The 46,995-nt window shown below is 34.2% G+C and carries 40 protein-coding genes; 38 read left to right on the top strand and 2 right to left on the bottom strand.

Annotation, left to right across the window (positions count from 1 at the left end):
* Positions 1–419: UPF0236 family transposase-like protein (locus Q3V94_RS13180; RefSeq protein WP_303528425.1), on the bottom strand; the 419-nt coding region annotated here is incomplete at its 3' end.
* Positions 420–649: 230 nt separating this feature from the next.
* Here Q3V94_RS13180 and glpK point away from each other — a divergent pair.
* The 37 genes from glpK to Q3V94_RS12995 all read left to right on the top strand — a co-directional run bounded on the left by glpK (position 650) and on the right by Q3V94_RS12995 (position 45,421).
* Positions 650–2,146: a glycerol kinase GlpK gene (glpK, locus tag Q3V94_RS13175; protein WP_303528422.1), complete on the top strand. Its 1,497-nt coding sequence runs from the start codon at positions 650–652 to the stop codon at positions 2,144–2,146.
* Between the two features lie 125 nt (positions 2,147–2,271).
* The gene (locus tag Q3V94_RS13170) at positions 2,272–3,696 is read left to right on the top strand and encodes an NAD(P)/FAD-dependent oxidoreductase (RefSeq protein ID WP_303528420.1); all 1,425 of its coding nucleotides are present in this window, start codon (positions 2,272–2,274) and stop codon (positions 3,694–3,696) included.
* 13 nt (positions 3,697–3,709) lie between these two features.
* Complete coding sequence (locus Q3V94_RS13165; protein WP_303528417.1) at positions 3,710–4,969, top strand: NAD(P)/FAD-dependent oxidoreductase; 1,260 nt, start codon at positions 3,710–3,712, stop codon at positions 4,967–4,969.
* The gene (locus Q3V94_RS13160; RefSeq protein ID WP_303528415.1) at positions 4,966–5,328 is read left to right on the top strand and encodes a DUF1667 domain-containing protein; all 363 of its coding nucleotides are present in this window, start codon (positions 4,966–4,968) and stop codon (positions 5,326–5,328) included. Before Q3V94_RS13165 ends, Q3V94_RS13160 begins: the two co-directional genes overlap by 4 nt.
* 10 nt (positions 5,329–5,338) lie before the next feature.
* Entirely contained in the window at positions 5,339–5,893 is a 555-nt protein-coding gene (locus Q3V94_RS13155) for a glycerol-3-phosphate responsive antiterminator (RefSeq protein WP_303528412.1), read from the top strand.
* A gap of 196 nt (positions 5,894–6,089) precedes the next feature.
* Positions 6,090–7,340 carry a serine/threonine transporter SstT gene (gene sstT / locus Q3V94_RS13150; RefSeq protein WP_303528409.1) on the top strand — a complete coding sequence of 417 codons (1,251 nt, stop codon included), beginning with the start codon at positions 6,090–6,092 and terminating at the stop codon, positions 7,338–7,340.
* Between the two features lie 114 nt (positions 7,341–7,454).
* On the top strand, positions 7,455–8,495 hold the full coding sequence (locus Q3V94_RS13145; protein WP_303528406.1) for an FAD:protein FMN transferase: 1,041 nt from the start codon (positions 7,455–7,457) through the stop codon (positions 8,493–8,495).
* 160 nt (positions 8,496–8,655) lie between these two features.
* Positions 8,656–10,089: a peptidoglycan-binding protein gene (locus Q3V94_RS13140; RefSeq protein ID WP_008907713.1), complete on the top strand. Its 1,434-nt coding sequence runs from the start codon at positions 8,656–8,658 to the stop codon at positions 10,087–10,089.
* A 107-nt stretch (positions 10,090–10,196) separates the two neighbouring features.
* Positions 10,197–11,243, top strand: a complete 1,047-nt coding sequence (locus Q3V94_RS13135) for a substrate-binding domain-containing protein (RefSeq protein ID WP_008907712.1) — start codon at positions 10,197–10,199, stop codon at positions 11,241–11,243.
* Positions 11,224–12,744: a sensor histidine kinase gene (locus Q3V94_RS13130; protein ID WP_008907711.1), complete on the top strand. Its 1,521-nt coding sequence runs from the start codon at positions 11,224–11,226 to the stop codon at positions 12,742–12,744. Before Q3V94_RS13135 ends, Q3V94_RS13130 begins: the two co-directional genes overlap by 20 nt.
* Positions 12,738–14,348: a response regulator gene (locus Q3V94_RS13125; RefSeq protein WP_008907710.1), complete on the top strand. Its 1,611-nt coding sequence runs from the start codon at positions 12,738–12,740 to the stop codon at positions 14,346–14,348. Before Q3V94_RS13130 ends, Q3V94_RS13125 begins: the two co-directional genes overlap by 7 nt.
* A complete protein-coding gene (locus Q3V94_RS13120; RefSeq protein ID WP_008907709.1) occupies positions 14,341–15,429 on the top strand; it encodes a sugar ABC transporter substrate-binding protein in 1,089 nt (362 codons plus the stop codon). The genes Q3V94_RS13125 and Q3V94_RS13120 overlap by 8 nt, the downstream gene beginning before the upstream one ends.
* Positions 15,430–15,608: 179 nt before the next feature.
* Positions 15,609–16,694, top strand: coding sequence for a sugar ABC transporter substrate-binding protein (locus Q3V94_RS13115; RefSeq protein ID WP_303528400.1), 1,086 nt, complete (start codon positions 15,609–15,611; stop codon positions 16,692–16,694).
* 81 nt (positions 16,695–16,775) lie between these two features.
* Complete coding sequence (locus Q3V94_RS13110; protein WP_303528399.1) at positions 16,776–18,296, top strand: xylose ABC transporter ATP-binding protein; 1,521 nt, start codon at positions 16,776–16,778, stop codon at positions 18,294–18,296.
* A gap of 11 nt (positions 18,297–18,307) precedes the next feature.
* Positions 18,308–19,483: a sugar ABC transporter permease gene (locus Q3V94_RS13105; protein WP_303528397.1), complete on the top strand. Its 1,176-nt coding sequence runs from the start codon at positions 18,308–18,310 to the stop codon at positions 19,481–19,483.
* Positions 19,484–19,603: 120 nt separating this feature from the next.
* Positions 19,604–21,358, top strand: a complete 1,755-nt coding sequence (locus Q3V94_RS13100) for a methyl-accepting chemotaxis protein (protein WP_303528395.1) — start codon at positions 19,604–19,606, stop codon at positions 21,356–21,358.
* Positions 21,359–21,518: 160 nt separating this feature from the next.
* Positions 21,519–22,073: a hypothetical protein gene (locus Q3V94_RS13095; RefSeq protein ID WP_303528393.1), complete on the top strand. Its 555-nt coding sequence runs from the start codon at positions 21,519–21,521 to the stop codon at positions 22,071–22,073.
* Between the two features lie 66 nt (positions 22,074–22,139).
* On the top strand, positions 22,140–24,374 hold the full coding sequence (locus Q3V94_RS13090) for a bifunctional diguanylate cyclase/phosphodiesterase (RefSeq protein WP_303528390.1): 2,235 nt from the start codon (positions 22,140–22,142) through the stop codon (positions 24,372–24,374).
* Between the two features lie 122 nt (positions 24,375–24,496).
* Positions 24,497–26,479 (top strand): methyl-accepting chemotaxis protein, encoded by a 1,983-nt coding sequence (locus Q3V94_RS13085; protein WP_303528387.1) that lies wholly within the window; start codon positions 24,497–24,499, stop codon positions 26,477–26,479.
* Between the two features lie 151 nt (positions 26,480–26,630).
* Complete coding sequence (locus Q3V94_RS13080; protein ID WP_303528385.1) at positions 26,631–27,638, top strand: sensor histidine kinase; 1,008 nt, start codon at positions 26,631–26,633, stop codon at positions 27,636–27,638.
* A 150-nt stretch (positions 27,639–27,788) separates the two neighbouring features.
* Positions 27,789–28,445 carry a response regulator transcription factor gene (locus tag Q3V94_RS13075; protein ID WP_303528383.1) on the top strand — a complete coding sequence of 219 codons (657 nt, stop codon included), beginning with the start codon at positions 27,789–27,791 and terminating at the stop codon, positions 28,443–28,445.
* Positions 28,446–28,556: 111 nt separating this feature from the next.
* The gene (locus Q3V94_RS13070; protein ID WP_274766543.1) at positions 28,557–28,745 is read left to right on the top strand and encodes a Flp family type IVb pilin; all 189 of its coding nucleotides are present in this window, start codon (positions 28,557–28,559) and stop codon (positions 28,743–28,745) included.
* 72 nt (positions 28,746–28,817) lie between these two features.
* Entirely contained in the window at positions 28,818–29,195 is a 378-nt protein-coding gene (locus Q3V94_RS13065; protein WP_303528381.1) for a TadE/TadG family type IV pilus assembly protein, read from the top strand.
* A 9-nt stretch (positions 29,196–29,204) separates the two neighbouring features.
* A complete protein-coding gene (locus Q3V94_RS13060; protein WP_303528379.1) occupies positions 29,205–30,089 on the top strand; it encodes a Tad domain-containing protein in 885 nt (294 codons plus the stop codon).
* 10 nt (positions 30,090–30,099) lie between these two features.
* A complete protein-coding gene (gene cpaB / locus Q3V94_RS13055) occupies positions 30,100–31,008 on the top strand; it encodes a Flp pilus assembly protein CpaB (protein ID WP_303528376.1) in 909 nt (302 codons plus the stop codon).
* 4 nt (positions 31,009–31,012) lie between these two features.
* Entirely contained in the window at positions 31,013–32,134 is a 1,122-nt protein-coding gene (locus Q3V94_RS13050) for a response regulator (protein ID WP_303528374.1), read from the top strand.
* An 18-nt stretch (positions 32,135–32,152) separates the two neighbouring features.
* Positions 32,153–33,475, top strand: a complete 1,323-nt coding sequence (locus tag Q3V94_RS13045; RefSeq protein ID WP_303528372.1) for a CpaF family protein — start codon at positions 32,153–32,155, stop codon at positions 33,473–33,475.
* Positions 33,476–33,487: 12 nt separating this feature from the next.
* Positions 33,488–34,420: a type II secretion system F family protein gene (locus tag Q3V94_RS13040; RefSeq protein WP_303528370.1), complete on the top strand. Its 933-nt coding sequence runs from the start codon at positions 33,488–33,490 to the stop codon at positions 34,418–34,420.
* 12 nt (positions 34,421–34,432) lie between these two features.
* Positions 34,433–35,338 (top strand): type II secretion system F family protein, encoded by a 906-nt coding sequence (locus Q3V94_RS13035; protein WP_303528367.1) that lies wholly within the window; start codon positions 34,433–34,435, stop codon positions 35,336–35,338.
* 4 nt (positions 35,339–35,342) lie between these two features.
* Positions 35,343–35,627 (top strand): DUF192 domain-containing protein, encoded by a 285-nt coding sequence (locus tag Q3V94_RS13030; RefSeq protein ID WP_303528364.1) that lies wholly within the window; start codon positions 35,343–35,345, stop codon positions 35,625–35,627.
* 146 nt (positions 35,628–35,773) lie between these two features.
* Positions 35,774–36,418 carry an SDR family oxidoreductase gene (locus Q3V94_RS13025; protein WP_008908685.1) on the top strand — a complete coding sequence of 215 codons (645 nt, stop codon included), beginning with the start codon at positions 35,774–35,776 and terminating at the stop codon, positions 36,416–36,418.
* Between the two features lie 112 nt (positions 36,419–36,530).
* On the top strand, positions 36,531–37,523 hold the full coding sequence (locus Q3V94_RS13020; RefSeq protein WP_008908684.1) for a LacI family DNA-binding transcriptional regulator: 993 nt from the start codon (positions 36,531–36,533) through the stop codon (positions 37,521–37,523).
* Positions 37,524–37,579: 56 nt separating this feature from the next.
* Positions 37,580–38,527, top strand: coding sequence for a carbohydrate kinase family protein (locus Q3V94_RS13015; RefSeq protein ID WP_008908683.1), 948 nt, complete (start codon positions 37,580–37,582; stop codon positions 38,525–38,527).
* Between the two features lie 32 nt (positions 38,528–38,559).
* Positions 38,560–40,005 carry a glycosyltransferase gene (locus tag Q3V94_RS13010; protein WP_008908682.1) on the top strand — a complete coding sequence of 482 codons (1,446 nt, stop codon included), beginning with the start codon at positions 38,560–38,562 and terminating at the stop codon, positions 40,003–40,005.
* A gap of 10 nt (positions 40,006–40,015) precedes the next feature.
* Positions 40,016–40,948, top strand: a complete 933-nt coding sequence (locus Q3V94_RS13005; RefSeq protein WP_008908681.1) for a DUF4931 domain-containing protein — start codon at positions 40,016–40,018, stop codon at positions 40,946–40,948.
* Between the two features lie 261 nt (positions 40,949–41,209).
* Positions 41,210–42,949 carry a DUF4153 domain-containing protein gene (locus Q3V94_RS13000; protein ID WP_008908680.1) on the top strand — a complete coding sequence of 580 codons (1,740 nt, stop codon included), beginning with the start codon at positions 41,210–41,212 and terminating at the stop codon, positions 42,947–42,949.
* Positions 42,950–43,210: 261 nt separating this feature from the next.
* Positions 43,211–45,421 carry an immune inhibitor A domain-containing protein gene (locus Q3V94_RS12995; protein ID WP_303528359.1) on the top strand — a complete coding sequence of 737 codons (2,211 nt, stop codon included), beginning with the start codon at positions 43,211–43,213 and terminating at the stop codon, positions 45,419–45,421.
* A gap of 62 nt (positions 45,422–45,483) precedes the next feature.
* Here Q3V94_RS12995 and Q3V94_RS12990 read toward each other — a convergent pair whose 3' ends face one another.
* Complete coding sequence (locus tag Q3V94_RS12990) at positions 45,484–46,506, bottom strand: branched-chain amino acid aminotransferase (protein WP_008908678.1); 1,023 nt, start codon at positions 46,504–46,506, stop codon at positions 45,484–45,486.
* Between the two features lie 220 nt (positions 46,507–46,726).
* Between Q3V94_RS12990 and Q3V94_RS12985 the strand changes: the two genes are divergently transcribed.
* Positions 46,727–46,995, top strand: a 269-nt coding sequence (locus tag Q3V94_RS12985) for a UPF0236 family transposase-like protein (protein WP_303528356.1), incomplete at its 3' end; no start/stop codon positions are given.

Below are 46,995 nucleotides of genomic sequence, written 5' to 3'. Positions count from 1 at the left end.
TTACTACTTTCCTCATAGGACATATTAATTGCGTTCTCTACAAGCTTTATCTTTACTTCTTTATCTACCTTCTCATGTTTGCTTATCCCTATAATTTCATCAAGTAAATATCTATATTCCCCATTCTTCTTAGATTTGTAATACGTTCTTGCATATTCTATTTCGCCTAGCATTGTTACAATCTTTTTCTTGTCTTTCCTTTCTACTACCCATCCCTTTTTCCTTTTTTCATCTTCTTTAATCGTTTTATCTAATTCTTCTAAAAAGTCCTTTATTATGTTTGCTCCTAATTCATCAGTCATTTTTTTAACTACATCAACAAGTTTTGTTAAATCCCATTCTTTTGATATAGTTTCCTCAACATTTTTTATTAATTTAGTAGTGAAATTTATTAAATGTTGTTGTATAATATTATTCAAAAGAGACACCCCCTTATTGGTTTGTGTGTTTTTTTCACTTTTATTTTATCACAGGGGTTGTCTCTTTTAAATTTTTGTCTTTTTTCGTCCTACAATAATTTTACACTATGATAAAAATTCATAATATTGAAAAAATTAATTCATTTATGTTAAAATAATCTTGTATGGCAGAGAAGTGAGAGCCGCAATGCTACAAAGGTAGTATTGCGGCTTTTTTTGGGGGGGTTATGATGTCAAAGTATATTTTAGCATTAGACCAGGGGACGACAAGTTCAAGGGCAATAGTTTTTGATAAGGAAGGAAATATAGTTTCAATTGCCCAAAAGGAGTTTACTCAAATTTATCCAAGGGCAGGTTGGGTTGAACATGACCCGATTGAAATATGGGCAACACAAATCGGAGTTGCCAATGAGGCTATGGCAAAGGCAGGGCTTACATCAGGAGATATTGCTGCAATAGGGATTACAAATCAAAGGGAGACAACTGTTGTATGGGATAAAATAACTGGAAAGCCTATATACAATGCCATAGTTTGGCAGTGCAGGAGGACCTCGGGAATTTGTGATGACTTAAAGGATAGAGGATATGCAGATCTTATAATGGAAAAAACAGGTCTTGTTTTAGATGCCTATTTTTCAGGGACTAAAATAAAATGGATCCTGGATAATGTTGAAGGTGCAAGAGAAAAGGCTGAAAAGGGTGAGCTTTTGTTTGGAACCATTGACACCTGGCTTATTTGGAATTTAACCGGCGGAAGGGTGCACGTTACGGATTACTCTAACGCATCAAGAACTTTGCTATACAACATATATGAATTAAAGTGGGATGATGAGATATTAGAAATTTTAAACATACAAAAATCCATGCTGCCTGAGGTTAAAGAATCAAGCTGCATATATGGTTATACTGCAACAGACGTTATAGGTGGTGAAATTCCAATATCAGGGATTGCAGGGGATCAGCAGGCGGCATTATTTGGGCAAGGATGTTTTGAAAAGGGAATGGCAAAAAACACATACGGAACAGGATGCTTTATGTTAATGAATACAGGTGAAAAGCCTGTTAAATCAAAGAAGGGGCTTTTAACCACAATAGCTTGGGGTGTTGATGGCAAAGTAGAATATGCCCTTGAGGGAAGTATATTCATGGCAGGAGCTGTTGTGCAATGGTTAAGGGATGAGCTAAGGATGATAAGGACTGCAGCAGATAGCGAAGAATATGCAACGGCTGTTGAGGATTCCAACGGTGTTTATCTTGTTCCTGCCTTTGTAGGTATGGGAGCTCCCTATTGGGATATGTATGCCAGGGGAACTATCGTTGGACTTACAAGGGGTGCCAAAAAGGAACACATTATAAGGGCAGCCCTTGAGTCTATAGCATATCAAACTATGGATGTTTTAAAGGCAATGGAGGAGGATTCTAAAGTAAACTTGCAGCAGCTAAGGGTGGATGGTGGAGCTTCGGCAAATAATTTTCTAATGCAGTTTCAAGCGGATATTTTAAACGTTGACGTATATAGACCAAAGGTAATTGAAACAACAGCACTTGGAGCAGCTTATTTGGCAGGGCTTGCAGTTGGCTTTTGGAGGGATAAGGAGGAGATAATTAATAATTGGTCAGTAGACAAGAAATTTAAGCCTAATATGGAGGATGAAAAAAGAGAAAAGCTCATCAAAGGATGGCATAGGGCTGTTAGAAGGGCTCTTTTATGGGAAAAGGAGGATTGATTGGATTTATTATTTGTGATAAAATATAATTAATAGAATATTTTGGCGAGAGTTGAGAGCCATGGGAAAAACCACTTAAGGTGGTCTTTTTTCCATGGCTTAATTTGTTTTAAGGGGGCAAACTTATGTTTGATGTTATCATAATTGGGGCTGGAATAGTAGGAGTGAGCATTGCAAGGGAGCTTTCAAGATACGATTTAAAGTGCCTTGTAATAGAAAAAAGCAATGATGTTGCAAATGGCTCTACAAAGGCAAACAGTGGAATAGTTCACGCGGGTTATGATGCAAAGGAGGGGACTTTAAAGGCAAAGTTTAATGTTTTGGGAAGCCAAATGTATGAAGAAGTTTGCAAAGAGTTAGATGTTCCATACAAAAGAAATGGTTCCTTGGTTTTAGCCTTTGATGATGAAGATATGAAGCAGATTGAAACCCTTTATGAAAGGGGTTTAAAAAACGGCGTAAAGGAACTTGCGATAATAGATAAGAATACGGTTTTATCCTTAGAGCCAAACCTACAGGAAAATGTTGTTGGTGCCCTTTATGCTAAAACTGCAGCAATAGTATCACCCTTTGAACTTGCTATTGCCCTTGCTGAAAACGCAAATGAAAACGGCGTTGAATTTATGTTTAATACGAAGGTAAATAGAATATATAAAGAGAAGGATTGCTTTATAATAGAAACAAATAACGGCACCTTTGAATCTATGTATCTTGTTAATGCTGCCGGATTATTTTCAGATGAAATAAACGACATGCTGGGAGGAGAAAAATTCAGGATAATCCCAAGAAGGGGAGAATACTGCCTATTTGATAAATCTGCTGGAAATTTAGTAACAAGGACTATATTTCAACCCCCCTCAAACAGAGGAAAGGGAATATTGGTTGCGCCAACTGTTCATGGAAATTTATTTGTAGGGCCAAATGCCAGAGAAATAGATATAAGGGATGATGTTTCCACATCAAGGGAAGGAATAGAGGAGATTATAAAGGGAGGAAATAGAAGCGTTAAAAACCTAAATCTAAGGGACATAATAACCTCCTTTGCAGGGGTTAGGGCAACCCCCAGCACAGGTGATTTTGTAATAAATATTCCTACAAAAAACGCTGTTAATGCAGCAGGAATAGAATCACCAGGGTTAACTGCAGCTGTTGCAATTGCACCATATATTGTTAATCTTTTAGAAAATCAAGGATTAAGATTAAATAAAAAAGCTGCTTTTATAAACAAAAGAAAAAATACAAAGCTGTTTATTAATATGACAGAGGATGAGAAAAGAAATGCCCTTCATGAAAATAATTTATATGGAAGGATAATATGTAGATGCGAACACATAACGGAGGGGGACATTGTAAATGCAATAAAAAGGCCCCTTGGAGCAAGAACTGTAGATGGAGTTAAAAGAAGAGTAAGGGCAGGAATGGGAAGGTGCCAGGGGGGATTTTGCATGCCAAGGGTAGTTGAAATACTTTCAAGGGAACTTAATATTCCTATGACGGAAATATTAAAATCAGAAGAAGGAAGCTATATTTTAACCGGAAGGACAAAATAAAAGGGGTGGGAAAATGGAAAGGGATCTAGTTATAATCGGGGGTGGACCTGCAGGTCTTGCCGCTGCAATAGAGGCAAAGAAAAATGGAATTGATGATATACTTATATTAGAAAGGGACAAAAGGCTTGGTGGGATATTACAGCAATGTATTCATAATGGATTTGGCCTTCATATATTTAAAGAACAGCTTACAGGACCTGAATATGCTCAAAGGTTTATAGATGAGGTTGAAGCTTTAGGAATAGAATATAAATTGGATACCATGGTCCTTCATCTATCAAAGGATAAAAGAATTGTAGCGTTAAATCCTAAGGATGGATTAATGGAAATCAAAGCAAAGGCTGTTATACTTGCTATGGGATGTAGGGAAAGGACAAGGGGAGCCTTAAATATTCCAGGAAGTAGACCAGCAGGTATTTTTACTGCAGGTTCTGCTCAAAGATTTGTAAATATGGAAGGATATATGGTTGGTAAAAAAGTAGTTATTTTAGGTTCTGGGGATATAGGGCTTATAATGGCAAGAAGGATGACCCTTGAGGGAGCAGAGGTTAAAATGGTGGTTGAGATTATGCCCTATTCAACGGGATTAAAAAGAAACATAGTTCAGTGTCTTGAGGATTTTGATATTCCCCTTTTATTTAATCATACGGTTATAAAGATTCATGGGAAAAATAGGGTTGAAGGAGTTACCATAGCAAGGGTTGACGAAAATAAAAGGCCACTTGTTGGAACGGAAAAGTATATAGAATGCGATACTTTGCTTTTATCAGTTGGACTTATTCCAGAAAATGAACTATCAAAGGAAGCCGATATTGCTATAAATCCTCTTACAAACGGAGCATATGTTAGTGAACTTATGGAAACCAGCATAGATGGGATTTTTGCCTGTGGGAACGTAGTTCATGTGCATGATCTTGTTGATTATGTAACAATGGAAAGTTACATTGCAGGATATGGGGCAGCAAAATATATTAAAGGAGAAAGATTTAAAGGAGAAAAGACCTTCAAGACTATTGGGATGAATGGAATAAGATATGTGGTTCCTAATTTTATTTCACCCCAAAATGTAAGGGAAGAGGTTAATTTTTACATGAGGGTTAATGATGTCTATAAAAATGTATATCTAATAGTTAGGGATAGAGACAATGTAATATTTAGGATTAGAAAAAATCATGTTACGCCTGGAGAAATGGAGAGGATAAAACTATCTAAAGATATTCTTCAAAGGGTGAAGGATGAGCTTATCTTTGAACTTAAGGAGGTGGCAGAATGACAAAATATATGACCTGTATAAACTGCCCCTTAGGATGTCAACTTCAGGTTGAGATTAACGGAGAAATTAAAGTAACAGGGAATAAATGCAAAAAAGGCGAAGACTATGCAAAAAATGAAATCATAAACCCAACAAGAATCATAACAACAACCGTCAAGGTCAAGGGTGGAGATAGACCCCTTTTATCGGTTAAAACGGATAGGGAGGTCCCAAAGAGCAAAATATTTGATATAATGAAGGAGATAAACAAAGTAGAAGCTAAAGCGCCAATCAATATCGGAGATATAATAATTGAAAATGTTCTTGGAACCGGTGCTAATGTTGTTGCAACATCAAGGGTTGAGAGAATCAAAGATTAGGGGGCTTTGTATGAAGGAGATACTTGACGATTTAAAACAAAATCCTATCATAGCAGCAATAAAAAATATTAAGGATGTCGATTTGGTCTTAGATAGGGATGTTAAAGTTGTTTTCCTATTATGCGGGGGCATCTTAAATATAAAGGATACTGTTAAAAGGATAAAAAACAAAGGAAAAAGGGTGTTTGCCCATATAGATTTAGTGGAAGGCCTTGGGAAGGATGAAGAGGCGGTGAGATTTTTAAAATATGTCGGTGTTGATGGAATAATAACGACAAAACCTACCCTAATTAGGGCTATTAAAAATGAAAATTTAATTGCTATACAAAGGATTTTTTTATTAGATTCAAGATCCCTTGAAACCGGGATAAAAAACATTTTAGAAGATAGGCCAAATGCAGTTGAGATCATGCCAGGCCTTGCATATAAGGTGATCAAAAAAATACATCGCCACATCAATGTCCCGGTAATTGCGGGGGGATTAATTTTAGATAAAAGCGATATAGAAAATGCCCTCTCCAGCGGAGCAGTAGGGATATCCACCTCCAGCAGAGATTTATGGTAACCTCCATAATTTTGTGGAGGTTTTATTATTTTTTTTAAATTATTATATAAAATAAATATTCAAAAAACGACAAAAAGAATAAAAATTCCAAAATTTTTTACTTTTATTTCAAAAATACATATGTTAAAATTATTCTTGTTAAGTCCACTTATAGTTTAGTGGCAAACTTATAACATTATTAAGAGGGGGAGAAAAGATGAATAGTCTAATCCAAAAATGGAATCGACTAAGCTTAGTAAAACGAATACTTGTAGGCTTAATCGTAGGTATCATATTAGCACTAACGATGCCAGAAACGGCAAAGCCAGTTACTATTTTTGGTTCATTATTTGTTGGTGCTCTAAAGGCAGTAGCACCAATGCTGGTATTATTCTTAGTATCATCTGCTTTATCACAGCATAAGAGTGGACATCAGACCAATATGAAATCGATTATAGTTCTTTATTTAGTAGGAACATTTTCTGCAGGACTTATTGGCGTTCTTGCAAGCTTTATGTTCCCAGTTACGTTAACTTTGTCTGGAACTGAGGCAGGGAATTTAACACCTCCAGGTGGGGTTACGGAAGTATTAAAGGGGCTTTTATTGAATCTTGTTGATAATCCAGTAAAGGCTCTTTTCAATGCCAATTATATAGGAATACTATCCTGGGCAGTTCTTTTAGGCATTGCCTTAAGAAATGCTTCTGATTCTACAAAGACTATAATAGCTAATGTAGCAGATGCACTATCAACAATAGTTAGATGGGTTATTAACTTTGCACCCCTTGGAATTATGGGACTTGTTTTCGAGTCAATTGCTACGAATGGAATTCAAGCGCTATTAAGCTATGGACAATTAATAGTTCTTCTCGTTGGAGCGATGCTATTTGTAGCCCTTGTAGTTAATCCTATTATTGTTTTTTTATATATCCGTCAAAATCCATACCCACTTGTATTAAGATGTTTAAAGGATAGTGGTATTACAGCCTTCTTCACAAGAAGTTCTGCAGCAAATATACCAGTTAATATGAGCCTTTGTGAAAGCTTAGGGCTTGACAAGGACACCTATTCAGTGTCAATTCCTCTTGGTGCTACAATAAATATGGCTGGTGCTGCAGTTACAATATCTGTTTTATCCCTTGCGGCTGCCAACACCCTCGGTATAAAGGTCGACATTCCTACAGCCTTTATCCTAAGCGTTTTATCAGCCATAAGTGCCTGTGGTGCTTCAGGTGTAGCTGGTGGTTCCTTATTGTTAATTCCTCTTGCTTGCAGTTTGTTTGGAATTCCAAATGATATTGCAATGCAGGTTGTAGGTGTAGGTTTTATAGTGGGTGTTATTCAGGACTCATGTGAAACAGCTCTTAACTCATCTTCAGACGTTCTATTTACAGCAACTGCTGAGTTTGCAAAGTGGCGCAAAGAAGGAAGGAAAATCGATATATATGATACAAAGAAAACGGCATAAAATTTCCCCTGCATATTTGCAGGGGTTTTTTGTATTAATTTTTGTTAACAATTGCACAAAGCCCCTCTTAATGATAAAATACAATTTGTAAAATAAATGTAATGGGGGATGGAGATGAAAAAGGGAATTTTTTTATTTAGCCTTTTAATGTTTTTTATTTTGATTTTTTCTGGTTGTAAAAAAGAAGCTAAAATACTACAGGAACCTCTAGAAAAAACGGACTTTTTCCTTGGGACAGTATGTTCTATTAAAATATATGATGATGTTGACTCTACTGTTCTTGAAAAAGCCTTTAAAAGATTAAAGGAGATAGAGGACAAAATGACGATAAATGCAGAGGGCAGCGAAGTTGATGAGGTTAATGAAAATTCAGGAATAAAACCTGTCAAGGTTTCAGATGATGTTTATTACGTTATTAAAACAGGCAAGGAATTTGGAAAAGTTTCAGAGGGATTATTTGACATTACAATAGGGCCTATAGTTAAATTATGGAATATAGGAACAGATTATGCCAGGGTTCCAGAGGATTATGAAATAAAGGAAAAGCTTCCATTGGTAAATTATGAGGATATAGAATTAAACGATAGCGAAAAGACGGTCTTCCTAAAGAAAAAGGGAATGATGATAGACCTTGGAGGAATCGCAAAGGGTTATGCCGCCGATGAGGTTTGCAGAATACTTAAAGAAAACGGCGTTGAGCATGCTATTATAAACCTTGGTGGAAATGTTCTTGCAATGGGAGAAAATCCTGTTAAAAACAGGGATTGGAATATAGGAATACAAAACCCATATTCGATAAGAGGGGATTATTTTGCTATTGTTCCAATAAAGGATAAAACAGTTGTATCCTCGGGAGTTTATGAAAGATATTTTGAAGCTAATGGTAAAAGGTATCATCATATTTTAGATACCAAAACAGGGTATCCTGTAGAAAACAATTTAGTTGGAACGACAATAATAACAGATAAATCGATAGTAGCAGATGCATTGTCTACTACCATATTTGCTGCGGGAATTGAAAAGGGTTTAAAAATAGTAAACAGCATGGAAGGTGTAGAGGCAATTTTTATTACAAAGGACAAAAAGGTTTATATAACAGATGGGCTAAGGGGTAAAATTAACATAACAAATGAGGAGTTTAAGCTTGCAAATTAGAAAAAATTACAAAAATGTATGGAATTTTTTTCATATTGTGTTATAATATATGATAGATATTACGAAAAGTTAAGTTTTGGGTAGAGGGGTTGGTTTAATAATTAACAAACAATACCTCATCACCCTTCGTAATATTAAATTTTAGGTAAGGGGGATTAGTATGAAAAAAAGCATTAAAGTATTGACCTTTGCCCTTGCTGTTATGATTGCACTATCTTCATTTACAGTAAGCAATGGTCCAAAATTCTTTAAAGCTGATGCAGTTTCAGCAGCTACAAGCGGTGAAAGCAATAACAATCAAAACAAAACACAAACTGATACTAAAAAGACTAACACCACAACTAAGAAAACTACTCAAACAAAAACTACTACACAAACAAATGTAAAGGTTAATCGCTTGCTTGCATTAAACTCATATGGTGAAGATGTTAAAACATTACAAACATTGCTCAACAAATATGGATACAATCTAAAGGTTGATGGAATCTACGGACCAAAAACATTAGCAGCGGTTAAGGATTTTCAAAAGAAACATGGCCTTAAAGCAGACGGTGTTGTTGGACCAAAGACAATGGCAAAATTAAACCCAGCGCCTGTTAATGTTGCAAAGAATACTACAAAGCCAACAACTAACCCAAGCACAAACAATGAAGTTAAGAAGGAAAAGGCTATCATTAAGGTAGGAAAGGTAGATTATGCTGCCCATGGAACTAAGTGCTTTACATTTGCAATCGCTGCAGTTGAGGGCGATAGAATAGTTGCAGCTTATATCGACGATTATCAGTTTATGAGCAAGGACGTAGCAAAGGGAGTTCCAAACTCAGATGCTGATTTTGGAAAGAACTATCCACAGGGAATGGTTCTTGCATCAAAGATGACAAATGCAGAATACTATTCACAGTTAATGAAAGATAAGGCAAAATCAACAGTTCCAATTGATAAAAACTTCGAAGCTATAATTGAATTTGTAAAAGGAAAGACTATAAAAGAACTTGAAAATATCCTTGCATCAACACCAAAGGATAAGATGGCAGATGCAGTAAGTGGTGCAACTCTTGCTGATACCCATGGCTATATAACAGCAATAGTTGAAGCTGCTAAGGCTGCTAATAGCAGTCCAGAAATTGAAGTTACTGCAGATGAACTTAAGGATCTAAAGGTTGGAAAGGTTGACTTTGCGGCACACGGAACAAAATGTTTTACATTAGCTGTAGCATTCGTATCAGGAGACAAGATTGTTGCATCCTACATGGATGATTATCAATACATGAGCAAGGACGTAGCAAAGGGAGTTCCAAACTCAGATGCTGATTTTGGAAAGAACTATCCACAGGGAATGGTTCTTGCATCAAAGATGACAAATGCAGAATACTATTCACAGTTAATGAAAGATAAGGCAAAATCAACAGTTCCAATTGATAAAAACTTTGAAGCGATTTATAAATTTGTAAATGGAAAGACAATAAAGGAACTTGAAAATATCCTTGCATCAACACCAAAGGATAAGATGGCAGATGCAGTAAGTGGTGCAACCCTTGCTGATACTTATGGATATATAACAGCAATAGTTGAAGCTGCTAAGGCTGCAAGATGATAATTAGTATACATTGATATACCCTCACTTTTTAAAAAAGTGGGGGTTATTTTTGTGTTTTTTATTGTATGGTATAATTAATATAAAAATTAGCGGAGGAATATCTGATGAAAAGTCGGGATTTTATTAAATTTTTATATAATTATATAATTTTAATATTGATAATATTAAATATATTAGCCGGAGTTATACTCTATAGTATTGATAACAAGGACATAAAACCGATATTTTCTAAACCTAAATATCGTTTTTATTTTATTGCTCAAAATACTGTTGATCCCTTTTGGATGGAAGTAGTAAGAGGGGCAGAAGCAGCTGCAGGGGATTTAAATATTGCCATTGAGTTTTGTGCCCCCCGTTTTAGTGACATTCGGGAGGAATTAAAATATATTGATATTGCAACTCTTGCAAAAGTTGATGGAATTATAACCCATGCATTTAATACGGAGGATTTTACAAAGCTAATAGACAGGGCCTATTATAAGGGAATTCCTGTTATAACTCTTGAAAACGATAATAATAAAAGCAAAAGGTATGCCTTTGTTGGAACAAATAGCTTTGAAATAGGAAAGAAGGCTGCGCTACTCTTAATTAAAGCTACAGGGGGAAGGGCTAAGGTTGCTGTTATTTCTAATAGCGATTCCAATGGGGATTCTATTGAAAACAATCTAAAAATGAACGGTTTTTTAAGCACCATAAAGGATTATCCTGAAATGAAGGTTGTAAAGTATTACACATCTAAAATGGGGATTTTAAGTGCGGAGGAGATTACACAAAAGATAATCGATTCTAATGAAGGGATAAACGCGATATTCACAATAAGTTCAGCGGATACCTTAGGAGCTGCGCAGCTTATCGTGGATAGGAATATGGTTGGCAAAATTACCCTTGTTGGCTATGGGATTTCAGAGGAAATAACCCGCTATATTGAAAAGGAAATAATTTATGGGACGGTTGCAAGTGACCCATATAACATGGGATATGAAAGTATTAAGGCCCTTGTTGAAATAAAAGAGGGGAAAAATATTCCGACCTTTATAGATTCAGAAATAAGGGTAATAACAAAGGATGAGCTTTTTAATTTAAGAAAAAAGGAAATGCTAAGAAATAAATACCGAAAGTGGGAGAGCTTATATGAACAAGGAGATATTTAAGTTTTTAGGAATTAGAAAAAGACTCATAATTTATTTCCTCTTTACTATTTTCCTTTTGACCAGCACAAGTTTTTTTTCATTTTATACTGCAAAGGTTGTAATAAACAATACAAATAGCATTATAAACGATTATATATACTTAAATGAACTAAAATATAACATAAATGGACTTATGACGGAGCTTGAAAAATATCTAACAACAGCATCATCCGAAAACCTTCTTAATTACTATAATTATTATAATCGACTTCAGGAGATTTCAAATCAAATTTCCAGGACTCTTGAATATGATAATAAGCTTCTTATTTTAATGGACATCGGCAATATGCTTGATGAACTTTTAAGGGAAACGGATAAAGCCGTCCTTGCTAAAAGGGGGAGAATAAGCAGCAGATATATTTCAAATTTTCAGCGTTCAATAGAAATAAGTGAATATATAAATCAATATTATGACAAACTTCTAGACAGCAAACTTAAAACAGAATCAGAAAGATATCAAAACATAAATAAGAATATGAGTTTTGTAACTTATCTAAGTTTTTTGACAATAATAATATCAATTTTTTTATCTTTATATATAGCTATTATGTCAACATATAGGCTTACAAAGCCCATATCCGACCTTTCCAATTCGGCAGAAAAGGTAGCTAAAGGGCACTTTGACATAGAAATTTACAAGCCAAACACAGGAGATGAAACGGATATACTTGCAGGTGCATTTATTAAAATGGTAGACAGCATTAAAAATTATATAAATGAGCTAAAAAAACAAGCTGAGGTCGAAAAAAGATTAAAGGAACAGGAACTCCAAAATATAAAGATGGCAAGCCTTTTAAAGGAGGCAGAACTTAAGTTTTTACAATCTCAGATAAATCCCCACTTTCTTTTTAATACTTTAAATGCAGCTTCTCAGCTTGCTATGATAGAAGGCTCTGATAAAGCTTCCGAATTTATTGAAAATATAGCACAGCTTTTTAGATATAATTTAAAAAATATAGATGATTTAGTTCCATTAAGGGATGAAATAGAGCATGTGAAAAATTATATGGGAATATTAAAAATGAGGTTTGGAAATAGGATAGAGTTTTTTAGCGATATAGATGAAGGGGCCCTCGATGTTAAAGTTCCAAGAATAACCCTACAGCCAATAGTTGAAAATGCTTATGTCCATGGGCTTCAGAATTTAGAAAGGCCTGGCGAAATACACCTAAATGTTAAATCTATGAAAGAAAATATAATAATCGAAATAATAGATAACGGGATGGGAATGGATGAAGATACAATACAAAAAATACTTTTATCGGCTACAGATGAAAGATTATCTAAAAAACATGTTACTGGAATAGGTATGAATAATGTTTTGGAAAGGCTTGAGATTTTATTTGATATTCAGGATAGATGTGAATTAATAAGTATAGAAAGTAAACTGGGTTATGGAACCAAGATAACATTAAGAATACCAAAGGGGAATTCACGAATAAAGGATGTGAAGGTATGTTAAAGATTTTGATTGTTGATGATGAATATCTTGTGCTTGATTCTCTGAAGATGATAATATCTAAAAATTTTGAAGATGTTAAGGTCATTGGGACTGCAAGTTCAGGTAGAGAAGCAATAGAAAAGGCAATTGAGCTTAAACCGGATGCCATATTTATGGACATTCATATGCCAGGAATTGATGGAATAGAAGCCATAAGGCAGATTAAGGCAGCAAATAACGATGTATTTTTTGTTATACTTACGGCCTATGAATATTTTGATTATGCTAAAGAAGCACTTAATTTAGGAGTTTTTGAATACCTATTAAAGCCTATAAACAAATCAAAGGTAATTGAAACGATAAGCAAACTATCTGCTGCTGTTGAAAACAAAAGGAGAAATTTTCTAATAGAAGTAGAATTAAAGGATAAAATAAATAAAATTATTCCTTTTCTAGAAGCACAGTTTGTTTCTTATAAGATGTTTAATGTTGGAACATTGAATGAAGTGCAATTTTATGAAGGCATATTTAATATGGATCTTAAACATGGCTATGCTATGTGCATTTTATTTTCTGACTTTGAGGATAGAGGTAAAGTAGAGAGCCTTAAGGGAAGGCAGGACAAACAAAATTTTTATGACCTTTTAAAGATAAAGTTAAAGGGGTTAACCAATTGTCTTATAGGAAGACCATTGTCAGATAGAATAGTAGCTTTTATTCCTGTTAATGAAGCGGAAAATATAAATGATATAAAGGATAAATCCGTTAAGTTAGGAAAGAGGCTAACAGAAAAATTAATGGGATCAACTGATATAAAGTTTAAAATAGGGATAGGAAGGGTTTATGACCTTGAAGGATTCCCAAGGTCCTGTAGTGAGGCTTATCTTGCCGCAGCTACTAAAACTGATGGAATTATAATTCATTATGAGGATATACCATTAAATTTGCAATCCTCCTATGATTATAATAGTAACATTGAAAATTTGTTTTTGAACTCAATAATTACAGGGAATTTTAACGAAGCCCATGAGATTTTTAAAGAGATATTTGTTTGGCTTAACAGTATTTATTTAGAAGATATCGATAGGATAAAGGCAAAATTAATAGAACTAGTTTTTTTAATAGAAAGGGCAGTTTCCCAAAGGATTGATAATTTTAGTGACATTAAGCAAAAAGTTATTTTATCCTTATTAAAGATAAGCAATGGAATCGAATTAAGAATGCAATTTCTGCAATTTATATCCGATTTAGCCTATCAAATTCAAAATTCAAAAAACGGCAATATAGATGGAATTGTTTCAAAGGTTTTAGAGTATATAAATAAAAATTATCATCAGGATATATCTTTACATGATATAGCAAAAAGCGTCAATTTGAGCTACCATTATTTAAGCAAAATCTTTAAGGATAAAATAGGTAAGGGATTTATAGAATATTTAACAGAGCTTAGGATAGAAAAATCTATGCAGCTTCTTATAAATCAAAATTTAAGCATTAAGGAGATCTGTCAGCAGATAGGATACAGCGATCCAAATTATTATTGCAAGGCCTTCAAAAGGGTGACAGGAATGACGCCAACAGAGTATAGACTTTCAAGAAATGTAAGGGGGGATAATCTTGCTTAAGGATAGGATATTAAAAAACACCCTTACAGTTATATTGGTTGTTATTCTTTTTATTGAACTTTCTTTTATTTTTATAAAGCTTTATAAACCTGATTTTTATTTAAAACAATCTAATGGATCTAATTCTGAGAATAATAACAAAATTAAAATAGGTTTTTCCCTTGGGACATTAAAGGAGGAAAGATGGATAAAGGACAGAGACATTTTAATTACAAAGGCAAGAGAATTAGGGGCAGAGATAATAGTTCAAAATGCCAACAACGATGATCAGGACCAGCTAAAGCAAGTTAAATATCTATTAGATCAGGGTATAGATATTCTTATATTAGTTCCTAATGACTATAAAAAAGCCTCTAAAGCTGTTGAAATGGCAAGGGAAAGGGGGATCCCTGTAATTTCCTATGATAGGCTTGTTTTGAATTCAAATGTCGATCTTTATATAAGTTTTGACAACGTAAGGGTTGGAGAACTCATGGCCTTATGGTTGTTAAAAAAGGTAAAATGGGGGAATATTTTTATTGTCAATGGAGCTCCTAATGACTATAACACAAAAATGATTAAGGAGGGTTATGACAGGATATTAATGCCCTATGTTGAAGCTAAGAAAATAAACATAATAAAGGAGGAATGGGCAGAAAACTGGCTAAAGGAATATGCCTTTAGTGTTATTGATAAAGAACTTCAAAGGGGCACTAAAATTAATGGAATAATAGCAGGGAACGATAGCTTAGCAGAGGGGGCAATTGAAGCCTTATCGGAACACAGATATATGGGGAAGGTTTATGTTGTTGGACAGGATGCTGACCTTTGGGCATGCCAAAGAATTGTTGAGGGAACTCAGCTTATGACGGTTTATAAGCCTATTGACAAATTAGCAGAGGCAACGATTGAAATGGCCATAAAACTTGTTAAAAAGGAACCTTTAAATATAGAAAGGAAAATATTTGATGGCAAATACTATGTTCCGTATTATGTTTTGCAGCCAATTCCTGTTGATAAGGACAATATTGAGGAAACGATAATAAAGGACGGATTCCATTTAAAGGAAGAAGTATATATAAAAAAGGATGGCAGTCAATAGAAAATTCTATTGACTGCAATTTTTTACTACAAAAAATTACTACTTCAAAATTTTAAATTTGAATAATAGCTAATTTATGCATAAACTTTGCAAATAGGTCCAGAGACAAGCATCTTCATTTGTGCAATAATTTTAATAGAATTAATAATCAAAAAATTTAAAAATCAGGGGGGTTAAAAATGAAAAAGATCATTGCGTTTTTTATGTTAGCAATGATGATGCTAGGACTAACATCCTGCGGAACAAAAAAGGTGGATGTTGGTATAGTATTGCCAACAAAGGATGAACCAAGATGGGTTCAGGATGAAACAAGATTTAAGGAAGCTCTAAAGGATACCAATTATTCAGTTGAAATTTTATTCAGCCAAGGATCTTCAGCAAAGGAAAAGGAAAATGTTGATGCTTTAATTGCAAAGGGAATTAAAGTGCTTATAATTTGCCCACATGATGGTAATGCAGCTGCAGCTGCAGCAGAAGCTGCTAAAAAAGAAGGAATAAAGGTTATATCCTATGACAGATTGATAACTAATACCGACGCTGTTGATTATTATGTAACCTTTGATAGCATTGCAGTTGGTGAAGCTCAAGCACAATACCTTGTAGATAAAGCAAAGGGAAAAGGAAATCCACTTTATCTTTATGCAGGGGCAGCATCAGACAACAACGCATTCCTATTCTTTGAAGGTGCATGGAATGTTTTGCAGCCAAAGATTGCTGATGGAACATTCGTTATAAAGAACTCAAGCGAAGCTGTTGCTCTTCAAAATAAGCCAAAATTAACTCGTGATGAAATGGCAAGAATAATAGGCCAGATTACAACAAACTGGGATTTCAATGAAGCAAAGAGAAGAGCAGAAGACAACTTAACAGCTGCTAAGAAGGAAGATAAGGGTAATGTATTTATACTTGCACCAAACGATGGAACAGCTCGTGCTATTGCAGATGCCTTTGCAGCAGATAAAGATGTTACAAGCTATGTAGTAACAGGACAAGACGCTGAAAAGGCTTCAGTTCAGTATATAATTGATGGAAAACAATCAATGACAGTATTCAAGGATGTTAGAACTCTTGTTAAGGATGCTATAGCAATGGCAAAGGATTTACTCCAAGGAAAAGAACCAGAAACAACAGGAACATATAACAACGGAAAGATTGATGTTAAGGCAAAGCAAACAGAAGTTATAGTTGTTGATAAAAATAATGTAAAGGAAGCATTAATAGATTCAGGCTACTATAATGCTTCAGACTTTACAGGAATACAATAATGCAAATATGAATAGTGATAGTTTATGCTATCACTATTCATTTCTTAATCAATTAAATGTCATTTCAAGGAGTTTGGTGTTATGAGTGAATACATTTTAGAGATGAAGAATATAACAAAGACATTTCCAGGAGTTAAAGCATTAGATAACGTTGACTTTAGGGTAAAAAAGGGAGAGATTCACTGCTTAGTTGGAGAAAATGGTTCAGGGAAATCAACCCTCATGAAGGTATTAAGTGGGGTTTATCCTTTTGGAGAATACGCGGGAGAAATTATATTCGATGGAAAGCCTCAAAAATTTAAAAGTATAAACGATAGTGAACGAGTTGGAATTGTTACGATATATCAGGAACTTGCACTGATTCCTGAGCTTACGATATATGAAAACATATTTTTGGGGCATGAAATAAAGAAAGGAAACTTCATCGACTGGAATGAAACTATAGCAAGGGCAAAAAAGATGCTAAAAAAGGTTAAGCTGGATATAAATCCAACACTAAAGGTTAAGGACCTTGGGGTTGGCATGCAGCAGCTTGTTGAGATTGCAAAGGCCCTTTCAAAAAACGTAAAGCTTTTGATTTTAGATGAGCCAACAGCAGCTCTAAATGAGGATGACAGCGAAAACCTATTAAAATTAATTAAAGAGTTAAAAGAGCATGGAGTAACATGTATATTGATTTCCCACAAATTAAAGGAAGTTATATCCGTTGCGGATTCAATTACAGTGTTAAGGGATGGTAAGATGATTTCATCCCTTGAAGTTGGAAAGGATGAGATAAGCGAAAATATAATAATAAAACATATGGTCGGAAGGGAAATAGAGGATATTTATCCTAAGAGAAAGAAAAAGGAGTTTGGAGAGAAGGTCCTTGAGGTAAAAAATTTAAGCGCTTATGATCCTAATCTAGGAAGACAAATCCTAAAGGATGTTGAGTTTAACGTTCGAAAGGGTGAAATCGTAGGAATAGCTGGACTTATGGGTGCAGGGAGAACAGAGCTTGCTCTGTCCATATTTGGAAATCCCAAAGGTTATAGGTTAAAGGGTGAAATTTATGTTAATGGACAAAAAAAGAAATTTACAAAACCAAAGGATGCAATAAGAGCTGGAATTGCTTACGTATCAGAGGATAGAAAGGGAAATGGTTTGATCCTAATAGATGATATTAGAAACAATATTTCAATTACAAACCTTAAGGAACTTACAAAAAACGGGTTTGTAAATGAAAATGAGGAGATTAAAGTTGCCAATGAATATAAAGAGTCTTTAAGGATAAAAGCACCAAGCGTTGAACAAAAGGTTGGCAACCTTAGCGGCGGGAATCAACAGAAGGTTTCCCTTGCAAAGTGGCTTTTTGTAAAACCCCATGTCCTTATATTAGACGAGCCTACAAGGGGTATTGATGTTGGTGCAAAATATGAGATATATACCCTCATGAATCAGCTTGTTGAAAAGGGAATGAGCATAATAATGATTTCATCTGAACTTCCTGAAATTTTAGGAATGAGCGACAGAGTATATGTAATGTCGGGAGGTAGAATGGTTGGTGAACTGCCTATAGAAGAAGCAACCCAAGAAAAAATAATGGAACTTGCAACGAATTAGGAGGCATTGTTATGAAGTTTATGGATGAAGCTAAATATCTTTTAAAACAAAATATACGTGACTATGGAATGTATGTTGCCCTTGCAGTTATAATGATGATTTTTACTGCTACAACAGGTGGGCTTTTTATATCATCAAGAAATATAAGCAACCTAATAAATCAAACAGGCTATATAGCTGTTTTGGCGGTTGGCATGACTTTAATAATAGTTATAAGGCATATCGACCTTTCGGTAGGATATCTTGCAGGATTTTTAGGTGCAATTGCTGCTATACTTTTAACAAAGGCAGGGGCACCTGTATATTTAACTATTTTAGTAGTTCTTGTATTAGGAACTTTAATTGGACTTTTTAATGGTTATTTGGTTGCCTATGTTGGAATCCCAGCCTTTGTGGCAACACTTGCAGGAATGCTGGCCTTTAGGGGGGCGCTTCTTTTAGTTACAGAAGAGACAGGAACGATTATAGTGCCAAATAAAAGTTTTAATGCCATTGGTAATGGCTTTATTCCTGATATTGCCCATATTCCAGGAATTCATCTTTTAACTCTTCTAATTGGTGCGCTAGCGATAGTCTTTTATATATACAGCGAATTTAATGTTAGAAAAAATAAGATTAAATACAATTTTGAGGTTATATCCTTTAAGATGTTCATATTAAAACTTGTCCTTGTTTCATCGATAATTGCTTATGTTACATGGATTTTATCGGGATATAATGGACTTTCCTGGACAGTTGTTATAGTTATTATCGTTGTTGCTATATATCATGTAATAACTACGAAAACTCCCCTTGGAAGATATATATATGCAGTTGGTGGAAACCCTGAGGCTGCAAAGCTTAGCGGTATTGATGTAAGTAAGATTACATTGATAGTTTTTGGATCGATGGGCCTTTTATCAGCCCTTTCAGGAATACTTTACACAGCAAGACTTCAATCTGCAACAACAACAGCAGGAACGCTGTTTGAGCTTGATGCAATAGCAGCTGCTTATGTTGGTGGTGTTTCAGCAGCAGGCGGTGTTGGGAAGGTTACAGGTTCTATTGTTGGTGCCCTTGTTATGGCGTCTCTAATAAACGGAATGAACTTAATGGGAGTTGGAATTTCCTATCAGTATATAATAAGAGGTGCTGTTCTTGCAGCAGCAGTTATATTTGATGTAAAAACCCGCAACAAGAGTAGATAACAAGATCCCCCTAAAGCGTCTGGATTTTCCAGACGCTTTTATTATAAAGTTTTGTGCTAAGCAAACGATAATTTTAGTGAGGATTTAAGGACAACAAAAGCTAAGGAGGTTAAATTTACAATGAAGAAAATGGCTGGAACAAGTATTAAAATAAAATTAGTTGCAATGTTCATAGCAGTAATTGTATTTAGTATGGGAATTTTAGGTATTGCTTCATATGGCATATCAAAAAAATCACTTTCTGATCTTGGAAACAGAGCATTGAAAAACAAGATAAATATGGGTATTACATTTATGGAGGCATTAGAAAGTCAAGTTCAAGAAGGAAAACTTACTAGGGAGGAAGCTCAGGAAATTTTCAAATCTAAAATGTTAAATCCTAAAAAGGGTGATGGTAAAACAAGAGGACAAAATGAAAAGTTAGAATTAGATATAGGAGCTTACATGTTTGCTATAAATAGTCAAGGAATAGAAATGATGCATCCTTTTAAGGAGGGCGATGATATATCTAACATAGTAGATCCTAAAGGAAACAATATCGTAAAATTAATTATAGAAGAGGGTAAACATCCAAAAAATAATGGTATTATAAAATATTATTGGAAAAATCCAGGAGAAGATATAATTCGAGCTAAAACAAATGCAGTAGCATACTTTGAACCATGGGATTGGTATGTAAATGTTGGAGCTTATGATGAAGACTTTTATAGGCCGGCCCAAAAGGTTTTAAACATTATACTTTTGTTTTCTTTGATAAACCTTTTAGTAGGGTCCAGTTTGATATTGTGGTTTCTTAATAAAAAACTTAATCCATTAAAGGAACTTTCTGAATCCATGAAGGAGGTTGCAGAGGGTAATCTAAATATAGAACTTGAAATTAAAAGCAATGATGAAATAGGAAAAATACAAGAGAGTTTCGGGAAAATGCTAAAGGCCCAAAGGGAAATGATAAAGAAGATAAAGGTTAGCGTTGAGGAGGTATTGGGACAATCGGAAAACTTATCAGCTACATCTGAGGAGATGGCCTCAAGTTCACAGGAAGTTGCAAAGACGATGCAGCAGATAGCAGAAGGTTCTTCCTCCCAGGCAAATGATTTACAGGAAATAGTAGGGCTTATGACAGAGTTGACACAAAATATAGAAAATGCATTAAGGGAATTAACAACAGTTAAAGATGAAACTTTAAATACATCTAATAGGGCAAATATTGGTAAATCAGAGATGGATAAATTAATTAGGACAATAGAGGATATTAAAAATGCGTTTGAAATAGTAACATTAAAGGTTAATAATCTTACAAATTCAGTTAAAGAGATAAGCAATATAACTAACGTAATAACCTCAATAGCAGAGCAAACAAATTTACTTGCATTAAATGCTGCAATAGAGGCGGCAAGGGCAGGGGAGGCAGGAAGAGGTTTTGCAGTAGTTGCGGATGAGGTTAGAAAGCTTGCAGAGGAGTCGAAGAAGTCTGCTAGTGAAATAGTTGAACTCGTAAATTCAATTGAAAAGGATACGGATGATGTAATAATTACATCAAAGGATGTGGATGGATTTATAAAATCCCAGGCAACAGCAGTTGAAAAAACAGTAGCCTCCTTTGGGGATATACTTGAATCTATTGAAAGAATAGCACCTCTTATGAAGAATACCTATAATGCTATGGATGAGATGGTAAGCTCCAAGGATAAAGTTCTTTTAAAGGTTGAGGCGGTAAGCGCAGTAACGGAAGAAAACACAGCAGCAGCTGAAGAGGTTGCAGCATCTTCAGAGGAACTTTCAGCATCCTCACAGGAGGTTGCAGCAACAGCCAATACTTTAAATCAGCTTGCTACTGATTTAGCTAATGCTGTTGAAATATTTAGGTTAAATTAAAAGGATATTGTGCTTAAGGCAGATTATCAATATCTGCCTTTTATATTTAATAATGGATTTGCTATAATTTAGATTTTATATTGCCTTTTATATCTAAATATTGTAAAATTAGTTTAAACGATGATGGTTTGTGTCGAATTATGTTATAAAGGTGAGAATTATGAAAAAGAAGAAGATTAACTTAACTAATATAGCTATAATTCCACTTATTGTGGTGATTATATCAATATTTTTAACTATGTTCTCTACTTATTTAACAGGAAGTAAAATTATTAAGAATAAAACCAAGGAGTTTGGGCTTAATATTGCAAAAGAGGTTGCTGTTGCTATAGAAAATAACGAAACTTCATTAAGAAAGATTGATGAGACCTTTGAAGATAAAATTATAATGGCTGGAAGAGCGGTTTTATTAAATGATAACAAGATAAACAATACCCTGTTAAAAGAATACGCATATAAATTGGGGATATTTGAATTAAATCTATTTAACAAGGAAGGTAAAATAGTATTTTCAAACATTGATGAATATGTTGGATTTATTGCGCCAGAGAATCATCCTATAAGAAGATTTATGAAAAGCAGTTATTCTGAGTGGGTAGAGGAGGATATAAGAAAGGATGTATCTTCCGATAGGTATTTAAGATATGGCTATGTTAAGAATAAAGATGGTTCAATAATCCAGGTTGGAATTCTTGCAAATGAAATATATGAATAAAGAAGAATTTTTAACCCCCAGATATTATTAAACCATTATATTAACGACGATAATATCCTTTATATTTTGCTATATGACAAAAATTTAAGTGTAGTCTCTTATGTTGGTGATTTTCAGCAAGAGAAGATAAATGATAAACCATATCTTGATGAAGTATTAAATGGCAAAACAGTTGTAAACGAGATGATAGATAAAGAAGGGGAAATAAATATAGTTAAGATTCTAATGCCCGTATTTTCAGAGGGTAAAATTACAGGCATTTTAAGTATGGGACTATCCCTAAAAAGCCTAATCATATCCCTATATAAATATTTTGCTATTTCTTTACTTATAGCACTATTAACTTCTTTGATTATTTTACTTATAGTAAATAAAAAGATTATAAAACCTATTGATGTCTTGTCTGAAGAACTTAGTCAAATCGATTTAGAGGGAAACTTAGAATATAGAGTTGAAATTTTTGAAAATGATGATTTTGCTGATCTTAAAAGGGTAATAAATGAGATGCTTGATAAGATAAATGGATATGTAAATAATATAAAGGAACATAAAGAGGAGCTTTTGGTATCTAATGAGGAGCTGGCTGCAACGGTTGAGCAGCTTACTGCAGCAGAGGAGGAGCTAAGGGCCCAATACGAGGAAATCCAATCTTATAATGAAAGATTACAAGAATTACAACAAAAGTATGAAATAGCCATCGAAGGAAGCAATAGTGCCGTTTGGGAAATTGATTTGGAAAAAGGGACAATTAATTTGTCAGAAAGTTTCCTTCAAATGATGGGTATTAGTTTGTATGGTGAGAATGAATTATCAAAAGTTTTTGATACAGTTTTAGAGGAAGAGGATAAACAAAGACTAATAGATTCCTATCATAGATATATCCATGGCTATTCTGATGGGATATATTCACAGATAAAAATGAAAGATTCAAAGGGAAGAACAAGATGGTTTTTGATTTCAGCAAGATGTATTAAGGATATTAAAGCAAGAAAACTTTATGGTATTTTAACTGAAATAACAAGGCTTAAAGAACAGGAGGAGGCCATCACTTTTCTTGCCTACAACGATCACTTGACAGGACTTCCTAATAGAAGAATGCTTGAAAAGACTTTTAAAGAAGTTGTAAAGGACGGACATGGTGCAGTTGTATTAATGGATTTAGATAATTTTAAAAATATCAACGATACTAAAGGGCATGTTTTTGGAGATGCACTGCTTAAAAGTGTGTCGGAATTTTTTAGCCAAATGAAGGAAGAAAATATAAACTTTTTTAGATTTGGTGGGGATGAATTTATAATATTGATTAAGAATGAAATGAATACTGAAAAAATTGAAGGTAAAGTAAAAAATATTATAGATAATTTAGCAGAAAAAATAAAGGATGTTCTAAAAGTTAATATCACAGCAAGTTCTGGTATTGCATTATATCCCATAGACGGCCTAAGTTTAGATGATTTATTAATGAAGGCAGATGTTGCTTTATACGGGGCGAAAAGTTCTGGTAAAAATAAATATATATTTTTTAACAATGAAATGATTGATAGGCTTAAGGAAAGAATGGAGATTGAAGAGATATTGAGAGATTCTATAAACAACGATGGTTTTGTTTTATATTATCAACCTATTATTGATGCTAAAAGCTATGAAGTTGTTTCCTTTGAAGCACTTTTAAGATTAAGAAATCATAACATATCCCCTGCTAAGTTTATCCCCATTGCAGAGGATACGAACCTTATAGTTCCAATTGGAGAATGGGTTATTAAAGAGTCATTGATGCAGCTTAAAGGGTGGAAGGAAAAGGGATACAAATTAAAGCCTATTGCAATAAACGTCTCGCCTGCTCAAATTAAAGATAAATCCTTCCCCAAAAAAGTAGAGGGTATGCTTGAGGAATTTAATATTGAACCTTTTTATATAGAACTTGAAATAACTGAAAATATAATGCTGGAAAACCATGATGATGTAATTAATACATTAAGACAGCTAAAGGATATAGGCGTTAAAATAGTTTTAGATGATTTTGGGACGGGATATTCTTCGATAAATTATTTGACTTATCTTCCTGTTGATAAAGTAAAATTAGATAAAAGCCTTAGCGATAGATTTTTAACTCATGATGCTTTAATAGTAAAGAACCTGATCTCCTTTGTAAAGAGCCTGAATCTTAAAGTAGTGGCAGAGGGAATAGAAACTAAGGTTCAAAGGGATTTATTAAAAGAAATAGGATGTGACTTTATTCAAGGATATGTCTTTAGCAAGCCTGTTCCATCAGAAAAAATTGAAAATAAATTTTTAGGATAGGGATATTTCCTATCCTTTTTTGTCGGAAAATACTAAAGACATAGGATAAAGAGTCGATAAATAAAATATGAAATTTAAAAAATATTTTAATCATATTAAAATTAAAGGGGAGCATGATTAGTATGAATTTTTTAAAGAGGATGATGTTAAGGCAAAAATTAATATCAATTTTTATTTTAATATCAGTTGTTCCTGCAATAATAACGACATCAATTACTTTATTTAGAAGTAAAGCATTGGTAGAAAGCAAAGTAAATAATTTAACAAAACAAATTTCTGATGAAAAGATTGCATATATTGATACTTTTATTGAGAGAATTATAGGTCAAATTGATTCCGTTATTAAAAATCCTGATGTTTATAGAAGGGACAATGCAAAGCTCTTGAATATCCTTCAAAATCTTCAACAATCTGATGAAAATGTAATAGCTTTATATGTAGGAAATAGTGATAAGGAAATGCTTATATATCCTAAAATTCAGCTTCCAGAAGGATATGATCCTACATCAAGACCATGGTATAAAGATGCCGTAAATTCCTTTGGGAGGGCAGTTATAACTGATCCCTATGAGGATGCAGCAAGTAAAGACATGGTTATAACTGTTGCAAAGGCCTTTAAGCTTTCCGATGGAAAAACAGCTGTTGTTGCAGCGGATGTAAGCATAGATACTATAATAAAAAATATGTTAAAGACGAAGGTTGGAGAAACAGGATATACAACCTTGATTTTAGATAACGGAGTAGTAATTGCCCATCCTAAAAAGGAAATGCTCTTTGTAAATATCGCTGAAAAGTATGATTTTGGTAAAAAGGTTGTTCAAATGAAAAATGGTAATTTAAAATATAATTTTAACGGTGAAGATAAGATAATGGGATTTTCCCAGTCAAAACTCACCAATTGGATTGCCATTGCGACAATGAATCAAAGTGAATATGCAAAGGAATTTAATAATAGTCTTACCCAAACAGCAATAATACTAGCTATAATGGCAGCATTAACTGCTATTTTAGGTTTAGCTTTTGCCAACAGAATCTCAAATCCTTTAATAAATATTATGCACCTTATGAAAAGGGCAGAGAAGGGTGATATGGCAATAGATGTTGAGGTTACAAGCAGCGACGAAGTAGGAAGGATACAGGAAAGCTTTAAAAATATGATAAAGGCCCAAAGGGAAATGATAAAGAAGATAAAGGTTAGCGTTGAGGAGGTATTGGGACAATCGGAAAACTTATCAGCTACATCTGAGGAGATGGCCTCAAGTTCACAGGAAGTTGCAAAGACGATGCAGCAGATAGCAGAAGGTTCCTCCTCCCAGGCAAATGATTTACAGGAAATAGTAAGCCTTATGATTAACCTTACTAATAGCATAGAAGGAGCCTACCAACAGTTACAGAAGGTCAAGGATGAGGCTGGAAATACAAGTAATAAAGCAAGTGCAGGAAAAGAAGAGATGGACAAATTAATAAAGTCAATAGATGATATAAGAAATGCCTTTGAATTAGTTGTAGCAAAGGTTAACAATCTAACGAGCTCAGTAAAGGAAATAAGCAATATAACAAGCGTAATAACATCCATATCAGAACAAACTAACTTATTAGCATTAAATGCTGCAATAGAGGCAGCAAGGGCAGGGGAGGCAGGAAGAGGTTTTGCAGTAGTTGCAGATGAAGTTAGAAAGCTTGCAGAGGAATCTAAAAAATCAACCAGCGAAATAGCAGAACTTGTAAGCTCAATACAAAAGGATACGGAGGAAGTAATAAAGACCTCCAGCAGCGTAGAAAATTTTATAAAATCTCAGACCAAAGCAGTAGAGAACACTGTAGGTGCCTTTGGAGAGATATTAGAATCTGTAGAAGGAATAGTTCCGCTAATGGAAATGGTGCATAGAGGAATGGATGAAGTAGTGAAGTCAAAGGATGAGATACTATCAAAGGTAGAAGCTGTTAGTGCAGTAACGGAAGAAAACTCAGCAGCAGCTGAAGAGGTTGCAGCATCTTCAGAGGAGCTTTCAGCATCCTCACAGGAGGTTGCAGCAACAGCGGAGCATTTAAGTTCCTTAGCTTCTGATTTATCTAAAATGGTTGATGTGTATAAAGTTGAATAAAATAAAACTTAAAAGGGAAGCTAAGTGGCTTCCCTTTTAAGTTGGGATAAATTTGGTTGAGATGTTATTAAATTAAAAATATAATAAAATATAAGAAATTGTTTAAGATATGAATAAAAGCTTTGTGTTTTTACCCAATAGGGGGGATTTTATGATTAAAAGGCTAGATATAGCACAAATCAACGATATTATAAATAAAATAATAGAAAACATAAATTTAAGCAGGGAACAGATATTTGATATAATAGACGGGATAAGAAAAGAAGAGGAAAATCTTATGCTTGAAATAGCAAGCATTAAAAATAGGATATTAAATGTTATAGATGAGGTAGACAGGTTAGAAAAACTAGATAAGAAGCTTAGAATAAGGCTTGCTGAGGTTTCAAGGGATTTTTTTAAGTATACTGAAGAGGATATAAAAAAGGCCTATGATGAGGCCTATGAAGTTAGAATGAAGTTAAATGAAAAGAAAAACGAAGAAAAAATGTTAAGGGAAAAAAGGGACCACTTAGAGATACAGCTAAAAAAATTGGCAGAAAACATAAAAAATGCCGAGAGGGTAATTCATCAAATTAACGTTGCTCTAAAATATTTAGAAGGAGACATATTGCCTGCCCTTGGAATGGATAATGTAGAATCGGAGATGCTCCTTGGAATAAAGATTTTAGAGGCACAAGAAAATGAAAGAAAAAGAATAGCAAGGGATATCCACGATGGCCCAGCCCAGTATATTGCAAATGCAGTAATGAGGGTTGACTTTTGCAAAAGGATAATTGAAAAAAATATAGATGAAGGATTAAAGGAGCTTTTTGAATTGAAGGAAATACTGAAAAGGGCCCTTAAGGAGGTTAGGGATATAATATTTGATTTAAGGCCCATGTCCTTAGATGACCTTGGATTAAATCAAACCATTCATGAGCTTGTAAAATCTATAACCCAGGATCATGATTTAAAAATTAATTTAAAATTGAAACCTGTAAAGGACGAGATTGAGCCAATAATTCAGGTTGCAGTATTTAGAATAGTCCAGGAAATTTTAAACAATGTTAAAAAACATTCAAAGGCTAAAAACGTAGAGATAAAATTAGATTATGGTTTAAAATATCTAATGCTTGTAGTTAATGATGATGGAATAGGCTTTGATGTTGAAAAACCTTAGATGAGGTAAAAAAACGAGGAGAATCCTTTGGTCTTTTAGGAATAATGGAAAGGGTTAAACAACTTCAGGGGGATATTCATATAGAGTCCAAAAGGGGAATAGGGACAACGTTTAAAATAAAGCTCCCTGTAAACAGGAAGGTGTTGAAGGATGAGGGAGAAAATTAAGGTATTAATTGCCGATGATCATGAACTTATAAGAAGGGGACTTGAAAGGATTATAAGCTTTGAAGAGGACCTAGAGGTTGTTGGAGAAGCAAGGGATGGCAGGGAGGTTTTGGATATTTTAAAATCAAAGGCTGTGGATGTTTTACTTTTAGACATTAATATGCCCATAATAAATGGAATTGATGTTTTAAAGGTTGTAAAGAGGGATTTTAACGCTTTAAAGGTTATACTTCTTACCGTCGAAAATCAAAATACCATAATAAAAAAGGCAATAGAAATAGGTGCTGATGGGTATATTTTAAAGGATTCTGCCGGATGCGAAATAGTAGAAGCCATAAGAAGGGTTTATTTCGGAGAAAACTTTATAGACAAATCCTTAATGTCAATTCTTTTTGAGGACATCAAATCAAAAGGGAAGAGAACTAATATTTTAGATTCCCTTACCAAAAGGGAAAGTGAGATACTTTATCTTATATCCCAAGGTTTATCTAATAAGGAGATAGGTGAAAGGCTTTTTCTTTCTGAAAAGACAGTTAAAAACTATACCACAAATATATTTTCAAAGCTTGACGTTAGGGACAGGGTTCAGGCTGCTATAATTGCTATAGAAAATCATATAGAGGAATATTTTAGGGACTAAAGTCCCTATTTTTTTGTGCCTTTTGTTTCTATTTCATTTTTTTTTGACAGAATACAATAATATTAAGAAAAGGGGAAGGACAGCAGAAAAAATTAAAAGGGGGTTATATATATGCTAAGAAACCTTTTAGGTTTTATGATGAGTTTAAATTTTAAGAAGCAAAAAGGACAAGGCATGGTAGAATACGGGCTCATAATCGCATTGGTTGCTGTGGTTGTTATAGTTGCACTAACGCTACTTGGCGGAAATATAAGAAATATATTCAACCAAATTGCAGGAGAGCTTGGAGGCGGCCAATAACTCTAAAGAAAGTAGATATGCAAAGGCATATCTACTTTCTTTGTCCATAGGCTTTTAAAAGTGGTGATGGGGATGAAAAAAAAGGGACAGTCCCTTGTGGAATTTGCAATTATACTTCCTATTTTGGTTTTAATAATTTTTGGAATCATAGAATTTGGAATTTTGATGAATTCATATATAGTTATTCAAGCTGCTTCAAGGGAAGGGGCAAGGATAGGGATAGTTGGCGGGACGGATGAGGATATCTTAGATTCCGTTTATACTGCTGCTTCTAACCTTGATATCAATAGGATCAATGTAAGTATACATCCTAATGAAGGATCAAGAAAGTCAGGAGATACTTTAACTGTTCAGGTTGAGTATGATTATGATATTTTAATGCCTGTAATAAGCAATCTTTTAGGGGACAGCATAAGACTCAGGGCTAAAACATCTATGAGGGTAGAGTAGGTGATGGGAATGAAAAGAAAGGGAAATGCAGCGATTATCTTGGTAGTTGCCTTTACTGCTTTATTAGGCTTTACCGCCCTTGCTCTGGATATAGGAAATGTTTATATAAATAAGGTTAAGCTTTCAAATGCCCTTGATGCTGCTGCCCTCTCGGCCTGCCTTGAACTTCCGGAAAATCCTTCAAAGGCAAGTATAATTGCCTATGAATACTTAGAGAAAAACGGAATTGATCCAAGTAGAACTACTATAAGTATAAGCGATAATAACAAACAAGTAGAGATAGAAGGCGATTTAGATGTTGAATACTTTTTTGCAAAGGCAATCGGACTTAAAGGGACAAAGGTTTATGCAAAAACAAGGGCTGCCATAGGACCTGTAAAGAGCGTAAAGGGGGGCTTAAGGCCCTTTGCGGTTGTAGCCTATGATTTTTCCTATGGGGATAGGGTGACATTAAAGGAGGATGCAGGAGACGGATACCATGGAAACTATGGCGTTGTTGCCCTCGGCGGATTTGGGGCCAACGTCTTTAGAATAAATGCACTATATGGATATAACGGGAAAATTAGCGTAGGGGACCTTATAGATACAGAACCCGGTAATATGGCTGGGGTTGTTGATGATATAAGAAATTATATCAATGCGGACCCCTATACCTTTCAAAATTTCAAAAGGGATTCAAGAAGGCTATGGACACTACCTTTAGTTAACACTTTAGAGGTAGACGGAAGAAAAAAGGTTTTAGTTGTTGGATTTGCTGAGTTTTTTGTTGAGGATGTTGAAAAAAGAAGTGGAAAGGCTGAAGTTACTGGAAGGTTTATAAGATACGTAAGAAGTGGGGAGATAGATTTTACTTTAGAAGATACAGGCCTTTATGCTGCAAAACTTATAAGATAGAGGTGTTGTTATGAAAGGATCCATTAAAAGGCTTATTTTAATCTCCTTTATCATATCCTTAATGTCCACAATAGGAATTTATTACTACATGAACTTTCCAAAGGATAAGGAAAAGGTTAAAAAGATAAAAATTTTAGTTGCAGCCGAAAACATTTCAAGGGGAAATCCAATAGAAGATAAGATGATAAAGGAAGTAGAAGTGGAATATTCTGATGCCTTTTCAAATTATGTAAGGGATAAGAAAGGCTTAATAGGCCGCTTTGCAAAGGTCACTATTTATAAAAATGAACCCTTTATATGGGATAAGCTTATAGACAAAGAGAGTTCAAGCCTAAGTTTTAAGCTTCCTAAAAACCATAGGGCAGTTTCTGTAAGCGTTACAGGGGATACCGGTGTTAGTTACCTTTTAAAGCCTGGGGATAGGGTGGATGTTTTAGTATTTTTAAAGGAAAAGATGGATAACGATAAAACAAGGCCCAGCATTGCAAAAACTATAATTCAGGATGTTGAGGTTTTGGCAATTGACAGAAACACCCAAGATGAAACTAAGACAAAGGACGATGGAAAGGTTCCCCAGAGCTTTTTTGTTACATTATCTATTCCAAATGATGATGTAGAAAAATTGGTCCTTGCAGAAGGCGTTGGAATTATAGAGCTTGCCCTAAGACCTATTAATAGTGAGGATAGGATAAATTCAAAGGGAGCCGTTGAGGATAATCTTTTAAACAGCACAAGCAGCATAATCTATAAGACGATTATTTATACCGTTAAAAAGGGAGATACATTAAGGAATATCAGCAGAAAATTCTATGGAACTCCGGATAATTATATCCTTTTAAAGCAGGTCAATGGAATAAAAAACGAAAATTTAATTGAACCTGGAATGAAGATAAAGGTTTTGCTTCCTGTAAAGGAGTGATAGGATGATTAGGATTTTAATTGCCGATGACATAAAGGAGACAAGGGAAGTTATAAAAAAGATATTAGATATGGAGGATGGATTTTTAGTTGTTGGGGAGGCACAGAATGGAGAGGAAGTTTTAAAACTTATTCCAAAGGTAAAACCTGATGTCATCCTAATGGATATCAATATGCCTATAATTAATGGGCTTGAGGCTACCGAAAGGATCACAAGGGAATATCCCAATATAATAGTTATAATAATGTCGGTTCAGGGAGAGAGTGAATATCTAAGAAAGGCTATGTTCTATGGTGCAAAGGAATATATTATAAAGCCCTTTAACTACGAGCAGTTAATAGAAACCATAAAGGCGACCTATGAAAGATACAAAGACTTAAATAAGATGATAGAAAAAGAAAAAAACGCAAAGATAATTACCCTCTTCAGCACCAAGGGGGGAGTTGGGAAAACCACGTTGGCAACCAACCTTGCAGTCCTTTTTAGTCAAGGGAAAAAAGTCCTTCTTTCGGATTTAGATCTTCAATTTGGGGATATTGCTGTTTTAATTAATGGATTAAATTATAAGACGATAATGGATGCTATAAACGATGATTTAGAATCCTTTAGCAGCATAAAACAATATTTATATTCCTTTAATGAAAACTTGGATGTTTTGTTTGCACCAAAAAGCCCGGAGGAGGCAGAATTTATAGGCAAAGAAAGCATAGAAAGGATTTTAGATGTTTTAAAGAAACACTATGACCTTTTAATTATAGACACAGGAGTTAATTTTTCAGATAATACATTGTTTGTATTAGATAGCGCAGATTATATATTCTTTATATCAAACATGGATATTGCTTCATTAAAAAACGCAAAGATAGGGCTTAATGTTATGAAATCCTTAGGATACGATAGCAAAAAAGTAAAGCTTATAATAAACAGATTTAACACTAAATATGGTGTAAGCTTAAGGGATATTGAAGAGACCTTTAAGGAAAACTTTTTTAAAGTTGTAGAAGACGATGAGGAGGCGGTTATTATCTCTATAAATAAAGGACAACCCATAGCAGCAAATCCAAAATATAAAAAATCCAAAATATTAAAATCCCTTGAGGATATAACAAAGTCCATTGAGATTTAGTGGACTGGGGGTGTGACTATGAGCCTTGTAAAAAGACTTGAGGGAATTAGCGATAAAAAGCAGACAAAAAAAGAAAGGGAGATGGACCCCTATATAGAGCTAAAAACAAAGATTCAAAATAAAGTGATTGAGGAGCTGGATATAGATTTTAATGAGATTTCTGATGAAAACGAAAAACTAAAAGAAAAGATAATCTCTATAATCGATAAAAATATTGAAGAGGAATCATTAAATTTAACGAATGCCCAAAGGAAAAAGATAAAGGAGGAGCTTTTAGATGAGATAATAGGATTTGGACCAATAACATCCTTTTTAAAGGATCCAAATATTAGCGAGATAATGGTTAACGGTCCTAATAAAATTTATGTTGAAAGGAATGGTAAGCTCCTTCTTACCGATGCGAAGTTTAAAAACGATGATCATGTTATGCATGTTATAAAAAAGATAGTATCCCCCTTAGGAAGAAGGATAGATGAATCATCGCCAATGGTGGATGCAAGACTTCCTAATGGTTCAAGAGTTAATGCGATAATTCCTCCCCTTGCGATAGATGGCCCTGCAATTACCATAAGAAAATTTTCCGAGGATCCCTTTACAATAGAAGACCTAATTAGTTTTGGAACGCTAAATGCCAAGATGGCGGAGTTTTTAAAGTGCTGCGTTCAGGGAAGGCTTAATATAATAGTTTCCGGTGGAACGGGAAGTGGAAAAACTACAACTCTGAATGTTTTATCCTCCTTCATTCCAAACGATGAAAGAATAATAACCATAGAGGATGCAGCAGAACTTCAACTTTCACAGGATCATGTTGTAAGGCTTGAAACAAGGCCGGCAAACCTTGAGGGGAAAGGGGAGGTTACAATAAGGGATCTTGTCAAGAACAGCCTTAGAATGAGGCCGGATAGAATTGTTGTCGGTGAGGTTCGCTCCGGTGAGGCCCTTGATATGCTTCAGGCCATGAACACAGGGCATGATGGTTCATTGACAACAGGTCATGCCAATTCCCCAAGGGATATGCTCTCAAGGCTTGAGACGATGGTTTTGATGTCAGGGATGAACCTTCCTGTTAAGGCTATAAGGGATCAGATAGCTTCAGCAATAGACCTTATAATTCAGCAGGCAAGACTATTAGATGGAAGTAGAAAGATAACCCACATTACAGAGGTGCAGGGTATGGAGGGCGATGTAATAGTCCTTCAGGATATATTCAGGTTTGAACAAAGGGGTGTTGACAGCAAAGGAAAGGTAAAGGGAGATTTTGTATTTACAGGAGTTATTCCAAAGTTTATGCAGAAATTAAAGGAAAAGGGTATAGCTGTTCCGCCGGATATATTTTCATGATGGGGTGGGAGTATGATAATTTTTATATTTTTTTCAGTATTCTTTTTAATATTGGCTATATTTTTAGTTTTCCAAGGCAAGGAAAAACCCATTGAAAGGTTAAAGGAAATGGAGGATAATCAAAAACAAATAAAGGATGAGGAAATAAAAAAAGAGAGCCTTATCAAATTTCTTGCAAGATTTATTCCAAAGAAAAAGGGAAAAAGGACTCAACTTGAAGAAAATATTATAAAATCCGATATTCCTTTAACCTTGGAGGAGGTTTATGTAATAAAAATATTAATAACAGCCCTTGTTACTTTATTTATATATGCAGTTTCAAGGGATCTTTTAATTTCCTCCTTTTTAATGGTTATTGCATTTTATATTCCAGATATCATAATACTTAAAAAGAAAAAGGACAGGATAAAGGAGTTTGACCTTCAGCTTGTAGAGGCGATAACTTTGATTTCAAACTCCCTAAAGGCAGGGTATTCCCTCATGCAGTCCATTGCAGTTGTAAAGGACGAGATGATGGAGCCTATTTCAAAGGAATTTAATAGGCTTTTAAAGGAGATAAGCCTTGGGAAAACCGAAGAAGAAGCCTTTTTGGATCTTCAAAACAGGGTTGATTCGGAGGATTTAAAACTATTCATCAATGCCCTTTTAATACAAAAGGATGTTGGAGGGAATTTATCTGAGATATTTGATAATATAGCAGAAACCATAAGGGAAAGGCAAAAATTAAAAAGCGAACTAAATGCCTTAACTGCCCAGGGCAAACTTACAGGGCTTATAATATCCCTCATGCCTATATTTCTTGCAATGATAATTTATTCCTTTAACAGGGAATATATAATGCTCCTTTTTACTACAAAGATAGGAATAGCTATGGTTATGTTTGGGGTAATAAGCCAGATTATTGGACTTTTTATAATACGAAAAATAATAAACATAGACCTTTAGGGGGATGGTGATATGTTTTTTTTAATTTTATTGTTTTTCATATCCTGCTTTACACTTATATATTCGGTTTTGTATTACTCATATCAGGATAAAATAATTATTCAAAAAAGGCTACAGGATTTAGAGGGTAAAATTGTAGAAGATAAAGAGCTTTTAACTTTTAGCCAAAGGGTTATAAAGCCTATATATGACATGATAAATAGGCTCCTAAGTAAATTAACTCCATCCTATAAGCTTGTTACAATAGCCAAAAAGCTTGAAAGGGCAGGATATCCTAAGGATTTTACCCCCGAAAGGTGGATGTTTGTAAAATATACATCGGTTTTGATCATATTTTTGCTTTCATATATGTTATTTTCATCTATTCAAGATAGCAGGATTAAATCAATCTTTATTTCCCTTTTGACAGCAATTTTAACTAATGTAATCTTTAATGTTAATTTATCCTCAAAAATTCAAGGGAGGAGAAAAAGGATATTAAAGGATCTTCCTTATATTTTAGACCTAATTACCGTAAGCGTTGAGGCGGGATTATCCTTCGATGGTGCCATCGCAAGGGTTATAACCATCATAAAGGGGGATCTTAGCGATGAGTTTGCAAAGACGTTAAAGGAGATTAGGATGGGAATTCCAAGGAAAATTGCCCTTAAAAATATGAGCGACAGAAATGAAGTAAGGGAGCTTTCTATGTTTGTAACATCTCTAATTCAGGCGGATGAACTTGGAGTTAGCCTTGGAAAGGTTTTAAGGATAGAGAGCCAAAATTTAAGGGAGAGAAGAAAACAAGTGGCAAAGGAAAAGGCCATGAAGGTTCCGATAAAGATGCTTTTCCCCTTAGTTTTTTTTATCTTCCCAACGATATTTATCATACTTTTAGGCCCTGCAATAATAAAGGCGATAGAAATGTTTACAAGGTGATGTTATGAAGGAAAAGGTTTATATAGAAGGTAAAGTTATTGAGGCTTATATTGCCGATACATTCTTTAAAAGATTAACAGGTTATATGTTTAGAAAAAGGCCCCATCATGAGGCGATACTTTTTAAACCCTGTAACAGCATCCATACCTTTTTTATGTTTTTTAACATTGACGTATACCTTTTAGATGAAAATATGAATGTCATTAAAAAGATAAAAAACCTAACTCCATGGAAGATACTCCCCCCAATGAAGGGTGTAAAATATGTATTAGAAGTGCCTGCCACTTGACATTTTGACTTTTTGACATTTCTACATTTTACCAATAAAAATGATGCTTGTTTTAACTATGAAAGTTACCTTGACAGGCCTTATAATTTAGAAATAAACTATTAATAATAACGTTAAGCTAAAATTAATTTCAAGGGGGGATCTTTATGATAATTGTAATAACAGGTGCAGGTTCAGGATTGGGAAGGGAGCTTGCAAAGGTATATGCCGAAGGAAACGATTTGATTCTTATAGGAAGAAGTTTAGAAAAGCTTGAAGAAACAAAAAGGGAGATAGAAGGTGCTAAAAGCATTAATTGCATTTCCTGCGATATCACCAATCCACAGTCGGTGGAAAACTTAAAAGAAAAAATAAAACATATCCACAACTTTGTGGATATCCTTATAAACAATGCTGGTGTTGGTATATTTGGCCCAATTGAAGATATGGAATATAAAGATATAGATACTGTTATTGACACAAATGTAAAGGGAACAATTTATGTAACAAAGGTCCTTATGCCCATGATAAAGGAAAAAATAATGAACATTATTTCAACAGCAGGATTAAGGGGCAAGGTTAATGAATCAGTTTATTGTGCCAGCAAGTTTGCAATAAGAGGCTTTTCCGAGAGCCTATTAAAGGAATTAGAAGGTAGGATAAAGGTTGTAGCTGTATATATGGGAGGTATGGATACGCCATTTTGGAATAATACAGACCATGTAAAGGATAAGTCAAGGTTTAAATCCCCAAGGGAAGTTGCCCTTAAAATTAAAGAACTAGACGATGGAAGATGTGAAATAGTAATATAAAATATTTTTTGAAAATTTTAAAAATATATTGACAAGATATAAAAACTTATGATAATTTTAAATTGAGAAAAGCTTTTCACGAGGACACATAGACGCCTATGGGGAGGTAAAAATGGGATTGAACATAAAGGACATAGCAAAATTGGCTGGAGTTTCTCCGGCAACAGTATCAAGGGTTATAAACGGAACAGGAAATGTTGCAGAGGAAAACAAACAAAGGGTTTTAAAGGTTTTAGAGGAGACGGGATATAAGCCCAATGCCTTAGCAAGAGGGCTTTTGATGAATAAAACAAATGTAATAGGCGTTATAGTTCCAGACCTTTCAAATATAAACTTTGCTGAGTTTGTAAAAGGGATTGAAAATGAAGCAAAGTCAAATGGCCTTAGCGTTTTGCTGACAACTTCTGAAAATGATACTGATAGTGAGATATCCTATTTTCAACTTTTTAAAGAAAAAAGGGTGGATGGAATAATCTTTTCAGGAACTATCTTTACTGAAAGGCATAGGGAGGAACTTGAAAAGGCTGACATTCCCTTTATAGTATTTGGTCAGTGGTTTGAACATCCTAAATTAACTTGTGTTAACGTAGATAACGAGAGGGCAGCCTATGAAGCTACAAAATATCTGATATCAAAGGGTGCCAAGAACCTTTCCATGATAATGGGCCCCTTGTGGGATAGGTCTGCAGGATATGATAGATATAGCGGTTTTTTAAAGGCAATTGTTGAAGAGGGAATAAACCCTAAGGATATAGTTTTAGAAGAGGGCGATTTTTCAATAAAAAGCGGATATAAGGCTATGAAAAGCATTTTAGAAAGAAAAAAAATCGATGGAGTATTGGCAGCCAATGACTTTATGGCCCTTGGTGCAATTAAGTATCTTGTGGATAAAGGGATAAATATTCCAGACGAAGTTCAGGTTATGGGATTTGATGATAATATAATTTCTGAGATTTATAACCCCTCTTTAAGCACTATAAAAATAGACTTTTACGAGGCAGGGAAGATGTGCGTAAAGGCATTTATTGATACAACGGATAATAAACCCATTGATAAAAACATACTTTTGCCATATCAATTGATTATAAGAAGGAGCACAAAATAGGTTTTATACCTATTTTATTTTTTGAACTTGAGAAAAGCTTTTCACGGAGGTGTAATATGGCTACAATAAATCAAAAAATCCAACTAAAACAAGATAGGCACTATGATTTAATCGCAGTAGGGGAACTTCTTGTCGATATGATATCAAAGGATTATAGCGATAATTTTGAGTGCAATACGTATACAAGACATTTTGGGGGTTCACCTTCAAATATAGCAATAAACACCAAAAAACTTGGATTAAATTCAATAGTTGCATCATCAGTTGGAGAGGATGGTTTTGGGGATTTTTTGATATCGAAGCTTAATCAACATGGAATCGATACTAGATTTATAAATAAAGCTTCCTATCCTACGAGCATGGTTATAGTAACCAAAAGCAAAGGAACGCCAAGGCCTATATTTTATAGAGGGGCGGATTATCATATTGAATTAACAAAAGAGCTGGAGGATGCAGTTAAAAAAAGTAAAATACTTCATTTTTCCTGTTGGCCCATATCTAAAAGGCCGTCAAGGGATGTTGTAGAGAGCCTTATTAAAACAGCAAAGGAAAATGAAGTCTTAATATCCTTTGACCCCAACTATCATCCAAATCTTTTTGATGATGAAGTGGAAGGCAGGAAATATGTAAAGGAAATATTAAAGCATGTTGACATTGTTAAGCCATCTTTAGATGATGCTGAGAGGATATTTGGAGTTGACACAGAAGAAAATCATATAAAAAATTTCCTAAACTTTGGTGTGAAGCTTGTTATGCTAACCCTAGGAAGGGATGGCGTTTTAGTATCAAATGGAAAAGAATATATAAAACTTCCTTCCCTTGCAACAGAAGTTGTAGATACTACAGGGGCAGGAGATGCCTTCTGGTCGGGATTTTTTGTAGGAATTATAAAGGGATTTACTATTTTAGATGCAGTAAAATCAGGCCTTAAACTTAGTGCCATAAAATTAAAAAATGTAGGTGCAATATTAGAGTGCCTGCCACTTGACATTTTGACTTTTTGACATTTCTATATTTTACCATAAGGAGGTTTGCCATGAGAGTTGCCTTTATAAACCCACAAGGTAATTTTGATAATAACGACAGCCATTTAACGGAACATCCAGACTTTGGAGGACAGCTTGTTTATGTTAAGGAGGTTGCCCTTGCCCTTGGAGAGATGGGAATCGATGTTGATATAATTACAAGAAGAATAATAGATGAAAACTGGCCTGAGTTTTCAGAGGACGTAGAGTCCTATCATGGAAGCCAAAATGTAAGGATAATAAGAATCCCCTTTGGAGGAGATAAGTTTTTACCTAAGGAAAGGCTTTGGCCATATCTTGGAAAGGAATTTGTAAAGGGGACAGTGGATTTTTATAAAAAAGAAGGGACAAAGCCTGATGCACTTACAGCTCATTATGGGGATGGAGGTTTAGCATCGGCAATACTTTCAAATATATTAGATGTTCCCTTTACCTTTACAGCCCATTCCTTGGGGGCCCAAAAAATGGACAAGCTTGGTGTTAATAAAGAAAACTTCGATGAATTTGACAAAAAATATAATTTTTCAAAGAGGATTTTTGCAGAAAGAATCGCAATGAATAGGTCCTTTGTAAACATAGTATCAACGACCCAGGAAAGATTTGACCAATATAGCCATAGGCTATATGAGGGTGCAGTTGATGTTAAGGATGATAGTAAATTTAAGGTTATTCCACCGGGGGTAAATACGAAAACTTTTACACATATTCCACAAATTTTTGATGAGGATACGGAAAATTGTATTTTAAAATATTTAAATAGGGACTTAAATGATGATAGACTAAACCTGCCATGCATAGTATTGTCCTCGCGATTTGATAAAAAGAAAAATCATAAAGGCGCAGTTTTAGCCTTTGCAAAGGATAAAAAACTACAGGAAAAGGCAAACTTAGTTATAATCTTAAGGGGAGTTGAGAATCCCTTTAAGGATTATTCAAGCTTGAATTATGAAGAAAGAGAAATAATGGATGAGATTATGACAATAATTAAAGAACATAATCTTTACGGAAAGGTCAGTATGTTTCCAATAAATGGCCAGAGGCAGCTGGCATCAGCCTATAGGGTGTTTAGCAAAAGAAAATCAATATTTTGTTTAACTGCCCTTTATGAACCCTTTGGACTTGCTCCCATTGAGGCTATGTATGCAGGACTTCCTGTTGTTGTGACTAAAAACGGAGGAACCTTTGAAACTGTAGAGGGAGGAAAATATGGGGTTTTGGTTGATCCTGAGGATGCTGAGGATATAGCAAGAGGACTTAATTTAGCCCTTGATAATTTTGAATTGTATAGAGAGCTTGGAATAAAGCGGGTTGAGGAAAAATATACCTGGGAGGCAACGGCAAAGGGGTATTTAGAGGTTTTAGAGTTGGCATTAATTAAAAGGGAAAAAATCTATGAAGCCTTTTTAACTGGCTCAGAGGATCATACATTAAAAGAGAAAATAAAAAATATGTTATAGGGAGGTTAAAATGGCACAGCTAAGGCTTAATGATGTAACACGGGAACAGATTATAGTCGTAGAAAACAGGTCAAAAAGGCCAAAGGACTATAAATCTTATGAGGTGGTTGAAAGGGTATCCTACAAGGAAAGTTGCCCTTTCTGTGTAGGCAATGAAGAAATGACGCCTCCTGAAGTTTTAAGAATTGATGACCCATGGAATGTAAGAGTAGTTGAAAATAAATTTCCTATATTAAATAATGAAGGGGAAGTTACGGGATATCATTATGTTGTGATAGAAGGAAGGGATCACAGCAAAAATATTCATGAAATGGAAGTTGATGATTTTGAAAAGGTAGTTAAAGCTTTTATTGAGGTTAGTAGGATATTGTATCAAAAGGAAGGAGTTAAGTATGTTCAAGTTTTTAAAAACTATAAAAAAGAAGCGGGGGCGTCTTTGGAGCATCCCCATTCCCAAATAATTGCTATAAACAGGATGCCCGACAGAATTAAAGGATTAATTGAAATGGAAAAGCAGTTTTATGAGAAACATGGAGAGTGTTTAACTTGTTCTAAGATAAAGGATGAGATTATAAACAAAGAAAGAATAGTTTATTTGGATGAATGTTTTTTGATTTTCTGCCCCTATGCTTCTATTTTTCCGTATGAAATGGCGGTAGTGCCTATAAGACATAGAAGCAGCTTATTAAGTTTAAATGAATCGGATATTAAAGCCTTAAGTAGGGTATTACACTTTGCTATAAAAAGCTTAATAGAAAACGTTGGGGACGTTGCATATAACATGTTCTTTGAATTTATAAAGGATGAAGTTGAATATCACCACTATCAAATAAGGATATGCCCAAGGATTTCCATTCACGCAGGATTTGAACTTGCAACAGGCTTTTACACAAATGTTGTTTCCCCAGAAACAGCTGCACGTGTTTTAAGAGGACAAGACTAACCCCTTGGAAAACCAAGGGGTTATATAAATAAATCCTCTAAACTTATAAGCTTAATTTTTTCATCTAATGAAGCTAAATTTATTAATTCATCGTCAAAACCTGATTTGGAAAAAGGGAAGATTATTTTTTTTATTTTGCCTTTTTAAATAGCTAATACACACATTTTAATGTTTCATCCCAAACTTACAATATACTATTTAGCTTATTAAATATTAGTTTAAATTATGGTATAATAAAATAAAAAGTAAAGGAGAATTTTTATGGGCATATCTAAAGTTTTTAAAGGAATCATCAATTCAATTTACAGAGCCATCAACAGATTCCCAATTACAATAGCCCTATCTACAATGATTGCAGCCCTTTTAATTGCAATGATTGAGATCGAATCTAGAAATTTAGGCGTAAATACCAACAATTTAAAAAAGCTTGCTATGACTTTAGCACTAGGAATGGCAATATCCCTATTCATTAAATTGTGGACGGAAAGGGAACAAAATAAATCAAGGGAAATATTTTACTACGCATTAGATTTAATATTCATGGTAGCATACTATTTTACTATCAAAGATTTTAAAATGGTTACAATGTCAAGATTTTTTGCCCTAAATCTTATATTTTATCTAATATTCTTATTCATCCCATATTTCCCAAAGAGAAAAAATTTCGAGATGTATGTTATAAAGGTTTTATCATCCTTTTTTACAACGGTTTTATATTCTTTAGTTTTATTCTTTGGAATTTCTGCAATACTTTTTACAATAGACAGACTCCTTGAAGTCCGAATAAAGGAGCAGATGTATCTTTATTCTTTTATTTTAGTTGTTTTTGTGTTTGCAGTAACCTACTTTCTTGCAAATATTCCTCAGTATTTTGAGGAATTTACCAAGGAGAATTTTACTAAACTTTTGAAGATATTGATACTTTATATAGTAATGCCCCTTTTATCAGTTTATACAGCGATACTTTACATCTATTTTGTAAAAATAATACTAACAAGAACCTTTCCACAGGGGATTGTATCCCACCTTGTTCTTTGGTATTCCCTTATAGTCGCAGCAGTTTTATTTTTTATAACTCCAATTCATGAGGATAATAAGTGGGCTAAGATATTTTTAATGATAACTCCAAAGGCCATCTTGCCTATACTTGTTATGATGTTTATATCAATAGGCATAAGAATTCAGCAATATGGGGTTACTGAAAATAGATACTATGTAGTCATTGCGGGAATTTGGGTATTTTTGATAATGCTCTACTTTGCCTTTACAAAGAGCCTTTTAAATATAATTTTACCTGTATCTCTTTCGATATTCATATTAATTTCAAACTTTGGACCATTGAGTAGCTTTTCAATATCTAAGTTCAGCCAAAACAAAAGGCTTGAAAACATTTTAATAAGAAATGAGCTTTTAAAGGATGGTAAAATAGTTCCCAAATCCTATGTAAATCATAAGGATAAAGAAAATATAAGCAGCATACTAAGTTACTTTGAAAGATACCATAGCCTTGATGATGTAAAATACCTTCCAAAGGGATTCCAAATTTCTGATATGAAAAAGGTTTTTGGTTTTGAGTATACACCTAAAGTATTTCAGCCGGTTATGTATTTTAACTTCCAAAGAAAAGCTGATGAAAGATCTTTAAATATATCTGGATATGATTATTTGTTTGATATGAGATATATGTATGAAAACACTGAAGCAAAGGGAATTTATGCAAAATACGATTATAACAGCTCTGTATTAAAAATATTTAATGGGAATGAAGAAATATATTCAAAGGATTTAGATGAATTTGTAAAGAAGCTTGTTATTAAATATAAAGACAGTGGGCAAGAATTGATAATGTTAGGAACAGAAGACCTTACTTTTACTGATGTAACTCCAAAGGTAAAGGTTAAAATCATTTTTAACAGTATAACTGTCCAAAGGGACTTTATTGAAAAAGAAAACAGTGAAGTAACAGGAAAGGGCTATGAATTCTACGTGTTAATAAAATGAGTGCCTGCCTCTTGACATTTTGACTTTTTGACATTGCATAAAAATGGTAATACCCAAAAGTATTTTTATACTTTTGGGTATTTTTATTAGACGGTTCATTACTTTTATAAATTTTGTGCTAAAAATTCACTCCGTAAAATATATATATTTAGTGAAAATACTAAACAATACCGGAGGTGGGGTATGAAAAAGTTTTTATCCATTTTAATTTCATTTCTCCTTATCTTTTCACTATTTAACCTTTACACGCCCACAAGGGCTATGAAAAACGAAAATGAAGAGAGTTATTTTACTTTAGGAGGACCTGCGGATTTGTCAGTTGCAAATGAAGAAAAGGTAATTGAGATGTTGAAAAAAGAAGGTAAAATTCCAAAGGACGCAAGTTATGAACAGGCCCATAAGATTTATTTAGAATACATGAGGGAAACCGCAAAGGAAAATTTAAAATATAAGCCAAACAAAATGGACAGAAAACTTAAATCCATTCAAAATCAAAAAATTAAAAAATATGTATTTGAAAAAAGTCAGCCGGATAATAATCCTAAAAAGGTAAATATCCTGGTTTTGCTTGTTGAATATCAAGACTACAAACATAACCAGATAAAGCCTGAAGAGACGGATATGTATTATGATGATTATAGTGTAAAGCATTTTGAAGATTTAATATTTGGAGATAATGGTTATATGGGACCAAACGGGGAAAAATTAGTTTCTATGAGGCAATATTATCTGCAGCAATCTGGCGGCAGCCTAATAATTGAAGGAAAGGTAGCTGGTTGGTATACCGTTCCTAGGGAAGCTGCTTATTATGGGGCACCATATGGTTCTTCACATGACATAAGACCAAGGCATTTGGTAGCTCATGCATTACAACTAGCAGCTTTAGATCCAAATATAAATTTTGCTGATTTTGATAAAGAGGATAGATATGACCTTGATGGCGATGGTAACTTTGACGAACCTGATGGAATAATTGACCACCTTATGATTATCCATGCAGGAGTTGGAGAAGAGGCAGGAGGAGGAAGCTTAGGCTCTAATGCTATTTGGTCCCACAGGTGGAATTTAGGTGGTTTTTATAAGATTCCTGGAACAAATTATTATGCATATGATTATACTATGGAACCTGAGGATGGCGCAGCAGGCGTATTTGCCCATGAATTCGGGCATGACCTTGGACTTCCAGATGAATATGATACACAGTATTCATCACCTGTATCAGAGCCAATATCAAGATGGTCATTGATGTCATCGGGAAGCTGGTCAGGGAAAATCCCAGGAACTGAACCTACAGGAATAAGTCCATATGGAAGACAAATTTTACAAGCTCTATACGGAGGCAACTGGCAGAAGGTAGTGGATGTAGATTTAGAAAAACTTCCTCAAGCTGGTGCAGAAGTTACAATAAGACAAGCGAGTGAAACAGGGCAAGTTATAAGAATTAATCTTCCTAAAAAACAACATTCCATAACAACCCCATATAGTGGAAAATTTGCATATTGGGGTGGCAAAGGAAGTGATGGTTCAAATTTAAAGACTTATATGACCGCAAGAGTTGATTTAAGAAATAAAAATAATGCTATTCTAAACTTTAAAACATGGTATGATATTGAGGAGGGCTGGGATTTTGCATCAGTTCAAGCAAGAGAAATAGGAAGCAACGACTTTGAATATATTGAAGGCAATATTACAACAACTGAACATCATCCTCAGGCTGAGGTTGTTGTTCCTTATGGAATAACTGGAACTTCAGATGGATGGGTAGATGCTATATTTGATTTATCAAGATTTGCAGGGAAGGAAATTGAACTAAAATTTGAATATGAAACAGATTACTATGTTTATGGTGCAGGCTTCTACGTAGATGATATTAAAGTTACGGCAGATGGAGAAGTAATTTTCTTTGACGATGTTGAAGGAGAGTTAAAATTCTCATTAAATGGATTTGTTAAGGATACAGGAATAACTTTTGCACCACATTACTATCTTGTAGAATGGAGAAACCATCATGGAGTTGATATGGGGCTTGCCCACAACAGTGCTTTAGGTAGAATATTCTCCTATGATCCAGGGATGGTTGTATGGTATGTAGATGACTTCTATACTGATAATTGGTATGGTTTGCATCCAGGTGATGGATTCCTAGGAATAGTAGATGCAGATCAAAACAATATACTTTGGAAATGGAATGACGGAAGATTAAGCTTTGCAAGCGCAACTTATCAAATGCATGATGCTGCATTTAGTAAGGACAAGGAATCAAAACTTTATGTTGATTTAAGCGATATATATGAAAGAGTTGCAGAGGATGATTATATATTTACTGAACCATCCTTTGATGATACAAAGGATTATACAAATCCTGAACTTCCTTACCTTGGAAGAAACATAATAAGCTATGGACTTACTATTCAAATTACCCATCAAGCAAATGACAATAGCTATGCAAAACTAAGGATAACAATAAAATAATAAATTGGAATATTATAGAAATGTCAAAAAGTCAAAAAGTCAAGTGCCTGGCACTTGACTTTTTATTTTACTTCCACTATCCATCCTTCTGGAGCTTTAATGTCTCCAAATTGGATTCCTACCAATGTATCGTAAAGCTTTCTTGTTATTGGCCCTACTTCTGTTTGGCTGTAGAATACATGAAGTTTTCCTTTATATTCTATTCCACCAATAGGAGTTATTACAGCCGCTGTTCCGCAGGCACCGGCTTCAACAAACTCATCCAAATTATCGATGTAAACATCCCTCTCTTCAACCTGCATACCAAGGTAATGCTCAGCAACATACATTAGAGAATATTTTGTTATACTTGGAAGTATTGAAGGAGATTTTGGAGTTACGAATTTATTGTCCTTTGTTATTCCAAAGAAGTTTGCGGCACCAACTTCTTCTATCTTTGTATGGGTTGCAGGGTCAAGGTATATACAATCTGCAAATCCCCTTTGAAGGGCAATTTCATGTGGAAGAAGGCTTCCAGCATAGTTTCCTCCAACCTTTGCAGCACCAGTTCCATGAGGTGCAGCTCTATCATAATCGGAAACCATAAAATTAACTGGAGAAAGACCGCCCTTAAAATATGGTCCTACTGGGCAACCAAAAACTGAGAAAAGGTATTCCTTTGCAGGTTTTACTCCAAGGTTATCTCCAACTCCAATTAAGTAAGGTCTTAAATAAAAAGTTGCACCTGTTCCATATGGAGGAACGAAGTGTTCGTTTGCCTTTACTACTTGAATACAAGCATCTATGAATTTTTCTTCAGGAATTTCTGGCATTAAAAGCCTTCTTGCACTATTATTCATTCTTTTTGCGTTTTGATCCGGCCTAAAAAGCTGTATTTTGCCATCCTTTGTTCTATAAGCTTTTAGACCTTCAAAGCATTGCTGACCATAGTGGATAGCTGGAGAACCTTCGCTAATTGTTATCATGTTATCTTCTACCAATTTTCCCCCATCCCATTTACCATCCTTCCAATAGGATACGTATCTAAAGTCTGTTTTGATGTAGTTAAAGCCAAGTTTGCCCCAATCAAGATTTACTTGTTTCATAAAATCACCTCGATAAAATAATTTGGGGGAATATGTAAAATAAATGTAACACAATCCTACTATTATTATATCCTAAAAAATTAATCCCTGCCAAGCATTGTGAAGTATATCATAGTGTAAAATTATTGTAGGACGAAAAAGGACAAAAAATTTAAAAGAGACAACCCCTGTGGTAAAATAAAAAGTGGAAAAAACACAAATCAATAAGGGGGTGTCTCTTTTGAATAATATTATACAACATGATATTATACAACAACATTTAATAAATTTCACTACTAAATTAATAAAAAATGTAGAAGAAATGCTGTCAAAAGAATGGGATTTTACAAAACTTGTTGAGGTAGTTAAAGAATCGACTGATGAACTTGGAAGGAATATAATAAAAGACTTTTTAGAAGAATTAGATAAAGCGATTAAAGAAGATGATAAGAGAAAAAAGGAATGGATAGTTGAAAGAAAAGACAAGAAAAGTATTATTACGCTCCTAGG

The organism is Caloramator sp. CAR-1 (genome assembly GCF_030546345.1).
Classification (GTDB): Bacteria; Bacillota; Clostridia; order Clostridiales; family Caloramatoraceae; genus Caloramator; species Caloramator australicus.
Note: the sequence above shows the minus strand (reverse complement) of the source record. Positions and strands in the feature narration are given on the sequence as shown.

Coding starts and splice junctions, on each gene's coding strand:
- glpK (WP_303528422.1), top strand. CDS start 650: ATGTCAAAGTATATTTTAGCATTAGACCAGGGGACGACAAGTTCAAGG.
- Q3V94_RS13170 (WP_303528420.1), top strand. CDS start 2,272: ATGTTTGATGTTATCATAATTGGGGCTGGAATAGTAGGAGTGAGCATT.
- Q3V94_RS13165 (WP_303528417.1), top strand. CDS start 3,710: ATGGAAAGGGATCTAGTTATAATCGGGGGTGGACCTGCAGGTCTTGCC.
- Q3V94_RS13160 (WP_303528415.1), top strand. CDS start 4,966: ATGACAAAATATATGACCTGTATAAACTGCCCCTTAGGATGTCAACTT.
- Q3V94_RS13155 (WP_303528412.1), top strand. CDS start 5,339: ATGAAGGAGATACTTGACGATTTAAAACAAAATCCTATCATAGCAGCA.
- sstT (WP_303528409.1), top strand. CDS start 6,090: ATGAATAGTCTAATCCAAAAATGGAATCGACTAAGCTTAGTAAAACGA.
- Q3V94_RS13145 (WP_303528406.1), top strand. CDS start 7,455: ATGAAAAAGGGAATTTTTTTATTTAGCCTTTTAATGTTTTTTATTTTG.
- Q3V94_RS13140 (WP_008907713.1), top strand. CDS start 8,656: ATGAAAAAAAGCATTAAAGTATTGACCTTTGCCCTTGCTGTTATGATT.
- Q3V94_RS13135 (WP_008907712.1), top strand. CDS start 10,197: ATGAAAAGTCGGGATTTTATTAAATTTTTATATAATTATATAATTTTA.
- Q3V94_RS13130 (WP_008907711.1), top strand. CDS start 11,224: ATGAACAAGGAGATATTTAAGTTTTTAGGAATTAGAAAAAGACTCATA.
- Q3V94_RS13125 (WP_008907710.1), top strand. CDS start 12,738: ATGTTAAAGATTTTGATTGTTGATGATGAATATCTTGTGCTTGATTCT.
- Q3V94_RS13115 (WP_303528400.1), top strand. CDS start 15,609: ATGAAAAAGATCATTGCGTTTTTTATGTTAGCAATGATGATGCTAGGA.
- Q3V94_RS13110 (WP_303528399.1), top strand. CDS start 16,776: ATGAGTGAATACATTTTAGAGATGAAGAATATAACAAAGACATTTCCA.
- Q3V94_RS13105 (WP_303528397.1), top strand. CDS start 18,308: ATGAAGTTTATGGATGAAGCTAAATATCTTTTAAAACAAAATATACGT.
- Q3V94_RS13100 (WP_303528395.1), top strand. CDS start 19,604: ATGAAGAAAATGGCTGGAACAAGTATTAAAATAAAATTAGTTGCAATG.
- Q3V94_RS13095 (WP_303528393.1), top strand. CDS start 21,519: ATGAAAAAGAAGAAGATTAACTTAACTAATATAGCTATAATTCCACTT.
- Q3V94_RS13085 (WP_303528387.1), top strand. CDS start 24,497: ATGAATTTTTTAAAGAGGATGATGTTAAGGCAAAAATTAATATCAATT.
- Q3V94_RS13080 (WP_303528385.1), top strand. CDS start 26,631: ATGATTAAAAGGCTAGATATAGCACAAATCAACGATATTATAAATAAA.
- Q3V94_RS13075 (WP_303528383.1), top strand. CDS start 27,789: ATGAGGGAGAAAATTAAGGTATTAATTGCCGATGATCATGAACTTATA.
- Q3V94_RS13070 (WP_274766543.1), top strand. CDS start 28,557: ATGCTAAGAAACCTTTTAGGTTTTATGATGAGTTTAAATTTTAAGAAG.
- Q3V94_RS13065 (WP_303528381.1), top strand. CDS start 28,818: ATGAAAAAAAAGGGACAGTCCCTTGTGGAATTTGCAATTATACTTCCT.
- Q3V94_RS13060 (WP_303528379.1), top strand. CDS start 29,205: ATGAAAAGAAAGGGAAATGCAGCGATTATCTTGGTAGTTGCCTTTACT.
- cpaB (WP_303528376.1), top strand. CDS start 30,100: ATGAAAGGATCCATTAAAAGGCTTATTTTAATCTCCTTTATCATATCC.
- Q3V94_RS13050 (WP_303528374.1), top strand. CDS start 31,013: ATGATTAGGATTTTAATTGCCGATGACATAAAGGAGACAAGGGAAGTT.
- Q3V94_RS13045 (WP_303528372.1), top strand. CDS start 32,153: ATGAGCCTTGTAAAAAGACTTGAGGGAATTAGCGATAAAAAGCAGACA.
- Q3V94_RS13040 (WP_303528370.1), top strand. CDS start 33,488: ATGATAATTTTTATATTTTTTTCAGTATTCTTTTTAATATTGGCTATA.
- Q3V94_RS13035 (WP_303528367.1), top strand. CDS start 34,433: ATGTTTTTTTTAATTTTATTGTTTTTCATATCCTGCTTTACACTTATA.
- Q3V94_RS13030 (WP_303528364.1), top strand. CDS start 35,343: ATGAAGGAAAAGGTTTATATAGAAGGTAAAGTTATTGAGGCTTATATT.
- Q3V94_RS13025 (WP_008908685.1), top strand. CDS start 35,774: ATGATAATTGTAATAACAGGTGCAGGTTCAGGATTGGGAAGGGAGCTT.
- Q3V94_RS13020 (WP_008908684.1), top strand. CDS start 36,531: ATGGGATTGAACATAAAGGACATAGCAAAATTGGCTGGAGTTTCTCCG.
- Q3V94_RS13015 (WP_008908683.1), top strand. CDS start 37,580: ATGGCTACAATAAATCAAAAAATCCAACTAAAACAAGATAGGCACTAT.
- Q3V94_RS13010 (WP_008908682.1), top strand. CDS start 38,560: ATGAGAGTTGCCTTTATAAACCCACAAGGTAATTTTGATAATAACGAC.
- Q3V94_RS13005 (WP_008908681.1), top strand. CDS start 40,016: ATGGCACAGCTAAGGCTTAATGATGTAACACGGGAACAGATTATAGTC.
- Q3V94_RS13000 (WP_008908680.1), top strand. CDS start 41,210: ATGGGCATATCTAAAGTTTTTAAAGGAATCATCAATTCAATTTACAGA.
- Q3V94_RS12995 (WP_303528359.1), top strand. CDS start 43,211: ATGAAAAACGAAAATGAAGAGAGTTATTTTACTTTAGGAGGACCTGCG.
- Q3V94_RS12990 (WP_008908678.1), bottom strand. CDS start 46,506: ATGAAACAAGTAAATCTTGATTGGGGCAAACTTGGCTTTAACTACATC.